This window comes from Amycolatopsis sp. 3B14, assembly GCF_050958625.1.
In the GTDB taxonomy this organism is placed as follows: domain Bacteria; phylum Actinomycetota; class Actinomycetes; order Mycobacteriales; family Pseudonocardiaceae; genus Amycolatopsis_E; species Amycolatopsis_E thermoflava.
The window spans coordinates 278,504-333,996 of the sequence record NZ_JBHZEN010000023.1 but is presented as its reverse complement, the minus strand read 5'-3'; the positions used below and the strand labels follow the sequence as shown (position 1 = coordinate 333,996).

51 protein-coding genes and 3 pseudogenes (2 of these 54 running past the window's edge) are annotated in these 55,493 nt (G+C 71.2%); 12 read left to right on the top strand and 42 right to left on the bottom strand.

All coding sequences use genetic code 11. The features are described from left to right. On the bottom strand, nt 1-92 hold the 5' portion of the coding sequence (locus ACCP09_RS14510; protein WP_378364946.1) for a response regulator transcription factor. It extends 922 nt beyond the left edge of the window; 92 of the gene's 1,014 nt are visible here — the first part of the coding sequence; the start codon lies at nt 90-92; its stop codon lies off the left edge, out of view. A gap of 256 nt (nt 93-348) precedes the next feature. Between ACCP09_RS14510 and ACCP09_RS14505 the strand changes: the two genes are divergently transcribed. From ACCP09_RS14505 to ACCP09_RS14490, 4 genes are read left to right on the top strand one after another with little or no spacing between them, the layout of a single operon-like run. Beyond that, nucleotides 349-1,509: a glutathione-independent formaldehyde dehydrogenase gene (locus ACCP09_RS14505; protein WP_433746831.1), complete on the top strand. Its 1,161-nt coding sequence runs from the start codon at nt 349-351 to the stop codon at nt 1,507-1,509. A gap of 1 nt (nt 1,510) precedes the next feature. Continuing rightward, entirely contained in the window at nt 1,511-1,909 is a 399-nt protein-coding gene (locus ACCP09_RS14500) for a DJ-1/PfpI family protein (RefSeq protein WP_433746829.1), read from the top strand. Beyond that, nucleotides 1,906-2,394 (top strand): hypothetical protein, encoded by a 489-nt coding sequence (locus ACCP09_RS14495; RefSeq protein WP_400987020.1) that lies wholly within the window; start codon nt 1,906-1,908, stop codon nt 2,392-2,394. The genes ACCP09_RS14500 and ACCP09_RS14495 overlap by 4 nt, the downstream gene beginning before the upstream one ends. Next, nucleotides 2,391-3,566, top strand: a complete 1,176-nt coding sequence (locus tag ACCP09_RS14490; RefSeq protein WP_433746825.1) for a zinc-dependent alcohol dehydrogenase — start codon at nt 2,391-2,393, stop codon at nt 3,564-3,566. The genes ACCP09_RS14495 and ACCP09_RS14490 overlap by 4 nt, the downstream gene beginning before the upstream one ends. Before the next feature lie 90 nt (nt 3,567-3,656). Here ACCP09_RS14490 and ACCP09_RS14485 read toward each other — a convergent pair whose 3' ends face one another. The 9 genes from ACCP09_RS14485 to ACCP09_RS14445 all read right to left on the bottom strand — a co-directional run bounded on the left by ACCP09_RS14485 (nt 3,657) and on the right by ACCP09_RS14445 (nt 13,638). Further along, a complete protein-coding gene (locus ACCP09_RS14485) occupies nt 3,657-4,979 on the bottom strand; it encodes an MFS transporter (RefSeq protein WP_378364953.1) in 1,323 nt (440 codons plus the stop codon). Nucleotides 4,980-5,057: 78 nt separating this feature from the next. Further along, entirely contained in the window at nt 5,058-5,987 is a 930-nt protein-coding gene (locus ACCP09_RS14480) for an AMP-binding protein (protein WP_433746821.1), read from the bottom strand. A gap of 68 nt (nt 5,988-6,055) precedes the next feature. Continuing rightward, the gene (locus ACCP09_RS14475) at nt 6,056-6,688 is read right to left on the bottom strand and encodes a response regulator transcription factor (protein WP_354949879.1); all 633 of its coding nucleotides are present in this window, start codon (nt 6,686-6,688) and stop codon (nt 6,056-6,058) included. Beyond that, nucleotides 6,681-7,838, bottom strand: a complete 1,158-nt coding sequence (locus ACCP09_RS14470) for a GAF domain-containing sensor histidine kinase (protein WP_378365007.1) — start codon at nt 7,836-7,838, stop codon at nt 6,681-6,683. The genes ACCP09_RS14475 and ACCP09_RS14470 overlap by 8 nt, the downstream gene beginning before the upstream one ends. A gap of 46 nt (nt 7,839-7,884) precedes the next feature. Beyond that, the gene (locus tag ACCP09_RS14465; protein ID WP_378364955.1) at nt 7,885-9,000 is read right to left on the bottom strand and encodes a glucuronyl hydrolase; all 1,116 of its coding nucleotides are present in this window, start codon (nt 8,998-9,000) and stop codon (nt 7,885-7,887) included. After that, nucleotides 8,997-10,112 carry a zinc-binding dehydrogenase gene (locus ACCP09_RS14460; protein WP_400987028.1) on the bottom strand — a complete coding sequence of 372 codons (1,116 nt, stop codon included), beginning with the start codon at nt 10,110-10,112 and terminating at the stop codon, nt 8,997-8,999. The genes ACCP09_RS14465 and ACCP09_RS14460 overlap by 4 nt, the downstream gene beginning before the upstream one ends. Before the next feature lie 34 nt (nt 10,113-10,146). Continuing rightward, nucleotides 10,147-11,331, bottom strand: coding sequence for a CaiB/BaiF CoA transferase family protein (locus ACCP09_RS14455; protein ID WP_378364957.1), 1,185 nt, complete (start codon nt 11,329-11,331; stop codon nt 10,147-10,149). Further along, nucleotides 11,328-12,458: an acyl-CoA dehydrogenase family protein gene (locus tag ACCP09_RS14450; RefSeq protein ID WP_433746816.1), complete on the bottom strand. Its 1,131-nt coding sequence runs from the start codon at nt 12,456-12,458 to the stop codon at nt 11,328-11,330. The genes ACCP09_RS14455 and ACCP09_RS14450 overlap by 4 nt, the downstream gene beginning before the upstream one ends. Nucleotides 12,459-12,495: 37 nt before the next feature. Further along, nucleotides 12,496-13,638 carry a CaiB/BaiF CoA transferase family protein gene (locus tag ACCP09_RS14445; RefSeq protein WP_433746813.1) on the bottom strand — a complete coding sequence of 381 codons (1,143 nt, stop codon included), beginning with the start codon at nt 13,636-13,638 and terminating at the stop codon, nt 12,496-12,498. 225 nt (nt 13,639-13,863) lie between these two features. Here ACCP09_RS14445 and ACCP09_RS14440 point away from each other — a divergent pair, with 225 nt between their 5' ends. After that, nucleotides 13,864-15,333 carry an aldehyde dehydrogenase (NADP(+)) gene (locus ACCP09_RS14440; protein ID WP_433746811.1) on the top strand — a complete coding sequence of 490 codons (1,470 nt, stop codon included), beginning with the start codon at nt 13,864-13,866 and terminating at the stop codon, nt 15,331-15,333. Nucleotides 15,334-15,366: 33 nt separating this feature from the next. Here ACCP09_RS14440 and ACCP09_RS14435 read toward each other — a convergent pair whose 3' ends face one another. Further along, complete coding sequence (locus ACCP09_RS14435) at nt 15,367-15,687, bottom strand: ROK family protein (RefSeq protein ID WP_433747062.1); 321 nt, start codon at nt 15,685-15,687, stop codon at nt 15,367-15,369. Nucleotides 15,688-15,934: 247 nt separating this feature from the next. Between ACCP09_RS14435 and ACCP09_RS14430 the strand changes: the two genes are divergently transcribed. Then, nucleotides 15,935-17,209, top strand: a complete 1,275-nt coding sequence (locus tag ACCP09_RS14430) for a DUF2254 domain-containing protein (protein ID WP_433746808.1) — start codon at nt 15,935-15,937, stop codon at nt 17,207-17,209. A 93-nt stretch (nt 17,210-17,302) separates the two neighbouring features. On the opposite strand, the gene ACCP09_RS14425 is transcribed toward ACCP09_RS14430, so the two are convergent. The 7 genes from ACCP09_RS14425 to ACCP09_RS14395 form a co-directional block, all read right to left on the bottom strand. Then, on the bottom strand, nt 17,303-17,524 hold the full coding sequence (locus ACCP09_RS14425; protein ID WP_433746805.1) for a hypothetical protein: 222 nt from the start codon (nt 17,522-17,524) through the stop codon (nt 17,303-17,305). Next, nucleotides 17,521-18,636, bottom strand: a complete 1,116-nt coding sequence (locus ACCP09_RS14420) for an MFS transporter (protein WP_433746802.1) — start codon at nt 18,634-18,636, stop codon at nt 17,521-17,523. The genes ACCP09_RS14425 and ACCP09_RS14420 overlap by 4 nt, the downstream gene beginning before the upstream one ends. Nucleotides 18,637-18,701: 65 nt before the next feature. Further along, entirely contained in the window at nt 18,702-19,928 is a 1,227-nt protein-coding gene (locus tag ACCP09_RS14415) for a xanthine dehydrogenase family Fe-S subunit (protein WP_433746799.1), read from the bottom strand. Further along, the gene (locus ACCP09_RS14410) at nt 19,925-20,830 is read right to left on the bottom strand and encodes an FAD binding domain-containing protein (protein ID WP_433746796.1); all 906 of its coding nucleotides are present in this window, start codon (nt 20,828-20,830) and stop codon (nt 19,925-19,927) included. The genes ACCP09_RS14415 and ACCP09_RS14410 overlap by 4 nt, the downstream gene beginning before the upstream one ends. 3 nt (nt 20,831-20,833) lie before the next feature. Beyond that, nucleotides 20,834-21,613, bottom strand: coding sequence for an enoyl-CoA hydratase/isomerase family protein (locus ACCP09_RS14405; RefSeq protein WP_433746793.1), 780 nt, complete (start codon nt 21,611-21,613; stop codon nt 20,834-20,836). A 2-nt stretch (nt 21,614-21,615) separates the two neighbouring features. After that, the gene (locus tag ACCP09_RS14400) at nt 21,616-24,054 is read right to left on the bottom strand and encodes a xanthine dehydrogenase family protein molybdopterin-binding subunit (RefSeq protein WP_433746790.1); all 2,439 of its coding nucleotides are present in this window, start codon (nt 24,052-24,054) and stop codon (nt 21,616-21,618) included. Nucleotides 24,055-24,059: 5 nt separating this feature from the next. Continuing rightward, nucleotides 24,060-25,613, bottom strand: a complete 1,554-nt coding sequence (locus ACCP09_RS14395; protein ID WP_433746787.1) for an AMP-binding protein — start codon at nt 25,611-25,613, stop codon at nt 24,060-24,062. Nucleotides 25,614-25,729: 116 nt separating this feature from the next. Between ACCP09_RS14395 and ACCP09_RS14390 the strand changes: the two genes are divergently transcribed. Both ACCP09_RS14390 and ACCP09_RS14385 read left to right on the top strand, forming a co-directional pair. Then, the gene (locus tag ACCP09_RS14390; protein ID WP_433746784.1) at nt 25,730-26,293 is read left to right on the top strand and encodes a PadR family transcriptional regulator; all 564 of its coding nucleotides are present in this window, start codon (nt 25,730-25,732) and stop codon (nt 26,291-26,293) included. A 108-nt stretch (nt 26,294-26,401) separates the two neighbouring features. Beyond that, entirely contained in the window at nt 26,402-27,511 is a 1,110-nt protein-coding gene (locus ACCP09_RS14385; protein WP_378364970.1) for a hypothetical protein, read from the top strand. Between the two features lie 115 nt (nt 27,512-27,626). Here ACCP09_RS14385 and ACCP09_RS14380 read toward each other — a convergent pair whose 3' ends face one another. Genes ACCP09_RS14380 through ACCP09_RS14365 form a run of 4 tightly spaced genes read right to left on the bottom strand, consistent with a single transcriptional unit; the run spans nt 27,627 to nt 31,607 of the window. Beyond that, entirely contained in the window at nt 27,627-28,376 is a 750-nt protein-coding gene (locus ACCP09_RS14380; protein ID WP_378364971.1) for an enoyl-CoA hydratase/isomerase family protein, read from the bottom strand. Further along, nucleotides 28,376-29,557, bottom strand: coding sequence for a thiolase family protein (locus ACCP09_RS14375; RefSeq protein WP_433746780.1), 1,182 nt, complete (start codon nt 29,555-29,557; stop codon nt 28,376-28,378). Before ACCP09_RS14375 ends, ACCP09_RS14380 begins: the two co-directional genes overlap by 1 nt. Before the next feature lie 38 nt (nt 29,558-29,595). Further along, a complete protein-coding gene (locus ACCP09_RS14370) occupies nt 29,596-30,750 on the bottom strand; it encodes an acyl-CoA dehydrogenase family protein (protein WP_433746777.1) in 1,155 nt (384 codons plus the stop codon). A gap of 11 nt (nt 30,751-30,761) precedes the next feature. Then, nucleotides 30,762-31,607 carry a 3-hydroxybutyryl-CoA dehydrogenase gene (locus ACCP09_RS14365; RefSeq protein WP_433746774.1) on the bottom strand — a complete coding sequence of 282 codons (846 nt, stop codon included), beginning with the start codon at nt 31,605-31,607 and terminating at the stop codon, nt 30,762-30,764. Between the two features lie 129 nt (nt 31,608-31,736). Here ACCP09_RS14365 and ACCP09_RS14360 point away from each other — a divergent pair, with 129 nt between their 5' ends. After that, nucleotides 31,737-32,411 carry a TetR/AcrR family transcriptional regulator gene (locus ACCP09_RS14360; protein ID WP_378364975.1) on the top strand — a complete coding sequence of 225 codons (675 nt, stop codon included), beginning with the start codon at nt 31,737-31,739 and terminating at the stop codon, nt 32,409-32,411. 245 nt (nt 32,412-32,656) lie between these two features. On the opposite strand, the gene ACCP09_RS14355 is transcribed toward ACCP09_RS14360, so the two are convergent. From ACCP09_RS14355 to ACCP09_RS14300, 12 genes are all read right to left on the bottom strand, one after another. Next, nucleotides 32,657-32,941 (bottom strand): DUF202 domain-containing protein, encoded by a 285-nt coding sequence (locus tag ACCP09_RS14355; protein WP_433746771.1) that lies wholly within the window; start codon nt 32,939-32,941, stop codon nt 32,657-32,659. Beyond that, on the bottom strand, nt 32,938-33,294 hold the full coding sequence (locus tag ACCP09_RS14350) for a YidH family protein (protein ID WP_433746768.1): 357 nt from the start codon (nt 33,292-33,294) through the stop codon (nt 32,938-32,940). Before ACCP09_RS14350 ends, ACCP09_RS14355 begins: the two co-directional genes overlap by 4 nt. Continuing rightward, nucleotides 33,291-34,616: a sulfatase family protein gene (locus ACCP09_RS14345; RefSeq protein WP_433746765.1), complete on the bottom strand. Its 1,326-nt coding sequence runs from the start codon at nt 34,614-34,616 to the stop codon at nt 33,291-33,293. The genes ACCP09_RS14350 and ACCP09_RS14345 overlap by 4 nt, the downstream gene beginning before the upstream one ends. Beyond that, nucleotides 34,616-36,988 (bottom strand): glycoside hydrolase family 3 C-terminal domain-containing protein, encoded by a 2,373-nt coding sequence (locus ACCP09_RS14340; RefSeq protein ID WP_433746762.1) that lies wholly within the window; start codon nt 36,986-36,988, stop codon nt 34,616-34,618. Before ACCP09_RS14340 ends, ACCP09_RS14345 begins: the two co-directional genes overlap by 1 nt. 14 nt (nt 36,989-37,002) lie before the next feature. After that, nucleotides 37,003-38,565, bottom strand: coding sequence for a sulfatase family protein (locus ACCP09_RS14335; protein WP_433746759.1), 1,563 nt, complete (start codon nt 38,563-38,565; stop codon nt 37,003-37,005). A 23-nt stretch (nt 38,566-38,588) separates the two neighbouring features. After that, entirely contained in the window at nt 38,589-39,515 is a 927-nt protein-coding gene (locus ACCP09_RS14330) for a formylglycine-generating enzyme family protein (RefSeq protein WP_378364982.1), read from the bottom strand. Further along, nucleotides 39,512-41,554, bottom strand: coding sequence for an ABC transporter ATP-binding protein (locus ACCP09_RS14325; RefSeq protein ID WP_433746755.1), 2,043 nt, complete (start codon nt 41,552-41,554; stop codon nt 39,512-39,514). Before ACCP09_RS14325 ends, ACCP09_RS14330 begins: the two co-directional genes overlap by 4 nt. Next, complete coding sequence (locus ACCP09_RS14320; protein WP_433746752.1) at nt 41,551-42,456, bottom strand: ABC transporter permease; 906 nt, start codon at nt 42,454-42,456, stop codon at nt 41,551-41,553. The genes ACCP09_RS14325 and ACCP09_RS14320 overlap by 4 nt, the downstream gene beginning before the upstream one ends. A 2-nt stretch (nt 42,457-42,458) precedes the next feature. Further along, on the bottom strand, nt 42,459-43,406 hold the full coding sequence (locus ACCP09_RS14315) for an ABC transporter permease (protein WP_433746749.1): 948 nt from the start codon (nt 43,404-43,406) through the stop codon (nt 42,459-42,461). After that, nucleotides 43,403-44,956 carry an ABC transporter substrate-binding protein gene (locus ACCP09_RS14310; RefSeq protein WP_433746746.1) on the bottom strand — a complete coding sequence of 518 codons (1,554 nt, stop codon included), beginning with the start codon at nt 44,954-44,956 and terminating at the stop codon, nt 43,403-43,405. Before ACCP09_RS14310 ends, ACCP09_RS14315 begins: the two co-directional genes overlap by 4 nt. A gap of 132 nt (nt 44,957-45,088) precedes the next feature. After that, nucleotides 45,089-45,685, bottom strand: a complete 597-nt coding sequence (locus ACCP09_RS14305; RefSeq protein WP_378364987.1) for a TetR/AcrR family transcriptional regulator — start codon at nt 45,683-45,685, stop codon at nt 45,089-45,091. Between the two features lie 46 nt (nt 45,686-45,731). Continuing rightward, nucleotides 45,732-47,528 carry a sulfatase gene (locus ACCP09_RS14300; protein WP_433746742.1) on the bottom strand — a complete coding sequence of 599 codons (1,797 nt, stop codon included), beginning with the start codon at nt 47,526-47,528 and terminating at the stop codon, nt 45,732-45,734. Nucleotides 47,529-47,616: 88 nt separating this feature from the next. Here ACCP09_RS14300 and ACCP09_RS14295 point away from each other — a divergent pair, with 88 nt between their 5' ends. Further along, the gene (locus ACCP09_RS14295; protein ID WP_433746739.1) at nt 47,617-49,068 is read left to right on the top strand and encodes a sulfatase-like hydrolase/transferase; all 1,452 of its coding nucleotides are present in this window, start codon (nt 47,617-47,619) and stop codon (nt 49,066-49,068) included. On the opposite strand, the gene ACCP09_RS14290 is transcribed toward ACCP09_RS14295, so the two are convergent. From ACCP09_RS14290 to ACCP09_RS14280, 3 genes are all read right to left on the bottom strand, one after another. Further along, nucleotides 49,065-50,426: a sulfatase family protein gene (locus ACCP09_RS14290; protein ID WP_433746736.1), complete on the bottom strand. Its 1,362-nt coding sequence runs from the start codon at nt 50,424-50,426 to the stop codon at nt 49,065-49,067. The two genes, ACCP09_RS14295 and ACCP09_RS14290, sit on opposite strands and share 4 nt — an antisense overlap. 18 nt (nt 50,427-50,444) lie before the next feature. After that, nucleotides 50,445-51,230, bottom strand: a complete 786-nt coding sequence (locus ACCP09_RS14285) for an SUMF1/EgtB/PvdO family nonheme iron enzyme (RefSeq protein ID WP_433746733.1) — start codon at nt 51,228-51,230, stop codon at nt 50,445-50,447. A gap of 185 nt (nt 51,231-51,415) precedes the next feature. After that, on the bottom strand, nt 51,416-51,733 hold the full coding sequence (locus tag ACCP09_RS14280) for a DUF202 domain-containing protein (protein WP_433746730.1): 318 nt from the start codon (nt 51,731-51,733) through the stop codon (nt 51,416-51,418). 24 nt (nt 51,734-51,757) lie between these two features. Here ACCP09_RS14280 and ACCP09_RS14275 point away from each other — a divergent pair. Continuing rightward, nucleotides 51,758-52,254, top strand: a pseudogene (locus tag ACCP09_RS14275) (bifunctional 4-hydroxy-2-oxoglutarate aldolase/2-dehydro-3-deoxy-phosphogluconate aldolase). Further along, nucleotides 52,251-52,478: pseudogene (locus tag ACCP09_RS14270) on the top strand (PfkB family carbohydrate kinase); the annotation flags it as partial. The pseudogenes ACCP09_RS14275 and ACCP09_RS14270, both read left to right, overlap by 4 nt. Here the strand turns inward: ACCP09_RS14270 and ACCP09_RS14265 are convergent. The 5 genes and pseudogenes from ACCP09_RS14265 to ACCP09_RS14245 all read right to left on the bottom strand — a co-directional run. Next, nucleotides 52,445-52,955: pseudogene (locus ACCP09_RS14265) on the bottom strand (IS701 family transposase); the annotation flags it as partial. The pseudogenes ACCP09_RS14270 and ACCP09_RS14265 overlap by 34 nt on opposite strands. Nucleotides 52,956-53,380: 425 nt before the next feature. Further along, the gene (locus ACCP09_RS14260) at nt 53,381-54,112 is read right to left on the bottom strand and encodes an SDR family oxidoreductase (protein WP_027929229.1); all 732 of its coding nucleotides are present in this window, start codon (nt 54,110-54,112) and stop codon (nt 53,381-53,383) included. 80 nt (nt 54,113-54,192) lie between these two features. Further along, nucleotides 54,193-54,804, bottom strand: coding sequence for an RraA family protein (locus ACCP09_RS14255; RefSeq protein ID WP_037322242.1), 612 nt, complete (start codon nt 54,802-54,804; stop codon nt 54,193-54,195). Then, the gene (locus tag ACCP09_RS14250; RefSeq protein ID WP_037322239.1) at nt 54,801-55,469 is read right to left on the bottom strand and encodes an RraA family protein; all 669 of its coding nucleotides are present in this window, start codon (nt 55,467-55,469) and stop codon (nt 54,801-54,803) included. The genes ACCP09_RS14255 and ACCP09_RS14250 overlap by 4 nt, the downstream gene beginning before the upstream one ends. After that, nucleotides 55,469-55,493: the end of an RraA family protein gene (locus ACCP09_RS14245; protein ID WP_209440741.1), read on the bottom strand. The gene runs 593 nt beyond the window's last position; the window shows 25 of its 618 coding nt (coding positions 594-618); the start codon falls outside the window, past its right edge; the stop codon is at nt 55,469-55,471. Before ACCP09_RS14245 ends, ACCP09_RS14250 begins: the two co-directional genes overlap by 1 nt.

Here is a 55,493-nt window from a genome sequence, read left to right as displayed (position 1 = left end):
AGGGTGTCCAACAGGGTTTGAGCTCGCTCGAACAAGGGGACGTCGGTGGCGGCGATCTCGATCATGTCGGCAACGATCGGATCGTCCGGCATGACAGCTCCCTTCAACGGCGCGCGAGCATGGGCGTACGGAGCACCGGCGATCGGACGCTCTTGATCCGCTGGGGCCGTCGCGACTGGATTTGCCTTGCGGTACCCACTACGACGACGCCCAACCCGCCCGGAGTGGGTAGAAGCCAGGCCGGTATGGGCATGTCTGCCGATACCGCCCCGCGCGTCCGCTCCGTGTAATGGAAACTGCCGCCCGACCGCGGGCGGCTGGAACCATCCGGCACGAGGGAGCAGGCAGATGAAGGCAGTGGTGTACGAAGGGCCGCGGCAGGTGAGCGTCAAGGACGTGCCGGACGCGAGGATCGAACGGCCCACCGACGTCCTGGTTCGCATCACCTCGACGAACATCTGCGGCTCCGACCTTCACATGTACGAGGGCAGGACCGACTTCGAGCCCGGTCGCTGGTTCGGGCACGAGAACCTGGGGCAGGTGGTCGAAGTCGGCGACGGGGTCGACAAGGTGCAGGTGGGTGAGTACGTCGTACTGCCGTTCAACATCTCCTGTGGACACTGCAAGAACTGCGAGCGTCAGCTCACGAACTACTGCCTGACCGCGCAGCCGGAGCCGAAGATGGCCGGCGCCGCGTACGGCTTCGCGGACATGGGGCCGTGGGCCGGCGGACAGGCCGAGCTGCTGCGCGTGCCGTGGGGGGACTTCAACTGCCTGCGGCTCGGCGAGGACGCGGAGGAGCGCCAGAGCGACTACGTGATGCTCGCCGACATATTCCCGACCGGCTACCACGCCACGGAAATGGCCGGCGTGCAACCCGGCGACCAGACAGTCATCTACGGCGCCGGCCCGGTCGGGTTGATGGCCGCCCTGTCGGCGACCCTGCGCGGAGCGAGCAAGGTGATGATCGTCGACCGGCACCCGGACCGGCTCCGGTTGGCCGAATCCATCGGCGCGATCGCCATCGACGACTCGAAGGTCGACCCGGTGCAGGCCGTCCTCGACGAGACCATGGGGCTGGGGGCGGACAACGGCTGCGAATGCGTCGGCTACCAGGCGCACGAACCGGACGGTCAGGAGCAGGCGAACCTGACCATGAACCGGCTGGTCGGCTCGGTCCGCTTCACCGGGAGGATCGGCAACGTCGGTGTCTTCGTGCCGCAGGATCCCGGCGCCAGCGACGACCTGGCCAAGCAGGGCAAGCTCGCCTTCGACTACGGCCTGTTCTGGTTCAAGGGCCAGCACATCGGCAGCGGCCAGGCTCCGGTCAAGAAGTACAACCGGCAACTGCGCGACCTGATCGCGGGGGGCAAGGCCGAGCCATCGTTCATCGTGAGTCACGAGCTTCCCCTGGACCGGGCGCCGGACGCCTACGAGCACTTCGACAACCGCGACGACGGCTGGACCAAGGTCGTCCTGCACCCGGCGATGGCCGCGGCGGGCGCCTGAGATGGCCGGAACGCTGGACGGGCGCCGGGTGGCCATCCTCGCCGCCGACGGGGTGGAGCGGGTCGAACTGGAGCAGCCGCGGCGGGCGCTGGAGGACGCCGGCGCGCGAACCGACGTGGTTTCCCTCACCAACGGGGAGATCCAGGCACGCGACCACGACCTCGACGATGCCGGCACCTTCCCCGTCGACCGCGTGGTGCAGCAGGTCTCCCCCGACGACTACGACACCGTCCGCACCGACCTGCGCAACGCCGGGGCGGAGGTGGTCGACGAGCAGGTCGTCACCGACGGCAACATCACCACCAGCCGGTCACCGGACGACCTCCCGGCGTTCTGCGAGCGCATCCTGCGGGAGTTCGCCAAGACCCCGGAGCCCGCCGGCGGCGGAGGCGGCGCATGACCTCGTCGGCCGTGAAGCTGGTGTTCCATGCTGTTCACGCCGGCGGAACACTCGTCCGTGGTGTCCGGGCGGCCATCGACCCGTCGGCACGCAACCCGGCCGCCGCGGGCCGGCCGGCGTCGGGCTGGCTGGCGGTGACCGTGTTCCGCGAGTGCTCCGAACTCGAGTCGGCGGCGCTGCCCGCACCGCTGGCCGAGTTCGGTGACCGGATCGAGGTACGCGTCCGCCCAGCTCCCGGCGGCAAGGGCACCGAACTCGCCGCGCGGATGCGTGACGGGCAGCCGCCGGGCAAGCCGCTCAACCGGCTGAGCGGGAGCGACCCGCAGGCCGGCCTGCGGTCGGCTCTCCGGCGAGCGAAACAGGTCTTCGAGGTGGGCGAGGTGCTGGCTGTGGATCCGGCACCGCACGGAAAGCGGTCCGCGACGCCCGGCGGAGCGCTGCTCGAGGCATGGACCAGGGTGGCGCCCAAGGGAGGTGTGCGGTGAAGGCGGTGACCTGGCGCGGCGTGAACGAGATCGGCGTCGAGGACGTCGCGGAACCCACGATCCTCAACGGCCACGACATCATCGTCGAGGTGGGGCTGAGTGCGACCTGCGGCTCGGACCTGCACCTGGTCGGCGGCTACATCCCCGCCATGCGTGCGGGTGACGTGCTCGGCCACGAATTCATGGGCACGGTCGCCGAGGTCGGCTCCGGCGTGACCAAGCACCAGGTGGGTGACCGCGTGGTGGTGGTTTCGTTCACCAGCTGCGGGCAGTGCTGGTACTGCCGGCAGGGGCTCTGGTCGCTGTGTGACAACGGCAATCCGAACCCGGGGATCACCGAGGCGCTGTGGGGCCAGTCGATCGGCGGCTGCTACGGCTACTCCCACGCGATGGGTGGCTGGGCCGGCAGCCACGCCCGCTACATCCGGGTGCCCTACGCCGATCAAGGGGTCTTCGCCGTCCCCGAGGGCGTCTCCGACGAGCGAGCGCTGTTCGCCTCCGACGCGGCGCCCACCGGCTGGACCGGGGCGCACCAAGCCGGTGTGCGACCGGGTGACGTGGTCGCGGTGTGGGGCGCCGGAGGAGTGGGGCAGATGGCGGCCCGCGCCGCCATGCTCATGGGAGCCGAGCGGGTCGTGGTGATCGATCGCTTCGAGAACCGGCTGGCGCAGGCCCGTAATTTCATCGGGGCGGACACGCTCGACTACGAACAGGTCGAGGTGCCCGCGGAGCTGCGCGAGATCACCGGCGGCCGCGGACCGGACGTCTGCATCGAGGCGGTCGGCATGGAGGCGCACTCGTCGGGCCCGCAACACCTCTACGACCAGGTCAAGCAGCAGATGCGGCTGCAGACCGACCGGCCGGCCGCCGTGCGCGAGGCGATCTACGCCTGCCGGAAGGGCGGGACGGTGTTCACGCTCGGCGTGTTCGCCGGCCTGGTCGACAAGTTCCCCCTCGGCGCGGTGATGAACAAGGCGCTGACCTTGCGTGGCGCCCAGCAGCACGGGCATCGCTACATCGCGGAGATCCTCGATCACATGTCCCGCGACGAGGTGCGGACCGAACACCTCGCGACCCACGTGATGTCGCTCGACGACGGACCGAGGGGATACCGGATGTTCAAGGACAAGGAGGACGGGTGCGTCCGCGCCGTGTTCCGCCCTGGCACGTGAGGCGGTGACCGCCGCGAGCCGGCCCGTTCGGCCAGGTCCGCGCCGTCCAGCACGGGGTGTTCAGCGGAGCTGGACGGCGCGGCCGCGCCCTCACTCGGTGGGGAGCAGCGGTGACTCGCTCCGGGTCGCCGCTCCCGGCCGGTCGGCCAGGTTCGATCCCCTGGTCTCACGCAGGGCGAACGTGCACACCAGCGAGAGCACCGCGGTGCCGACCATGTACCAGGCGATGGCCGTGGTGCCGCCGGTGCGGTCCAGCAGCCAGGTGGCGATGACCGGCGCCAGCGCGCTGCTGGCCAGCGTGCCCAGGGTGTAGCCGAACGAGATGCCGGAGTAGCGGATCCTGGTTTCGAAGGCCTCGGCGAAGAACGCGGCGAGCGGGCCGAACGCGGCGGAGAAACCGGTGCAGATCAACAGGTAACCGAGCACGGCCAGCAGGAACGAGCCGGAGCCGAGCAGCCAGAACCAGGGGAACGCCAGCGCCCCCATCGCCACCGTCCCCGCGGCGAAGACCGGCTTGCGACCGAAACGGTCGGAGAGCGCGCCGAAGAGCGGCAGGGTGACGAAGGTGAGCGCCATAGCCGCCAGCACGATCCACAGCATCGAGTTCCGGCTGAAGCCGATCTGCTGGGCGCCGTAGCTCAGGCCGAACACCGTGGTCAGGTAGAACGTGACGCCGATCGAGAGGTAGGCGCCACCGGTCAGCAGGACCTGTTTCGGGTAGTGCCGCAGGACCACGGCGATCGGCAGCTTGACCACGTTCTCCTTGTCCTTGAGGCGGTCGAAGCTGGGGCTTTCACCGATCTTCAGCCGCACGACGAGCCCGACGAGCACGAACACGCCGCCGATCAGGAACGGCACGCGCCAGCCCCAGGACAGGAAGGTTTCGGGCGACATCGCGCCGAAGGCGAGGAAGACCGCGTTGCCGAGCATGAGGCCGGCCGGCACGCCCATCTGCACCCAGCTCCCGTAGTAGCCGCGGCGGTGGGCAGGCGCGTGCTCGACCGTCATCAGCACCGCGCCACCGTACTCACCGCCGAGCGAGAGGCCCTGGATGAACCGCAGCGTGACGAGGATGACCGGGGCGGCCACCCCGATGGTTCCGTAGCTGGGCAGCACGCCGACGGCGAAGGTCGTGGTTCCCATGATGCTCAGGGTCAGCACGAGCATGGACTTGCGGCCGATCCGGTCGCCGAAGTGCCCGAACAGGACACCGCCGATCGGCCGCGCGACGAAAGCGGCGGAAAACGTCGCGAACGACAGCAACGTGCCGATCACGGCGTCGAACTGAGGAAAGAACTGGGTGTTGAAGACGAGTCCGGCCGCAGTGCCGTAGATGAAGAAATCGTACCATTCCACGGTCGTGCCGACGGCGCTGGCGAATCCTGCTTTTCCGCTGCGCGAGATCAGGGACATCGGTGTTCCTTTTCGTCGGAGAGGTTTTCCGAAAGCTTCTTCGCGGCGGGCACCCCGTGGTACCTCCACCTGGAGGGGTCAGAAAGCGCCGGGAAAAGTCGCGCAGGTCGTCAGCATCTCGGCGGGCGCTGGACCGGGGTGTATCCACAGGCCCGTCTGCCGGAACCAGGCACGGGCGGCGCCGGCGTCCGGTTGCGCACCGGTGGCGAGCACGCGGCGCACCGACGAGTTCCGCAGACCACGCAGATCCGTTCGAGCGAGGTCCACATAGGATGATCCCGGCGCGGAGACGGTGGTCACCGGGAATCGTTCCAGCAGGCCGCGGAGCCGGGCGGGGTCACAACCGGTTTCCCCGACCAGGATCGCCGCGCCCGCCGACCACGGCTCGATCAGGCCGAGCAGGACGCCGGTGGCGGTGTGCCGCGGGGTGAGGCTCAGGTGCAGGTCGTCGCGGTGCCGGTCCAGCCACGCCAGGCCGAGTTCGTCCGCCAGTCGCCGCAGGTCGGCGTGGCTGTACCGCTCGCCTTCGGCCAGCAGGACCGGGCTGTCCGGTGGCGCCGGTGCGGGTTCGTTCTCGGCCAGGAACATCATGGCCTGGTAGTTCATCGCCTCGGCGTGTGGCAGGCCGCCGACACTGACCACGTGCCGCACCACGCCCGTTCGCCGCAGGGCCAGCGCGGGTTCGAGGTGTGCCTCGTCGACCACGACGACGGCCGCTCCGGCGGCTCGCAACCGGTCTGCGTCCGGCACGCCGCCCGGCATCGGCGCGAACGGGACCCCGGCCCGCATCGTTCCGGCGGCGACCTCCCACCATTCGGGCACCGGCCGCAGCAGCACCGCGACCGACTCCCCCGTCGCCAGCCCGAGGCCGTTCAGGAGGCCGGCGAACCGCGCGGCACGGTCGGCGAAATGCGAATACGGGAGCAGGCGATCCCGGCCGCACCGGTCCACCCAGATCATCGCCGGCCTGCCGGCGTGTTTTCCCCAGTAGTCCAGGAACGCACTCATGACGAAACACCTCACCGATTTCAGGGCAGCGCGAGAATCGCGGGAATCGCCCGGGAAAGGAGAATTGACTAGAGCAGCCGGAGTTCGTGGGCCTTGGCGATGGCCTCGACCCGGTTCCGCGCGTTCAGTTTCTGCATCGCGGTCTGCAGGTACGTCTTCACGGTGTTGCGGGCGAGCGCGAGCCGGTCGGCGATCTCCGGATTGCTGTGTCCCATCGCGGCGAGCCGCAGCACCTCGTACTCGCGCCTGGTGAGACCGACGCGGAACAACAGTTCCGGGGTCGCGGAAGCATGACGGCCGGTCAGCCGGGGATCGACGACCCGGACCCCGCGGGCCACCCGGCGCACCGCGGTGGCGAAGTCACCGCCGGTGACGTCCTTGACCAGGCAGCCGTCCGCACCCGCCTCGATCAGCACGTCGATCGCCCCGTGATCGGCGAACGCGGTGAACAGCAGGATCTTCACGCGCGGTGCGACGCGCCGCAGCTGGGCGACGAGTTCGGGTGCCGGCATGTCCGGGAGGCGCAGGTCCAGCAGGATGACGTCGGTGGCCACCTCCTGCGCGACCTTGATCGCCTCGTGCCCCGTGCTTGCGCCGCCCACCACGGTGATCGCGGGGTCTTCGGCGGCGAGCAGCTCGACACCGCCGCGGATCACCGGGTGGTCGTCCACCACGAGCACCCGGACGCCGGCGTCAGACATCGTCGGCGCCTTCGGCCACGCAGGGCACCCAGGCCCGCACGGTCGTGCCGCCGTCCTCGTTGCCGATGATCGACATGCCGCCGCCCACCCGTTCCATCCGGCGCACGGACAGCGGCAGGCCGAGGTGGCCCACCTTGTCCAGGTCGCCGCCGGCCCAGCCGTTCCCGTCGTCGGCGACCGCGACGGTGAGCCGCCCGCCCGCCACCACGAGGCTCACGACCACGGTGGACGCCTGGGCGTGCTTCTCGACGTTGACCAGCGCTTCGCGCACGACGCTGCTCAGCGCCTCCGTCCGGCCCGGCCCCAGCTCGGGGACGTCCGCGAGCGCCACGAACGAGGCCGGCAGACCGGTCCGCTCCTCGAAGGCCTCGCAGTCCTCCTGGATGGCCACCGCGAGCCGGCGCTCCGGGGGTTGTTCGTTGAGGTCGGCCAGGGAGTTGCGCAGCAGTGCGCTCACCGAGGCCACCTGCCGCTGCACCTCGTCGAGCCGGTCCCGGATCCGGTCGAGGTCGTCCATCGCCCGCAGGCTGCGGAGCTCGGCGCCGATGCGGAAGAGCACCGGGCTGACCGAGTCGTGCAGGTCGGCCGCCATCCGCCGCCGCTCGGCGTCCAGTGCCATCCCGGTCTGCAGCTTCGCCCGCTCCGAGCTGACCAACGTCACCGAGGCGACGGCCGCCGCCTCCTCCAGTCGCGCGATGACCTGGTCGCCGAAGGAGGCCTGGGCGCGGATGCCGACGTACACGGCGCCGAGCACTTCCCCGTCGTAGATCATGGGGACGGCCAGCATCGCACCGAGCCCCTCCCGCGCGACCAGCTCGTCGAAGTCGTGCGTGATCGCGTCCGACGTGCAGTAGTCGCGGACCCACACCGGCCGCCGCTGGGCGATGCTCTTGCCGCCCAGCCCGACGCCCTCGGGCACGACGAGCCGGTGCAACGCCGTGCTCGTCGTGCCCTGCCAGCTCCGGTGCACCAGCCTGCGCCCCGGCTCGAGCCGGCCGACCAGGGACATGTCGAACTCGCCCAGCTCCCGGATCCGCCGGGCCACCGTCTTCATCGCGAGCGAACTGTCCGACAGGACGAGCAGCTCCGAATGCCGCGAGGCGAGCTGCTCCAGCAGCCCTTCCGCGGGGGTTTCCGGCGCAGGCGTCATCACGTTCTCTCCTCGTCGAGGTGCGGCCATGGTAACCCGGGGTGATCTACAGGTCCGCCGGATCGAGCACGCCCCGCAGCCCCAGCAGGCTCTCCAGCAGGAAGTAGTCACCCCACACCAGCTCCGCGTCGGTGGCCACCCCGCGCCGCGGGTCGAAACAGCCTCCGGTGAGCATGCCCGGCCTGCGGTGGTCTCCCGCTCCGGCCGGCGTGACGAACGTGGTCAGGGTGTCCACCATCGCGGCGGCGTGCTCCCGGTACCGCGGACGGCCCGGGACCAGCGCGGCCAGCTTGAGCAGTGCGGCCGCGGCGATGGCGGTCGCCGAGGTGTCCCGCGGCTCGTCCGGTCCGGCGCTGAAGTCCCACGGCGCGACGCGGTCGGCGGGCAGCTGCTCGATCCACCAGTCGGCGACCGTCGTCGCCGGCCCGGCGAACTCGGGTCCCACCCAGTGGGTGGCCTGGGCGAAGCCGAGCATCGCCCAGGCCTGGGCGCGGGCCCACGTGCTGTCGTCGGAGCGTCCCTTGTGGGTGTAGCGCCGCAGCAGGGTCCCGTCCCACTCGTCGAAGGCGGCGGACTGGCACACCGAACCGTCCTCGCGCAGGCAGTATTCGACGTGGCGCTGAGCGTGCGCACGGGCCATGCCGGCCAGTTCCGGCCGGTCCGTCTCCCGCGCGGCCCAGGCGAGCAGCGCCACGGTGCCGGGCACCGCGTCGATGTTGGCGGCACCGGCGCCGACCGCGTCGGACTCCTCGGCCTGGCTGCCCAGCGGGATCAGCCCCGCGTCGTGGTTGAAGCTCGCCGCGAGCCCCCGTGCACCGGCGAGTGCCGCGTCCCGTGCGGTGGCACTCTTCCCGGTCAGGTGTGCGACTCCGGCGCCGTAGAAGAACAGGAAACCGCGGAACGCCGTGTCCGAGCTCGCCCGGACCGTGAGCCGCTCCGCCACGTCGTCGGCGAGCCGCGCGTAGCGCGGGGAGCCGGAGTCGGCGGCTGTCAGCGCGAGGAGGCCGCCCCAGAAACCGCCGGTCCAGAACCCGTCCGCGCTGCGGGTCCAGACGCCGGTGTCCGTGTCGGCGTAGTTGGGGAAACCCGTCGCCATCTCGGCGGCGGTCTCGTCGATCCGCAGCCGCATCCGCCGTGACGCTTCGTCCCACCGCCCGCTCACGACCGGTCTCCGTTCACCAGCACCGGCTTGAGGGTCCTGCCGGCGCGCATGTCCGCCAGCGCCTCGTTGGCCCGCTCCAGCGGATAGGCGGTGACCAGCCGGTCCAGGTCGAAGCGCGCGGCGAGGCTGGGTAGGGACAGCACGTAGTCCAGGTGGTTCCGCGGCGAGAAAGCCCAGCTGCCGAGCACCCTCAGCTGTTTGCGGGTGATGTGGTGCGGGTTGATCGGGGTCGGCCCGTGGTCGGTGTACTGGCCGACCACCAGGTACTTGCCGCCGCGGCGGGTCATGTCCATGCCCTCGGCGACCGCGGCCGGCACCCCGGTCGCCTCGATCACGAGGTCCGCGCCGCGCCCGTCCGGGGTTTCGGCCAGGACCTTCGCCAGCCGGGCCTCCTGGTCGGTCTCGGTGAAGATGTCGACGTGCACGTCGCCGACCCCGATCTCCCGTGCGACGTCGAGCCGGTTGGCCGGGCCGCCGACGATGATCACCTTGCTCGCACCGGCGACGGCGGCGAACATGGCCGCCGCCATGCCGACCGGCCCACTGCCCTGGACCACCACCACGTCGCCTGCCCGGGGCTTGGCGATGTCCAGCACCGCGTGCACGACGGTCGGGCCGGCGCAGCCGAGCGCGATCACCTGCTGCGGGCCGATGCCCTCGGGCAGTTTGACGATGGTGGAGCCCGGCTGGAGGTAGATCTGCTCGGACCAGCCGCCGGACAGGTGCGGGGGCTGGGCGCAACTCTGGTTGATGCCGTAGACCTTGCGGGTCTCGCACAGCGACGGCTCACCCTCGGTCGCGCAGTGGAAGCAGGTCCCGCACGGGATGTTCGACGCCCACGACACCAGGTCGCCCTCCCGCAGCGGGGCACCGGTCGCATCGGTAGACACGCCTTCACCGAGTTCCCGGACGCGGCCGACCGCCTCGTGTCCGAGCACGACCGGCAGGGGGATCGCCATCCGGCCCTGCTGGAGGTGCATGTCGGTGCCACAGACACCGGCGTGGGTGACATCGGCGACCACCGCACCGGGTCCGGGGCGGCCCCCCGGGAACCGGGTGATCTCCAGGTCGGCGCCGAACTCCTTCAGCACCACGGCATTGCGTTCGTTCATCGGGATCCTCCTCGCAGCGTGGGGTCGACCGTCCTCATCGGATGCCCCCGCTCGCGCGCAGTCGGGCGAGGTCGTCGTCGGTGAAGCCGGACTCCCGCAACACGGGTTCGGTGTGCTCGCCCACCTCGGCGACGCCCCGCCTGGTCGTGGCCGGGGTCCGGGACAGCTTGACCGGGTTGCCGAGGATGCGGGTCGTCCGCCCCCCGCCGACCTCGACCTGGGTGATCGTGCCGTTCTCCAGCACCTGCGGGTGCGCCAGTGCCTCCTCGAGGGTCAGCAGCGGCGCGGAGAGCAGATCGACGGCGTCGAACCGCGCGATCGCCTCGTCCGTGGAGAGGGCGCGGACGGTGTCCCGCAGGACCTCGTTCGCCTTGTCCTTGTTGCGGGCCTGCAGCTCCGCCGTGGCGAACTCCGGGCGGCGGCTGAGGTCCTCCACCCCGAGCGCCTTGCACACCAGGTGCAGTGCGTTGTCCCGGAACAAGCCGAGCACGGTGACCATGCCGTCGGTGGTTTCGAAGATCCCGCTGTACCAGTCGGTGACCCAGTTCGTCTCACGCTGGTACATCAGCAGTGACGCGCTTTCCAGCGTCTGCAGCGCCAGCGCCGTGTCGAGCAGGTTGACGCTCACCCGCTGCCCCCGCCCGGAGCGTTCCCGCTCCAGCAGGGCCGCGAGAATTCCCTGTGCCAGCGCCATTCCCGACGCGTAGTCGACCACGGGAACCGGCAGGATGTGCGCCCTCAGGTTCGGGTCGCCCACGGTGCGGGCCATGCCGCTCAGCGACTGGGCGAGCATGTCCTGTCCCGCCTTGTGCGCGTACGGTCCGGTCTCCCCGAAGCCGGAGGCCGAAGCGTAGACCAGCTTCGGGTAGCGCCCGGCCAGGTCCTCGTAGGTCAGGCCGAGCCGCCGCACCGCCGCCGGCCGGTAGCTGTGCACCAGCACGTCGGCCTCCGCCAGCAACCGGTGCAGTGCCGCCATGCCTTCGCGGGTCTTGAGGTTGAGCGAGACGCTGCGCTTGTTCCGGTTGACGGCGACGTAGTAGGAGCACGGTTCGCCCGTCTCCCCCGCCACGCGGTCCAGCGACCGCATCATGTCGCCACGGATCCCGCGCTCGACCTTGATCACGTCGGCGCCGAAGTCACCGAGCACCTGCGCGGCGAGGGGGCCCTGCATGATCTCGCCGAGGTCGAGAACGCGAATCCCCTCGAGTGCGCGGGTCATGACCGCACCTGCCGGGCGTAGACGTCCTTCGCGATGACCAGCCGCTGGATCTGGTTCGTGCCCTCGTAGATCTGGGTGATCTTCACGTCACGCATCATGCGTTCCACCGGGTAGTCGCGGGTGAATCCGTATCCGCCGTGCAGTTGCAGGGCGTCCGTGGCCACCGACATCGCGTTGTCGCTGCACAGCAGCTTCGCCATGGAGACCCGGGATCGCGCCCGCGGGTCGCCCGCGGAGATCAGCGCGACCGCGTCGTAGAGCAGCGCGCGGGCGGACTCGATCTTCACCGCCATGTCGGCGACCATTCCCCGGAGCAGCTGGAACCGGGACAGCGACTGCCCGAACTGCCGGCGGTCGCAGGTGTAGGCGACGGCGGCGTCGAAGGCGCCCTGCGCGATCCCGAGCGCCTGCGCGGCGATCAGGGCGCGGCTGGTGTTGAGCTCGCCGTTGATGTAGCGGTAGCCCTGCGCGGGGTCGGCGACGACACGGCCGCCGGGGATCCGGCAGTTCTCCAGGAGGACGTCGGTGGTCGGGCTGCCTCGCATGCCCATCTTCTTCTCGTGCGGGCCGAAGGAGATCCCGGCGTCGTCGTTGCGGACCATGAAGACGCCGAAGTCCTTCTCGCCGGTCCGGGCGAGCACGGCGTACCACTCGGCCCACGGCGCGTTGCTGATGAACCGCTTCTGTCCGTTGAGGACCCAGTCGGAACCGTCCCGGGTCGCCGTGGTCGTGATGCCGGACAGATCGGAGCCCACAGTCGGTTCGGTCATGCACCAGGCGGCACCCGCGTCACCCGTGGCGACCCGCGGCACGACTTCGGCGCGCAGCTCGTCCGAACCATGACTGACCACAGTGGACGTGCCGGCCCAGTTGACCAGCAGCACCAGCGCGGAGCTGGCACAGGCCGCCGCCACCTCTTCGACGGCGATCACCTGGGACAGCAGGTCGGCGCCGGAACCGCCGAGCTCCTCGTCGTAGGGCAGGCCCGGCAGGTCCGCCGCCCGCAGTGCGGCCCAGGCCTCCTCGGGGAAACGCTCCTTGTCGTCCACGTCCGCGGCGTGGGGCGCGATCTTGTCCGCCGCCAGCCGGCGCACGCTGGACCGGAAGTCCTCGTACTCGGTGTTCACGTTCTCTTGCTCCTCAATGCTTTTCTCGGGTACCCGTTCACATCGGCGGCCAGCGCAGGCCCATGACGGCGCTGCCGTCGCGGGGTCCCGCCGCCTTGCCCGCTTCCTCCGCGGAGAGTCCGAACCGGGCGAGCACCCGCTCGGTCGCGTCGGCGGTGTCGGTCCGGCCGGGCGCCGCGGCGGTCCGGGAGTACACCGGCACCGCCGGCACCGATTCGGTGTCGAATCCCTGGTAACGCCCGGCGATCTGCTCGAACTCACCCAGCTCGTGTGGTTCGAGGACCGGGGTGACGCACGCGTCGATCCCGGCGAAGAACTTCGTCCACTCCGCCATCGTCCGCTGCCGGAAGGCGTCGCCGAGCCGCGCCTCGATCGCGGCGAAGTTGGCCGGGTCGAAGTGGTCGGGCACGGCACCCAGGTCCAGTGCCTGCCAGAGGTTCGCGAAGAACGCCTTTTCCAGCGCGCCGACCGCCACGTAGCGACCGTCGGCGCACTCGTAGCAGCGGTAGGCCGGCATCGTCCCGGTGAGCACACCCTCACCGCGCCGCGGCAGTGCTCCCCCGCCCCAGTCGGTGAAGTTCATGCCCATCATGGACAGCACCCCGTCGACCATGGCCGCGTCGAGGTACTGCCCGCGGCCGGAACGCTCCCGTTCGTAGAGCGCGCCCACGATGCCGAACGCCGCGAGCAGCCCGCCCCCGGCGAAGTCGGCGACCAGGTTCAGCGGGGGCACCGGCGGACCGCCGGGCGGGCCGAAGGTGCCCAGCGCGCCGGCGATCGCGAGGTAGTTGATGTCGTGGCCGGCGCGCTGCGCGAGCGGGCCGGTCTGGCCGTAACCGGTGACGCTGCAGTAGACCAGGCGGGGGTTGAGCGCGCCGAGCTCCGCGTACCCGGCGCCGAGCCGCTCGGCCACCCCGGGCCGGAAGCCCTCCATGAACACATCGGACTCGGCGACCAGCCGGTGCAGGGCGGCGCGGCCCTCGCCGGTCTTCAGGTCGAGTGTGATGAATTCCTTGCCCCGGGACAGCGCCGGCACCGGCAGACCGGAGCGGCCGCCGCCGATCGCGATCACTTCGGCGCCGAGATCGGCCAGCAGCATGCTGCCGTACGGGCCCGGAGCGAGCCTGGTCATGTCGAGCACCCGGATTCCGGCGAGCGGCCCTGCCGCCCGGCCGGTCACCGGATGCCTCCGGCAGACCGGGAAAGTACTGCGGTTCGAAGCAAAACGGTCCTCCTCAGCGAGGTCGCGGGTCACCGCGATCGATCGATGCTCGCTCGGGCCGCCACAGCGCCGGTACCTCCACCTGGAGGTACCGGTTTCCGCGGGCCGGCGGTGATCGTGAGGAGCCACGGATTCCCGTGCGGCCGGAACTTCCGGCCATTCCACCGAACAGAAGGAGCGACGATGCCTGCCCCCGCGATCGCGGACACCACCTGCCAGGAGTACGAGGAGGTGCTGACGGCGGCCCGGTCGGCCGCGCCGGTGCTCGCGGCGATGCCCTTGACCGAGCGCTCCGGCCTGTTGCGCGCCGTTGCCGGCGCTCTGCGCGCGCAGGCGGACGAGCTGGTGCCGCTGGCCGACGCGGACAGCTCGCTCGGCGTGTCGCGGCTCACCGGTGAGGTGGAACGGACCGCGGGGCAGCTCGAGATGTTCGCCGATGCGGTGGAGGAAGGCTCGTGGATGGAGGCGATCATCGACCGCGCGGGCCCGGATCTGCGGCGGATGCTGATCCCGCTCGGTCCGGTCGCGGTGTTCGGCGCGAGCAACTTCCCGTTCGCCTTCGGGCTGGCCGGGGGCGACACGGCGTCGGCGCTCGCGGCGGGGTGCCCGGTGATCGCGAAGGCCCATCCGGCTCAGCCCCGGCTGTCGGGTGCCTACACGCGGGTAGTCGTCGACGCGTTGCGCGCGGCCGGTGCGCCCGACGGTACGTTCGCCGTGGTCCACGGGATGGAGACCGGGCGCAAACTGGTGACCGACGCCCGGATCACCGCCGTCGCCTTCACCGGTTCCACGGCGGGCGGACGGGCTCTGGCGGACCTGGCCGCGGCCCGGCCCTCCCCCATTCCCTTTTACGGGGAGCTGGGCAGCCTCAACCCGGTGTTCGTGACCCGCGAAGCGGCTCGGGCGCGCGGCAGGGACATCGTCGACGGCTTCCTGGCGTCGATGTCGCTGGGCGCCGGGCAGTTCTGCACCAAACCGGGCGTGGTGTTCGTGCCGGCGGGGTGCGGGCTGGAGGACCTGATCGCCGCCGGCGCGCCCACGGCTCCGATGCGGTTGCTGCACGAGGGCATCGGCGCCGCGTTCCGGGCCGGGGCCGCGCGACTGGCCGCCCATCCGGCGGTCCGGCCGCTGAGCGTCCCCGAGCAGGACACCGCGGACGAATCGGTCGTCCGGCCCGTTCTCGTCAGTACCACGGCCGCGGAATTCGCCCGATGTGCCGCGTCGTTGCTCGCCGAGTGCTTCGGACCGTTCGCGCTGGTCGTGACCTACACCGACGACGCCGAGCTGTCCGCCGCGGCGGACCTGGTGGACGGGAACCTCACGGCCACCGTGCACGGTGAACAAAGTGGCGACCGGGTCGCACCAGCCCTGCTGCACGCTCTGACCGGCACAGCGGGGCGGGTCATCTGGAACGGCTGGCCGACCGGCGTGGCGGTCGGCTGGGCGCAGCACCACGGCGGCCCGTACCCGGCGACGACTTCGGTGCACACCTCGGTGGGAGTCACCGCGATGCGCCGGTTCCTGCGCCCGGTCGCCTACCAGTCGGCGCCGGACGCGCTGCTGCCGGCCGCATTGCGGGACGCGAATGAACTTCGCATCCCGCGGCGAGTGGACGGTGCGCTCACGGCCGCACCGGTGACCGCGACGCGGTAGCGCTCCCGTCCGGGCCGACGGCGACCGGGCAGGTCACAGTCCGAGCTGCTGCATGGGCGAATCCAGCGGCCGGGTGTGGTCGGCGATCCCGCGGGGAGAGAGGAGGACCACGGTAACGGTGTTCGCCTCGCCGCGGATCACCGAAGCCAGCAGGTCACCCTCGCTCAGCCCGAGCCGGGACGCGATGGCGCCGGTCGAGGCGACGGCTTCGAGGCAGCCGTGACTTCCGCAGCGGCACAACGCCTCCGGCAGCTCGGGCACGCGGATGTGCCCGATGTCCGCGGCGGCGCCGTCCACGTTGTGCGGGAGCCTGCCGTTCTCGCCGACGGACCCGCCGCCAACGCCGGGGCCGATGTGGACGTGTCCAGTGTGGTCGGCGCGAGCCGGTGACCTCCCCTGGCGGGGCGACCGCCTAGGGTTCCTTCACAAGCGGCGAAAGGCGCTTGTTGCGGGCCGTCCGCCGGCTCCGCCAGCCGGGAGGGCCTGTGGTTCGCCCCGGTGTCGATGTGGGCAGGACGGTTCCCCGTCCCCCATCTGGGTACCCGGCGGGCGGCGCCGGCACCCGCCGGTTCCGGCCGCGACCGAAGGAGGAGGACGTTCGATGGTGTCCCTGCGGTTCCGCCATCGGCTGCGGGCCAGCCTGTGGATCACGCCGTTGCTGTGCGTCCTCGCCTCGATCGCGCTGTCGCTCGTGACGGTGGCGATCGACCGGCGGTTCGGCGACCGGCTGGTTCCCGTGTCGATCACGGGCTCACCGGACGCCGTGTCCAACATCCTCAGCACCATCGCCTCCGCGATGGTCACCCTGACCACGCTCGTGCTCACGGTGACGACAGTGGCCGTCCAGCTCGCGATGGGCCAGTTCTCGCCGCGCATCGTGCGGGCGCTGCTGCAGGACCGCAGCAGCCAGCTGGCCTACGGGCTGTTCGCCTCGACGTTCACCTTCGCGATCCTGGCTCTGCGCGAGGTCAACGCCGTGGACGGGAGCGCGGTGCCCGGCGTGACCGTGCTGGTGGCCTACCTGCTGATGCTCGCCAGCATCGCCGCGTTGTTCCTCTACATCCACCACTCGGGCAACGCGCTGCGCGCCGCGGGCCTGATCGACCTGGTCGGGGACAACCTGCGTGAGCAGCTGAACCGCAAGTACCCCGCCACGGCGCCACCGCCGGCGCGGCCCGGCGTCGTGGCCTCGCCGGAACCCGGGCTCGTGGTCGACCTGGACCGCCCCGCGCTGGTCGCGGCGGCGTCCGAGGCCGGCTGCGCGCTGGAAATGGTCCCGCTGATGGGGGATTTCGTCCCGGGTGGCGCCCCGCTGTTCCGTGTGAACGGCGGCCCGGACCGTCTCGACCACACCCGCGTCGCGGGGCTCGTCGTCCTGGCCGCGGAGCGGACCCACGGCGACGACCCGGCGTACGGCTTCCGCAAGCTGGTCGACATCGCCGAGCGGGGTCTGGCCCAGCCGTTCACCGATCCGACCACCGCCGTCATGGTGATCGACCGCCTGCACGACTGCCTGCGGCACCTCGCCACGCGCGACTTCCCCTCCGGCCAGCACCGCGACGGCAGCGGCGAGGTCCGGCTCATCGAACGCACCCTCGGCTGGGACGGCTACGTCCGGCTCGCGTTCGACGAGCTCTGCCTCGCCGGAGCCGCCTCCCCCCAGGCTTCGCGCCGGATACGCGCCGCGCTGGAGGACCTCCTGACGGTCGCGCCACCCGAGCGGCAGCCGGCACTCCACCGGCAGCTGGACGTGCTCGTCGCCGCCGTGGACCACAGTTACGAGGACCAACGGGACCGGCGCGCGGCGCTGGTCGCCGACCAGCAGGGCATCGGTTCGGGCGGCGACCTCGGGGCGGGCGCCGGCTGCCGGGGCTGAGTTTTCACCGCACCGAACTCGAGGCTTTCCGCTCCGCGACGTGTCCGTGAGCTGTGGTCGGCCCCGCCCACACAGGGCGGGGCCGACCGGCCCTCAGGCGGGCGTGACGTCGTCGGCGACGGCTGCCCGCGCTTCGCGCTCACGGTCGAGGGCGCCCCGCGTTTCCGGGCTCGCGAGCACCGCGAGGACGAACACCACGGTCGCGCCCACCAGGAACATCGCGAGCCGCGAGGGGACGTCCGCCAGCTCCGGGCTGAGGAGGCTGACCAGGGTCGGCATCAGCCCGCCGAGCATGAAGCCCAGGTTCCAGCTCACCGCCGTGCCCTGGCCCGCAGCCCGGTCGGATACCGCTCGTTGAGGAAAATCATCAGCGGCGAGTAAGCGCCGTTGGACAGCATCACCATGACCACGCACAGCAGCGCCACGACCGTCCCGCGACCGCCTCCCGCGGCGGCGATGCCCCAGGTGAGCACCGGCAGCGCGACGAGGTTGCACAGACCGAACCCGAGCATGGTCCGACGGCGGCCGAGGCGTTCGCTCAGCTCGCCCGCGCCGATCGCGGCCACGACCACCACGACACTGCTGACCAGCAGGACGGTGCCGCGCTGGGCGGCAGGCACCCCGACCACCTCGCTGAGCAGGGTGGGCAGGTACCCGGAGGTCAGGTAGTACTGCGCGCCACCGCCGGCGGCCACCGCGATGTTCAGCGCGAGGATCTTCTTGCCGCGCCCCCGGAGCAGCTCCCGGAACGGCACCGGTGCCTGCCGCTTGCCCTGGAACTCCGGGGATTCGTCGACCTTGCGCAGCACGAACAGGCTCAGCAGCGCGCTGAGCAGCCCGCAGAAGAACAGCACCCGCCAGCCCCACTGGTCGAACGCCGGGCCGGGGAAGAGCGCCGCGACCACGATGTAGGCCAGGCTGGCCAGCGCGGAACCGAGGCCCGCTCCCCCGGCCCCGATCAGCCCGCTCATCAGCCCACGCCACCGGGGACCGATGCTCTCGGTGCCGAGTGTGTGGGTGGTGGCGGTGACGCCGCCGACGAACAGTCCCTGCGCGATCCGCAGCGCCAGGAACAGGATCGGGGCGAGCACCCCGATCGTGGCGTGCGGCGGCACCAGGCCCATCGCGGCCGTGGTGAGGCCGACGCCGCTCATCACGAGGACCATGGTCGCCTTGCGGCCCTTGCGGTCGGCCAGCTCTCCGAAGATCGCCGCGCCCGCCGGGCGCATCACGACGGTGACCGCGAACGAACCGAACACCGCGGCGATCCCCAGGGTGGGGCTGGTGCTCGGGAAGATGTTCTTGCTGATCGGTCCGGCCACGTAGAGCAGCAGGAACAGGTCGAACAGGTCGAAGGACCAGCCGGCGACGGAAGCGAATACCGCGGCACGAGGCGACTTTGACCGTGGTGCGATATCGGGTTTCACGGTTTCCCCTTACGGATGAGGGAATAGGGACCTGGGCGGGAACCCGCGCTGGGCGCGGACACGGATCAGCTTGACCTCCGGCGCGAGCGGCGCAGGGCTGTCCGGATCCGGTCGAACAGCGGGGCGAACAGGAGCTTCAGCGCGCTCGGCGCTTCGACCGGGCCGCTGGGAGCCTGCCCGGAGGTCGCGGCTTCGCGCAGGGCGTCCGCGAACTGCTCGAACATGCGCCGGCTCACGTCACCGGCCAGGGCACGGCCGAACTGCGCGATGCGCCCGGTGAGGTACACGTCGGCCTTGGCCCGCATCACGGTGCCGGTGGCCGTGGCCTCGGTGCGCAGCACGATGTCGGCCTGGGTCTGCGCGCCTCCGGTGTCCTGCCCCTGCGCGAGCACGCGCAGGCGCTGACCGGCGCGGTCGTGCTCGACGACGTGCGCGACGCCCTTGAACGCGAGCTTGATCGGGCCCACCGACACGCGCGCGCGGCCGGCATAGTGGTCCTCGCCGAGGTCCCCGGTGAGCTCCGCGCCGGGCAGGCAGCGGGCGAGCAGGGACACGTCGTCGAACACGCGCCACACCGCGTCCACGGGAACGCCGATCTCGGTCCCGATGTCGACCGCGATCGTCGGATCGCCGTCCGGGAGCACGATGTCCATCCGGCGGGTGTCCTCGGTTTCGTCGGTGGCTTCGCGGCCGTCGGTGGTGCCGCCGCCGTGGCCGGCCCGGCCGACGAGCGCGCGGTGCGCGCAGTTGCCCGGCGCGGGGATGCCGTCGGGGTGTGCCTGCCTGGTTTCCCTGACCGCGGTGAGGATGTTGCGGTACCCGGTGCAGCGGCAGATGACCCCGGACAACTCCGCCGGCAGTTCCTCCTCGGTCACCTCGGGCTGGTTGCTGAGCAGGTCGTAGGAACTCATCAGGAAACCCGGTGTGCAGAAACCGCACTGCAACGCGTGGTTGCGGCCGAAGGCCTCCTGCAGCGGGTGCAGGTCGTCCGGTCTGCCGAGGCCCTCCACGGTGACGACGTCGGCCCCGTCGAGCTGGACCGCGAACAGCAGGCAGGCCCGGGCCGCATCCCCGTCCACGAGCACCGTGCACATCCCGCACACCCCGTGTTCGCAGCCCACGTGGGTGCCGGTGAGCCCGAGGTGGTCGCGCAGCGCGTCGGCGAGCGTGACGCGTGCGGGTAGGCTGAGCACGGCGGCGGTGCCGTTCACGGTCATCCTGACTTCGACGAGATCATCGGCCGCGGCCTTGACGGCCCGGGGTTTTCCGTTCTGCGTCACCGCTTCGGTCACGAGTCCACCTCACCGGCGCTCCTGCGAGCGCGCTCGTATGCTTTGCTCAGTTCCCGGCTCGCCAACGTGCGGAACAGACGGCGGCGGTAGTCGCGTGACGCGTGGGCGTCGCCGTCGGTGTCGACCAGCTCCTCCGCCATCGCCGTGAGCGGATCGGACAGTGCGCCCGGCAGACGGTTCACGTCGCCGCCGCTTTCGCGCAGTGCCGCGGCCAGTTCACCGGTGGCCGGGCGGGTGACCGGCCGGTCGGACACGCCGAATCCGGTCAGTTCCGCCTCGGTCTCCGTGCCGCGCACGCGAACCCGGGCGACGACCCCGGCGAGTGCGAAGTCCCCGTGCCTGCGCGCGATCTCGGCGAACCCAAAACCCTCACCCTTCCCGGCGACCGGGAAGCGCACCGCGGTCAGGATGTCCTCGGGCCCGAGCGCGGTCGTCATCGCGCCGGAGAAGAACTCCCTGGCAGGCACCCGCCGGGCGCCGCCGGTGCCGGTCACGGTCAGCTCGGCGTTCAGACAGCACGCCACGGCAGGCAGCTCGGCGGCCGGGTCGGCGTGCGCGAGGCTGCCGCACACGGTGCCGCGGCTGCGCAGTTCCCGGTGCCCGACCCACGGCAGCGCCATGCCCAGCAAGGGAACCGCGGCGCTCACCGGGTCGCGCTCGACCCGGCGCTGGCGCACCGTGGCGCCGATCTCCAGGTACCCGTCCGCGGTGCCGAACCGGTCGAGCCCGGTGACGGAATTGATGTCCACCAAGGTGGCGGGGCGGGCGAGCCGCATCGCCAGAACAGGCACCAGCGACTGCCCACCCGCGATGACCTTGCCGCCGCCGCCCGTGCTCGCGAGTTCGGCGATCGCGTCGGACAGACTCGACGGCCGGACGTAGGCGAATGGTGCGGCTTTCATGGCTCAGCGGCCCTGGAACTTCGGCGCGCGCTTGTCGGTGAACGCGGCGACACCCTCGGCGAAGTCGTTGCTGGAGCGCAGCATCGAGTACGCCTTGCGCTCCAGCTCGATGCCGGAGTACAGCGGCGCGTCCACGCCCTTGTCGAGCACCTCCTTGGCGGTGCGGGCGGCCAGCGGGGAGAACCCGAGAAGCACGCCCACGATCCGTTCCACCTCGGCATCCAGCGCGGCGCGGTCCTCGACCACGTTCGCCACCAGGCCCCAGTCCCCGGCCTGCCGCGCGTTGATCCGCGACGCGGTCATCACGTGGTACTTCGCCCGGGAGAGGCCGATCAGCCGGGCGAGGCGCTGCGTACCGCCGGAGCCGGGGATCATGCCCAGGCGCATTTCCGGCAGCGCGAACTCGGCGCGCTTGGTCGCCACCCGGATGTCGGTGGACAGCGCGAGTTCGAGCCCGACGCCGAAGCAGTAGCCGTCGACCGCGGTGATCACCGGTTTCGGGCTGCGCGCCGGGGCGGTGACGTTGTGCCCCAGGTCGGTGAAGTCGATCGGGTCGACCTCCATGAACCCGGCGATGTCGCCACCGGAGGAGAAGTGCTCCCCCGCGGCCTGGATCACCACGACCTTGATGTCGTCGTCGGCGTCGATCTCGGCGAACCGGTCGGCCATCACCTGACGGGTCTCCCAGGTGATGATGTTGTACTTGCCGTGATCGAGGGTCAGGTAGGCGACCCGGCCGTCGTGACCGCGGTCGAACCTGATCTCGCCTCCGGTGAGTGCCATGGTCAGTGGTTCCTTCCGTTTTCCGATGTGCTGCCGCTCAGCAGCTCGTGGAGCACGTTTCCGTGCAGGGGCAGGCTTGTGATGTCGACGCCGGCCGGGGCGAGCGCGTCCGCGACCGCGTTGGCGATCGCGACCGGCAGGCTCATGCAGCTGCCTTCGCCGCAGCCCTTCGCGCCGAGCCTGGTCAGCGGAGACGGCGTTTCCAGGTGGTCGCTGTCGAGCTCGAAGGTGGTCTCGGCGCTGGTCGGGCACAGGTAGTCCATGAAGGTCGCGGTGGGCTGCCCGGCCTCGGTGTAGCGCATCTCCTCGAACAGCGCGCCGCCCAGCGCGTGTGCGAGCGCGCCGTGCACCTGGCCTTCGAGCAGGGTCGGGTTGAGGATGGTGCCGGCGTCGTGCACGGTGACCACCCGCTCGAGCTTGATCTCCCGGGTTTCCGGGTCGATCCGGACGACGGCCAGTTCGGCGACGAAGCCGTAGCACAGGCTGGAGTTGATCTGGTCGGTGCGGCTCGCCGCCGTCGACTGCGGAGGGGTGAACGCGGCCTCCTCGTACAGCCGCGCGGAGGTGCCCGCCGGCAGCGCGCCGGGGTCCCAGTGCACCAGCCCGGCCGCGTGCTTGAACGGGACCGCCCTGCCTGGTTCCGCCCGCAACCGGACCTGGCCCTCGGCGAGTTCCACCTCCTCCGCCGTGACACCGAGCAGGGTGGCGCCGGCGATCTTGACGGTGCCCGCGAGCTTCTCCGCGGCCTCCACGAGCGCGCTGGTCAGCAGCGGGGCGAAGCGTGAGGAGTAGCTGCCCGAGCTGATCGTCCACGGCGTGGTGGCGGTGTCCATCTCGACGATCGGGCGCACCTGTTCCAAGGGCAGCCCGAGCTGGTCGGCGACCACCTGCTGCGCGACGGTGGCGTGACCCTGCCCCTGCGGCACGGTCCCCAGCAGCACCGAGACCATGCCGCTGGGATCGACGCTGATCCGGACGTGCTCGGTGGAACCGGACTTGCCGCGCCCGGACGCCCGCTGCTCGGCCGGGGTGGCCAGGCCGACGTAGCCGATGTTGGTCGCGGACGGGTCGACGATGGTGGCCACACCGACGCCGAGGTACTCGCCCCGCGCCCGCGCTTCCCGCTGCTTCTCACGCAGCGCCTGGTAGTCCGCGTTCTTCACCACCATGTCCAGCGCGCGGTGGTAGTCGCCGGAATCGTAGATGCCGCCGCTCGGCGTGGCGTACGGGAAGTCCTCGTGCCGCACGAAGTTGCGCCTGCGCAGCTCGACCGGATCCAGACCACAGGTCTGGGCGACCTTGTCCATCAGCCGCTCCAGGCCGAAGTACAGCTGCTGCCCGCCGAAGCCGCGGTTGAGCCCGGTGGGCGTCTTGTTCGTGACGACGGCACGCGAACGGATCTGGACGGCGTCGATCTTGTAGGCGCCGGTGATGTTGCCGAAGCAGCGGTACAGCGTGCTGGGTTCCGGCGGGCGCAGGTAGGCGCCCACGTTGTCCACCAGGTCGGCCCGCAGCGCCTGCACCGTGCCGTCGGCCGAGACGGCGGCCTCGAACCACATGGCCCGGTCGGATCCGGCGGAGCTGGCCAGCATGTGCTCGATGCGGTCCTCGGTCCAGCGCACCGGCCTGCCCGCGTACTTGCTCGCCAGCGCCATCAGCGCGACGTAGGGGTAGATGCCCGCCTTGATGCCGAAGCTGCCGCCGTTGTCGGCCGGGATCATCAGCCGGATCCGTGACGCGGGCAGGCCGAAGGCGCCGGCCAGCACCGCCACCATCGAGAACGGGCCGTGGAAGTTCGCCCAGGCCTGGATGGCCGGTCCGTCCACTTCGTCCTGCCACTCGGCGACGACCGCGTAGCACTCCATCGGGGTGGAGGAGTAACGCGGGAAGTCGTACTTGCCCTTCACCACGTGATCCGCCTCGGCGAACGCCCGGTCCACGTCGCCGAAGGTGAAGGTCCGGTCGGTCGCGACGTTGCCGTCCGCGTCCTCGTGCAGCCGTGGCGCGTCCGGCAGGAGCGCCTTTTCCACGTCGACCACCGGCGGAAGCGGCTCGTAGTCGATCTCGACGAGTTCCGCGGCGTCCTCGGCGAGATACCGGTCGCCGGCGACCACCACCGCGACCGGTTCGCCCACGAAACGCACCTTGTCCGTCGCCGTCGGGTAATACGGCATGGGCGCTTTGAGCGCCAACGGGAACGGGCGCAGGGTCGCCTTGACCTCCTCGGGGCCGATCACCGCGGCGACCCCGGGATGCCGTCGCGCGCGCTCGAGGTCGACCCGCCGGATTCGGGCGTGCGGGTGCGGGCTGCGCACGACCGCCGCGGTCAGCGTGCCCGGCAGCGGGTCCATGTCGTCGAGGAACCTGCCGCGGCCGGTGAGCAGCGCGGGGTCCTCGACCCGCGCCGTCCTCCTGCCCGGCGTGCCGGCGACTGCGGTCATTCGGCTCACCTGCCTGCTTCTGCGGCGCTGTCGGACAACGCGCGGTAGTTTCCGGAGCTCAGTTCGCGGCGGAGGACTTTGCCCACCGCTGATTTGGGGATGGCCGCCACGGGGACGAACCGCTTGGGGCGCTTCAGCGACGGCAGTCCGGACTGCTCGCGGGCGAAGGCTTCCAGCACCTCCGTCGCGTGCTCGGGGGTCATGCCCTCATCCGGGACGAAGAACGCGGTGGCGGCCTGGCCCCACCTGTCGTCGGCCATGCCGACCACGACCAGTTCGCGCACCGCCGCGCAGCGGATCAGCGCGTCCTCGATCTCGTCCGGGTAGATGTTCTCGCCGCCGGAGTTGATCATGTCGTCGACCCGGCCCGCCACCCAGAGGTCCCCGTCCTCGTCGGCGATCGCCAGGTCGCCAGGGAAGTACCAGCCGTCCCGGATGGACCTGGCGTCGGCGTCGGGGCGGCGCCAGTAGCCGGCGAACGCCTCGGGGCTGGACATCGAGATGGCGACCTGGCCCTGCTCCCCCGGCCCGACCTCCGCATCCGGGGGCGCGGCGGGATCCGGGTCCACCAGCCGGACGCGGGAGAACACGCCCGCGCGGCCGGCCGACCCCGGCTTCGCGATCACGTCCGGACCGATGGTGAAGGTGTAGATCTCGGTGCTGCCGAAGTGGTTGACGAAGGACTCCGGTTCCAGCGCGCCGGTCAGCTGCTCGGCCAGTGCCGGGGTCATCGACGAGCCCGCGTAGGCCAGTCTGCGCACGCTCCGAGCCTCGGGCAGCCGGCCGGTGCGCACCAGCGACCAGTAGATCGTCGGCACCAGGTACAGGGAACCGATCTCCTCGGCGGTGATGAGCTCGAGCGCCTCGTCCGCGTCGAACCTCACCTGCGGTACCCAGGTTCCCGCGCCGACCAGGGTGGCCAGCAGGGTGCGCAACCCCATCGTGTGGAACAGCGGCATCACGCCCAGCGTCGCGTCGAAGCGGGACTGTCCACTCTGGATCAGGTGCGCGAGGGCCGCGTAGTGCTCCGCCGAGTGCGTGCGCGGCACGCCCTTCGGCTTGCCGGTGGTGCCCGAGGTGTAGAGCATGACGCTGATGTCCTGGCCGGACACCCGGACGTCCGGGGAGCCGCTCGGCTGGCGCAGGGCGAGGCGTTCGACGGTGTCCTCGTCCGGCGAGCCGGAGGCGACCCGGGGCACCGGGGGCAGCCCCGCCAGCGCCTCGTCCGCGAGAGCGGCGGTCGAGGCGTCGGTGATCACCAAGGCGGGTTCGGCGTCCGCGACGCAGTAGGCGAATTCGGGCGGAGCGAACCGGAAGGACAGCGGCACCGAGACGGCACCGAGTTTCTGCGCGGCCAGGTGCAGGCTGGCCAGCGGTTCGCCGCCGGCGAGCGAGAGCACCACGCGCTCGCCGGGCCGGACGCCGAGCGCGACCAGCGCCCGTGCCAGGCGGTCGGTGTGCGCGTCCCATTCGGCGTAGGTCATGGGGGTCTTGCCGCCCACCGCGCGGCGGCCGGGATAACGCTCCGCCGTCCAGCGCAGAACCGTGCCCAGATCCATGACCGTCCCTCCATCGCGACAGTGATCGTGCCGAGCAGAGCTAACCGTCCGTAACAAACGATATGAGACCGACCATCTGTTTCGGACGGTTGAGAACCTACGGTATGGTTCGGAGCATGTCAACGGTTCGGCTGTCGACGACGTCGTACGTGGTGCTCGGCATGATCGCGCTGCGCGGTCCGTCCACGTCCTACGACCTCAAGCGCGCGATCGGCCGGTCGGTCGGGTACTTCTGGAACTTCCCGCACGCGCAGCTGTACTCCGAGCCCAAGCGCCTCGAGGAGGCCGGCCTGCTGGAACTCCACGAGGAGGACTCGGGTCGCCGTCGCAAGACGTTCTCGATCACCGACGCCGGCCGGAAGGCGCTGCGCGACTGGATGGCCGAGCCGGTCAACGAGCATTTCGAGCTGCGCGACGTCGCGGAGATCAAACTCTTCTTCAGCGAGCTGGCCGGACCGGACGACGTCGCGCGGCTCGCGAAGGAGCAGGTCGAGCAGCACGAGCGCAGGATCGCCGAGTACGAGGAGATGCAGCGCCGGTTCGGCCACATCGAAGAGGTCGCCGGCCGGATGATCACCCTGGAACTCGGGCTGGGCATGGAATACGCCGCCCTCGAGTTCTGGCGCCGCGTGCGCGAGCGCGCCGCCCGCGGCGAGTTCGAGCGCTCACCACGGGAGTAGCGGCGCCGGGATCTCTCACCGACGCCAGGCGTCCGGTCGGCCGTTTGCCTGGGGACGCACCGGGAACCCTGGCGACGTCACCCCCGGAGATCGAGGGAAGGCCCGACCATGACTGCCCAGCGCGCGCCGGACGCCGTCTCGGTGGGCCTCCTGACCGATGACGGACTGCCCCGGCAGCTCGCCGGACGCATCGCGGAGGGACTGCCCGCCCGTCTGGCCCACGACTTCGGTGACGAGACGTCCTGGCACGTCGAGCACGAGACGCGGTCGTTGCCACTCGACGAGGAGGGCAACATCCCGATGCTCACCCTCGCGGAGGAGCACCGGGCCGAGCACGAGTGGGACCTCCTCGTGCTGATCACCGATCTCCCGCGTCGGGCAGGCACGGTTCCGATCGCCTCGGACTACAACGTCGCTCACGGCGTGGCGATGGTGTCGCTGCCCGCGCTCGGCGCCCTGCGGCTTCGTGGCCGGGTGTGCCGGCTGATCATCCACCTGATTTACCACCTGCTGACGCCTCGCCCGGCGAAGGCGGAAAGTCCGCCGCGGCGGGCCCTTGACCGGCTCCGGGAACTCGTCGCGCCGATGCGGCACATCCGCGACCGCGGTGCCGACCAGCACCTGGCCCTGGTCGGCGTGCGCGGCCGCCTGCGGTTGCTCGCCGGGATGATCCGGGACAACCGGCCGTGGCGCCTGGTGCCCAACCTCGCCGGGGCCACCGCGGCCGCTGCGGCCACCGCCGCCTACGGCATCATCACCACCTCGTTCTGGCGGCTCGCCGAAGCGCTGCCCACGCTGCGCCTGGCGGGGATCACCGTCCTGGCGATCGTGGTCATGTCGGGCTGGCTGATGGTGCACAACCACCTCTGGGACTCGCCGTCGGGGCACCTCGAACGGCGGAAGGCCCTGTTGTACAACGCCTCGACCGCGCTGACCCTGATGATCGGTGTCGCGTGCATGTACGCCATCCTCTTCGGCCTGGCCCTGCTGGCGGCGGTCGTGCTGGTCGAGGGCACCTACATGGCGCAGGTCCTCGGCCATCCGGCCGGCCCCGCCTCGTACCTCAAGCTCGTGTGGCTGTCCACCTCCGTGGGGATCGTCGCCGGGGCGGTGGGTTCGAGCCTCGAGGACGAAGAGAGCGTCCGCCGGGCGACCTACAGCCGGCGCGAGCGGGAGCGGCAGCGCCGCAACCGCGAACGCGCCGAAAGCGGTTCGTGATCCGACCCCGACAGCACAAAGCTCCGACGAGGCAGTCCGCACGGCGGGGCGGGCGCCTTCCAGCGGAAGATCATAGCCGGGCAGGACCTCGCCACCGCTGCCTGACCGGGCGCGATCAGCGCGCAGTGAACCGCTCGATCAGCCGCTGGGCCTCCTCGGTGGCGACGGCCGCGGCGATGGTGCCGGCCTCGTCTGCCGTGCTGTGTTCCCGGGAGGCGCCGAACGACGCGCGGATCAGGCGTTTGGCCTGCCCGAGCGCGGCGACCGGACCGTCGGCGAGAGTCCGGGCCAGTTCGTCCGCACGGCGGCTCAGCGCGTCGTCGTCGACAACCTCCGTCACCAGCCCCCACGTCCGCGCCTCGTCGGCGGTCAGGGTTCGCCCCGTCAACGCCAGTTCCAGCGCACGCTGCGTTCCGATCGCCCGGGGAAGCAGGTAGGACACGCCGCAGTCGGGGGTGAGGCCGATGCCGGAGTAGGCCATCCGGAACTTCGTCGACCGAGCGGCCACGACCACGTCCGCGTTGAGCACGAACGCCAGTCCCGCCCCGGCGACCGCGCCCTGGACACCGGCGACAACCGGCTTGGGCAGCGCGGACAGGCGCCGCAGCGCTGCCTCCAGCTCGGTGGCCAGTTCGTGCAGGTACTTCGGCGGTTCGTCCGCGGCCAGGAACGACCGCACATCCCCGCCCGCGCAGAACCGGGCCCCGCTCCCGGTCAGTAGCACCACCCGCACCTCGTCCGCCTCGGCGGCGGTGACGGCTTCGGCCAGCGCCCGGGCCGTGGGGAGATCGATCGCGTTCGAGACGCCGGGCCGGTCGAGCCTGATCCACCCGACACCCCCGCCGGCCTGGAAGTCCACGCTCATCAGCCGATCCTCCGCAGCAGTGCGGCGAGCGCCTGCCCGCCACCGATGCACATCGTCACCACGGCGAGTTCGCGATCGCGCCGCACGAGGTGCTTGGCCGCTCGCAGGGTGAGGATGGCCCCGGTCGCCCCGACCGGGTGCCCGAGCGCGATCGCGCCGCCGTAGGGGTTCGTCTTCTCGTGGTCGAGCCCGGCGTCGCGGATGACCGCCACGGCCTGGGACGCGAAAGCCTCGTTCAGCTCGACGACGTCGATGTCGTCGGGGGTGGTTCCGGTCTGCTCGAACAGTTTCGCGAGCGCCGGAACGGGCGCGTAGCCCATCAGCTCCGGCTCCACCGCCGCGGTCGCCACCGCCTCCAGGCTCACCAGCCCGGTCAGTCCGCGCTCCGCCGCGGCCGATTCGCGCGCGAGCACCACCGCTGCCGCACCGTCGTTGATGCCCGACGCGTTCCCGGCGGTGACGGTGCCGTCCCTCTGGAACGCCGGGCGCAGCTTCGCCAGCGCCTCCAGCGTCGTACCGGGCTTGGGGTGCTCGTCCTCGGTCACCGTCACCGGACGCCGTCCACCGGTCTCCACCGGGACGATCTCCTCCGCGAAGGCCTCCTTCGCCGCCACCGAGGCCGCCCGCCGCTGCGACTCCAGCGCGAACTCGTCCTGCTCCTGCCGCGAAATCCCGTACTCGCGGGCGACGTTCTCGGCGGTCACTCCCATGTGGACACCGTGGAACGGGTCGGTCAGCATCATCACTGTGCCGTCGGCGAGGGTCCGGTCGCCCAGCCGGTAGCCGGAGCGGGCGCCGAAGTCGTAGAACGGCATCCGGCTCATCGACTCGTCACCACCGGCCAGCGCGAAATCCACCCCGCCCCAGCGCATCTGCATCGCCGCCGACCAGATCGCCTGCAGACCGGAGCCGCACAACCGGTTCACCGTGTACGCGGGGGTGGTGACGGGCAGTCCCGCGGCCAGCGCGACCCGGCGGGCGTTGTAGGCGTCCGGCCCGACCTGGCCGATGCAACCCATCACCACCTCACCGATGGCGCCGGGTTCGACCCCGGCCCGCCCGAGCGCCGCCTTCGCCGCCGTCGCCCCCAGCTCGAATCCCGGGACGTCCTTGAACGCGCCGCCGAAACCGCCCACCGGAGTGCGCGCACCCTCCAGCAGCACGATCCTGTCCTGGCTCATCAGTACCTCACGCTTCGCGAACGATCTGCCACCCGCGCTCAGCCCCGGAGCAGGTGCCGGGCCACGACGACGCGCTGGATCTGGTTGGTGCCCTCGTAGATCTGGGTGATCTTGGCGTCGCGCATCATGCGTTCCAGTGGGAAGTCGCGCGTGTAGCCGTAACCGCCCAGCAGCTGGACGGCGTCGGTGGTCACGCGCATCGCCACATCGGAGGCCTGGCACTTCGCGGCGGCGCCGAAGAAGGACAGGTCCGCGTCGTGACGCTCGGACTTGGCGGCGGCCACGTACACCATCTGGCGGGCCGATTCCACAGCCATGGCCATGTCGGCGAGCATGAACTGGATTCCCTGGAAGTCGGCGATGTGCTTGCCGAACTGCCGGCGCTCCTTGACGTAGGCCAGGGCGTGATCGAGTGCGCCCTGGGCGATCCCGACGGCCTGGGCGGCGATGGTGACGCGGGTGTGGTCCAGGGTGCGCAGGGCGATCTTGAGCCCCTCCCCCGGTTTGCCGACCATCCGGTCGCCGGGGAGGCGCACGTTGTCGAACAGCAGTTCCCGGGTCGGCGAGCCCTTGACGCCGAGCTTGCGCTCCTTGGCCCCGAAGGAGAACCCGGGGTCGGACTTCTCCACGACGAACGCGCTGACGTTGTTGCCGCGCTGCCCGTCCGGGTCGGTCACGGCGAGCACGGTGTAGTACTCGGAGAAGCCGGCATTGGTGATCCACGACTTCTGCCCGGTCAGCACCCAGTCGTCGCCGTCGGGGGTGGCACGGCACCGCATCGAGGCGGTGTCGGACCCGGCGTCGCGTTCGGACAGTGCGTAGGAGAAGCCCGCCTGGCCGCTCGCCAGCGGCGGCAGGTACTTCTGCTTGACCTCCTCGTTCGCGGCGAGGATGAGGGGCAGGCTGCCGAGTTTGTTGACCGCGGGGATGAGCGAGGAGGACGCGCAGACCCGGGCGACCTCTTCGATGACGATGCAGGTGGCCAGCGCGTCGGCTCCGGCCCCGCCGTAGGCCTCCGGCACGTGCGGGGCGTGGAAGTCCGACGCGACCAGCGCGTCGTAGGAGGCCTTGGGGAACTCCTCGCGTTCGTCGGCCTCGGCCGCGTACGGGGCGATCCGCTCCTCGGCCAGCGTGCGGACCGCTTCGCGGATCGCCTCGTGGTCCTCGGTAATGGTGAACAGGTCGAACGACATGGGCGGTCCCCTCAGGAGTAGGTGTAGAAGCCGCGGCCGCTCTTGCGGCCGAGCAGGCCGGCGTCGACCATCCGGGCCAGCAGCGGCGGCGGCGCGTACAGCGGCTCCTTGAACTCCTCGTACAGCGACTCCGCGACCGCCTTGGTGGTGTCCAGCCCGATCAGGTCGGCCAGCGCCAGCGGCCCCTGCGGGTGCGCCGCGCCGCGGACCAGGCCTTCGTCGATGTCCTCGCGGGTGGCGAAGCCGGATTCGAACATGCGGATCGCGGCGAGGATGAACGGGACCAACAGCGCGTTGACCACGAACCCGGACCGGTCCTGGCAGCGGATCGCGTGCTTGCCCAGCACGTCCTGGGTGAAGCCGCGGGCCCGCTGCACGATCTCCTCAGCCGTGAGCAGGCTCGGCACGAGTTCCACCAGCGGCAGCACCGGCACCGGGTTGAAGAAGTGGATCCCCAGCACCTGCGCCGGCCGGCTGGTCGCGGTGCCCAGCTTCATGATCGGAATGGACGAGGTGTTGGACGCCAGGATCGCGTCCGGCGCGGAGACGATCTTGTCCAGGTTGCCGAACAACTCGGCCTTCACCTGTTCGTTCTCGACGATCGCCTCGATCACCAGGGTGCGGTCGGCCAGGTCGTCGAGGTTCTCGGTGACCCGGATGCGCTCCAGGACCGCGGCCGCGGAGCCGATCTTGCCCTTCTGTTCGGCCCGCGCGAGGGACTTCTCCAGCCGCCGCCGGCCGGCCCCGGCGGCGGTCGCGCTCGATTCGACGGCGACCACGTCGACCCCGGCACGGGCGCACACCTCGGCGATGCCCGCGCCCATCTGCCCGCACCCGACGACTCCGACTCGCTCCACGTCGACACCCTTCGCTGGAACTCGATACCGTGGAAACGGTACTGAGTACCGGCCAGTAGCTGAAGGCGTGGAGCGGCGGTATGAGGGGCGCCACACCCCTAGGCTGTCCTGAGGCGGAGAAGGAGACCGATGGCACCGAAACCGGCGAAGGACCGGCTGATCGAGGCCGCGTTCGCGTTGTTCGAAGAACGGGGCTACGACGCGACGACGGTCGACGACATCACCGAGCGCGCCGGTGTCGGCCGCACCACGTTCTTCCGCGCGTTCCGCTCCAAGGACGAGGTGATCTTCCCCGACCACGACGTCCTGCTCGCCGCCATCGACGCCCGGCTGCGCGGGTCGACCCAGCAGACGGCGCTGGTGGCCGTGACCGAAGCCGCCCGGCTCGTGTTGCGCCACTACCTGGCCGAAGGCGATCAGGCCCTGGCCCGCTACCGGCTCACCCGCACCGTCCCCGCGCTGCGCGACCGCGAGATCGCCGGCACCCAGCAGTACCAGCGACTCTTCCGCGTGTTCATCCACGAGTGGCTCGGTGGCGGTGAGGACACCGCCCTGCGCGCCGAGCTCATGGCCGCGGCGGTGGTCACCGCGCACAACCACGTCCTGCGCCGGTGGCTCCGCGGGCTCACCGACCGTCCCGAAGCGGAGTTCGACACCGCGATGAACGGAGTTCTCGACCTGTTCGCCACCACCCCCGCGGCGCCCGGTGACCACTCCGTCGTCGTTTTCCAGACCAGCAAGGACCTCGGGGCCGTCCTGCCCGGGCTGCGCCGCCTGCTCGGCGAACCCCGCCAGGACGACTGACGCGTGGTGCAGCGGCCGGCACCCGGCGGCCCACCGGCGGCTGGCGCCCCGCAGGCCGGTGCGGCGCCACGGCGCGAGGATCTCGACGTCGAGCGCCACCAGCGAAGTGCCGGACTGCCTCGTCGCCTCGTTGAGCGCCGCCTGCGCCATCGGCACGCCCAGCTTCTCCGCCACGGTTTCCGGCGGTCCCAGCACGTTCCAGCTGCGTGTCCGTCCACTGCAGACCGGCGCCGCCCTTCGACCTGTCAGCTCCACAGGAGATGGCCGCCGGCGAGCATGCCGGTCACGCTGGTGATCGCTGCGGCGATGAGCAGGGTCCGGGGCCCCACCGCACGGCGCGGGAACAGCCCGGCCCACCCCGCGAGCACCGCCAAGACCAGCGAGCCGAACCCGGCGAGCAGACCGGGCGCGGACCTTTCGATCAGCCCGGCTCGTAACAGCACGACAGCGGCCACCGCGGCGGACAGCGCTGTGCGCCGCCACGCCAGTGCCGTCCGCTCCGGCTGCAGCCCCGGGTCCCGTTCGCTCACGGCCGGTGGGTCAGCACGACGACCACCACGACCAAACCGGTGAGTGCCGCGATCGTGCCCGTCGCGGCCGGCAGCCAATCCATCGGCAGGGGCCGCTCCTGCCGCATCGCCCGCTGCACACGCGCCCACCGCCGATAGGCGAAAGCCGCCAGCACCGTGCCCGCCACCGCCAGCAAAACCGCCAGCCCAGTACGCACCCCGGCCACCGAGAACGACGGCACCAACTGCGCGAACGCGACCGCACCGGCGATCAACGCCAACGCCGTGCGCAGCCACGCCAAGAACGTCCGCTCATTGGCGAGGGTGAACCGATAGTCCGGCTCCTCCCCCTCCTCGTACCAGCGCGGCGTCACGACTCGGCCAGGAACGCCCGGTAGGTACCGAGCAGCGGATCGCCGGTGGTGTCCAGCCAGGCGAGCAGCTCCCGCCGCGCCGCGGCCAGGTCCTCCCCGTACGCGGGGTCCGCGGCGAGGTTGGCCAGCGAATGCGGGTCGGCCCGCAGGTCGTAGAGCTCCTCCGGGGCGCGGTGCAGGTAGAAGCCGACCCGGTCACCACCCGCTTCGACCATCGCCGGCCAGGTCAGGCCCAGCATGTTCTCGGCGCGGTACTCGCGAACGCCGTCGGACCAGGCGTTCCAGATGTAGCCGAACCGGGCGTCCTGGCGGCAGCGCATCTCGAACCGGCCTTTCGCGGCCGTCTCGTGGAACACCGTGTGCACCGCGTCGCGCCCGTCCTGCGGTTCCCCGCGCAGCAGCGGAAGCAGGCTCTGTCCATCCACTCCGGACGGTACGGGCACGCCGGCGGCCGCGCAGAAGGTCGGGAAGAGGTCCAGCGCCGACACGAACACCGTGTCCTCGCTCGTGCCGGGCCGGGTGGCGCCGGGCCAGCGCACGATCAACGGCGTCCGGCTGCTCTGCAGGTAGCAGTTGGCCTTGGCGAACGGGACCGCGATCCCGTTGTCGGAAAGGAAGACGACGAGCGTGTCCGCGGCGTCCACGGCTCCGAGCACCGCTGCGACGACGTCGTCGCAGCGCCGGGACGAGCTGAGGTACTCGCCGTACTCCTGCCGCACGGCGGGCAGGTCCGGCAGGAAACCGGGCACCCCGACGTCGTCCTCGGGCCCGAACACCCGCGACGGCGCCGGGTAGGTCGCGCGGGCTTCGGCCGGAAACCGCTCCTGCTCGGCCTGGCTGCCGGAGTAGGGCCGGTGTGGATCGTGCGCGTTCGCCATCAGGAACCACGGCCTGCCCTGCCCGGCCGCCTCGGCGACGAAGGCCGCCGAAGCCTCGCCGTAGGCCGCGGGGCTGCGGCCCATGCCCAGCTCGCGCATGCCCCGCGTGAAGTCCCAGCCGAACCGCTCGACCGGTTGCAGGTGGTCGACCTTGCCGAGGATCCCGCAGAAGTAGCCGGCTTCGCGCAGCACCTCGGTCAGCACCGGGACGCCGTCGGCGATCGGTTCGAAGCCCTGCGCGCCGTTGCGGTGCGGCCACCGGCCGGTCATGATCGCCGACCGGCTGGGCTGGCACACCGCGACAGCGACGTGCGCCCGCCCGAACGTCATGCCTTCGGAGGCGAGCCGATCGAGGGTGGGCGTGACGCCCGCCGGGCCGCCGAAGCAGCCCGGGGTGTCGCCGCCCATGTCGTCGGCGGTGATCAGCAGGATGTTCGGCGGCATCACGCACTCCCGATCCGCAGGGTGGCGCGGACGTCCCCGAGGCCGCGGGCAAGCAGCAACTCCCCGTCCGGTGGCAGCTCCACCCAGTTCCCGCTCTCCCAGCGGCGCCGCAGCCGCGGATCCCCGGTCACTTCGACCCGCGCGCTCTGCCCGGGTTCGAGGGTCGCAGCGCCCCACCCGACGAGCCGCACGGGTTGCCGTTCGTCCGCCGGGCGGAAGTACACCTGGACGACCTCGCGGCTGGTGCGGCCGCCCGTGTTGGTGACGGTGACCGCGACCTGGTGGCCGTTGTCGTCCAGCACGGCGGCGTCCGAGTAGTCCCAGGTCGAGTAGCCGAGGCCGTGGCCGAACCAGAACGCCGGTGCGGGCGCTCGGCCTGCCTCGTGGCCGCGGTAGCCGATGAACGGGCCTTCGGCGTACTCGAGCCGGCCGTCCACCGGCGTCACCGACCACGCGGGAGACGCGCCGTCCGCCGCGGGGAAAGTCGTCACCAGGCGCCCGGCGGGTTCGAGGTCGCCGAGCAACGCGGCCGCGACGGCGTGACCACCCTCCTGTCCCGGCAGACCGGCCCAGAGCACGGCGTCCACCTCCTCCAGCCACGGCATCAGCACCGGGGTGGCGGCGTTGACGACGACCACGGTCCGGCGGGCGGCGGCCGCGACCGCACGCACGAGGTCGTCCTGCGCGCCGGGCAGCCGCAACGTCGTCTTGTCCACCGCCTCGGTTTCCTGCTCCTCGGTCAGCCCGACGACGACCACGGCCACGTCGGCGGCGCGCGCGGCGGCCACCGCCCGGCCGACCGCCTCGGTCACGTCCTCCGGAGCCGGGCGCGCGACCAGCCCATATCGGCCCCGGCCGCCGGGCTCGAGGGTGACGTCGGCTTCGAGCAGCGCGCCCGGCTCGACATCGACGAGCAGGGTGTCACCCGGTGGCCGCAAGACCGCTTCGCCGACGTCGCCACTGGTGAGCCCCAGCTCGAACCGGCCGGTCCGGCCGCCGGCGCGCACTTCCCACGTACCGACGCCGATGCCGCCGACCAGCATTCGCCCACCTCGCGGCAGTCGCGCGGACAACCGGACGGCGCGCGGCGCCTCGGGCAGGTCGTCGTCGATCCCGATCATCGTGCTCGTCGCCGCGAGATCGCGTTCTCCGAGCAGCGAGCCGTCGGCCGCGTGCAGCGTCACACGCATGCCGGGCTCGCCGGTCGACGGGTGGACGGCGAACTCCGGCCCGGCCGGGACCGGACGCTCCCGGACCTCCACGCCGTCGACGACGGTGACCGCGTCGCCGAGCAGCTCGGTCAGCCCCTCGGCGACGCTCACCTGGTACGGCGGGTTCACCTGCGCCGAGCCGCCGCCCATGTCGACGGTGTCGACGGCGTGCCGGCCGACCAGCGCGACCGTCGTTTCGCGTCGCAGCGGCAGGACGCCGTCGTTCGTCAGCACAGTCATGCCTTCGGCCGCCAGCCGGGTCAGCTGCGCCCGCCGGGTCGGGCTGTCCGGCGCGGGAACTTCCCGGGCAGGCCGCGCAGTGCTGACGCGTTCGGCGAGCAGCAGCAGGCGGCCGAGGTGATCGTCAATCACGGCCTCGTCGACTTCACCGGCCTTCACGGCGTCGACGAGCCGGTCTCCCCACGGCCCGACCGGACCGGGCATCACCAGGTCCAGTCCTGCGTTGGCCGACGGGGCCGTGCTCGTGGTGGCCCACCAGTCGGACACGACCAGCCCGCGGTAGCCCCACTCCCCCTTCACGATCTCGGTGAGCACGTGCCGCTGTTCCGTGGCGGGAGTGCCGTTGACCCGGTTGTAGGCCGCCATGATCGACCACGCGTCCGCGTCGGCGACCGCGATCTCGAACGGCAGCAGGTACACCTCGCGCAAGGTCGCTTCGTCGACGACGCTGTCGACGGTGTGCCGCTCGGTCTCGGACTCGTTGGCCACCAGGTGCTTCAGGCACGCACCGACCCCGTGGTCCTGCAGGCCCCGGACGTACGCGGCGGCGAGCGCCCCGGACAGCAGCGGGTCCTCCGAGTACGCCTCGAACAGGCGGCCGCCGAGCGGGCTGCGGTGCAGGTTGATCGTCGGCCCGAGCACGACGTGGATGCCCTGTGCCGAGGCCTCTTCGGCCAGCAGACGCCCGACTTCGTAAGCAGTGTCGGTGTTCCACGCCGACGCCAGGAGCGTCGCGTTGGGGAACAACGTGACCGCCGGGCCGCCGGAGAACGTCAGGCCGCGGACCCCGGTGGGCCCGTCCGACAGGCGCAGCTCGGGCAGGCCGATCGCGGGCTCCGGGCGCAGGGTGAACATGCTCGCGCCGGTCAGCAGCGCGACCTTGGCCGGCAGGTCCAGCGCACTGTCCACAGTGGAAGTCATCGGAAACCTCTCGGTCAGGCGGGGTCGGCGGCCGCGATCATCTTGTCCCAGGCCGCGTGCCGCTCGGGCGTCCACGCAACGTCCGAAGCGTGCCAGGACACCGGAGTCGCTCCGGTCGCGGTCGAGAGCCGTTCGGCGAGGTCGTCGGCAAGGTGGCCACGCCCGGTGTCGCGCAGATGTTGCTGATACCGCACAGGGTCGTTGTAGTAGACCGGCCCGACCTGCAGCGTCGTCTGCATCGGGTCGGGCAGCGCGCCCGGACGCCCCGCGTAGGTGTGCAGCCACTCCGCCAGGTACGTCCGCATCCGCGCGGCCAGCTCCGGCTCCTTGTCGAGCAGGTCGGTGGTGAGGTGCGGATCGGCGGTGACGTCGAACAGCTGCTCCCACTCCGCGCGGAACGCCCCGGGGTGGTAGGTGCGGATGTAGAGGTGGTCGCGGGTGCGGACCGACCGCTGGTAGGTGTGGGCGCCGTGGCCCAGCACGAGATACGGCCGCGACGGGATCTCGGCGCCGCGGACGGCGTCGGCGAACGAGGTTCCCTGCCAGCCACGGGGAATCGGAACGCCGAGCAGGTCGCAGATCGTGGGTGCGAAGTCGATGTTGTAGAGCAACGCGTCGCAGTGGCGCGCGTCGTCGGGCAGCTGATCGGTGACGCCGGGCCAGTAGACGACCAGGGGCAATCGGTGGACCGGCTCGTTGGCCAGCCCGTGCTCGGCGTAGGAACCGTTCTCACCGAAGGATTCGCCGTGGTCGGCGCTGACGATGATCGCCGTCTCCTCGGCGATGCCGAGTTCGTCCAAAGTGGCCAGCAGCTCGCCGAACAGGCTGTCCCAGTACATGATCGTGCCGTCGAACCCGTTGATCAGGTGCTCGAAGTCGGCGCGGGTGCGGATCGCCTCGGGCATGGTGTCCGGATACGGCGACTTCCGCGGGCCCACCGAATAGTGCAGGTCCAGCGCGCTGCGGGGCCCGTAGACCTCGGCGTGCCCGTCGATCGCCTCCTGATCCGGCCACGCCGGAGCCGGACCGGACGCGGCGGCCCGCTCGGTCCACTCCTTTCCGGTGAGGTACGGGGTGTGCGGCTCCCAGTAGGTCAGGTGCAGGTACCAGTCGTCCTCGTGCGCGTGCCGGCGGATCCAGTCCAACCCCACGCGGTTGATCTCCCGGCCGTCCTCGTCGTTGATCTCGTCGGTGGCCCGGATCGACTCGCGGAAGTTGCCGAGGAAGTGGTAGGCGCGGTGCCGTTCGGCGAACATCGAGACGGCGGCGGTGTAGTGGCCGTGCTGTCCGAGGCGCTGGCCGAGCAGCGGCCGGTCCGGGTGCGGGGCGTGGCCGGAGTCGAGCCGGAACCGGGCGGCTTCGCCGAAGTGGCCGATGACGCCGTTGGTGATGCCGAACTGCCCGCTGGTCATGGCGGTGCGGGAGGGCAGGCATGGCGAGTCGGAGCAGTAGTAGCGGTCGAACACCACTCCCTTGTCGGCCAGTGCCTGCAGGTTCGGGGTGGTGGGCCGGTGGTAGCCGTACGGCTGCGTGTGGTCGGCGCGGAGCGTGTCGACGTCGACGTAGATGACGCGCATGGGAACCCTTCTCGTGGCGGCGGTCAGCCGGGATCGCGGGCGCAGCGGAACCCGGTGTTGCCACCGGAGCTGTCGGGGGTGTTGTGCGAGCGGGCGGCGACGCGGTAGCGGTTGCAGTAGGAGACGTGGCAGAGGTAGGAACCACCGCGCGTCACGCGGTCGGTCCCCGTCGACGGCCCGATCGGGTCTCGCGCCCGGGGCGGGTGGTCGGTGCCCCAGCGGTCGGCGCACCACTCCCAGACGTTTCCGGCCATGTTGTGCAGGCCGAAGTCGTTGGGCGGGAACGCGTCCACCGGCGCGGTGCCGGCGTAGCCGTCTTCGGCCGTGTCGGTGACCGGGAAGCGGCCCTGCCAGATGTTGGCCAGGTGGCGGCCGCCCGGGGTCAGTTCGTCGCCCCAGGGGTAGCGGCGCTGGTCGTGCCCGCCGCGCGCGGCGTACTCCCACTCCGCCTCGGTCGGCAACCGCTTGCCCGCCCACGCGGCGTACGCGCCGGCGTCGTGCCACGACACGTGGACCACCGGGTGGTCGCCGCGACCGCTCAGGTCGCTGCCGGGGCCTTCGGGACGCCGCCAGTCGGCGCCGGTCACCGCGGCCCACCACGGCGTGACGTCCGGGCGGGGTGAGATCCGGCGCAGCTCCCGGTCCAGGAACCGGACGAACACGTAGGACCAGCCAAGGCGCTCGGCCTCCGTGACGTATCCCGTGTCCGCGACGAAGGCGGCGAAGTCGTCGTTCGACACCGCGCACCGGTCGATCAGGAACGGGGACAGCTCGACGGTCCGGACCGGGCCCTCGCCGTCGGCAGGGAAGCCTTCGGCGTCGTCAGTGCCCATGCGGAACTCCCCGCCCGGCAAGGCCACCATCCCGTCGGTCGACCCCGGCCGCGTCGGCAGCGGCGCCACCGGGGTCTCGTGCGAGCCAGGCGGCCGGCCCGGGGTGCAGCAGCTCATGCGACCGCTCCGGTGCGGGCGAGTTCCCCGGCGAAGTGGCAGGCGGCCAGCTGCCCGCCTTCGGTCGGGGTGAGCTCGGGGTCCTTCTCGGCGCAGACCGTCCGGTCCGGACGGTGCAGCGGGCCGATCGGGCAGCGGGTGCGGAACCGGCAGCCGCTCGGCGGGTCCTTCGGGCTGGGCAGGTCACCGCCGAGGACGATCCGCTCGCGGGTCCGACCGCCCGTGTCCGGCACTGGCGACGACGCCAGCAATGCGGCGGTGTACGGGTGCTGCGGCGACGAGTAGACGGCTTCGGCCTCCCCGATTTCGACGAACCGGCCGAGGTACATGACCGCGACCCGGTCCGACAGGTGCCGCACCACCGACAGGTCGTGGGCGATGAACAGGTAGCCGAGGTCGAACTCGTCGCGCAGCGATTCCAGCAGGTTGATGATCTGGGCCTGGATCGAGACGTCCAGCGCGGACACCGGTTCGTCGAGGACCAGCAGCTTCGGCCGGGCCGCCAGGGCGCGGGCAATCCCGACGCGCTGGCGCTGCCCGCCGGAGAACGCGTGCGGGTACCGGTCGAGGTGCCGTTCGTCGAGCCCGACCCGCTCGACCAGCCGCACCACTTCCGCCGCCCGCTCGGCCGCCGGCATGCCGCGGACGGCGAGGGCCTCGTCGAGCGACTGGCGGATCGTGCGACGGGGGTTCAGCGACGCGTAGGGGTCCTGGAACACGTACTGGACGGTGTCGCGCAGGTGCGGCGAACCCGCGGGTTCCTTCGGGCCGAGGGTGTGTTCTCCGACCCGGATGGTGCCGGCCGCGGCGGTGTTGATGCCGACGATCGTCCGCGCCAGCGTCGACTTCCCGCACCCGGACTCGCCGACCAGCCCGACCGTCTCGCCGCTGGACACGGTCAGCTCGACGCCGTCGACCGCGTACACCGGGCGGTGCCGGCGGAACAGGCTGGTGCGCTCGGCGTTGACGTCCACCTTCAGGTCGGTGATGTCCAGCAGCGGCACCGGAATCCGCTCGCGGCGGGCGGCGGCCGCGGCGGTCGGGCGCATCGGCGGGATCGCCGCACCTGTCTGCGTGACGTGGCAGGCGGCCAGGTGCCCGTCCCCCCGCGACACGAGCGCGGGCACCTCGCGGGTGCAGACGTCTTCCTTCAGGCGGCAGCGCGGGTGGAAGGCGCAGCCGCTCGGCAGGCGCGCGGGGTCGGGCGGGGCGCCCGGGATCGACGGCAGCCGCCGCCCGGTGGACACCTCGTCGATCCGGGGCATCGCCGCGAGCAGGTCCGCGGTGTAGGGCAGCTCGGGCCGCTCGAAGATGGCCGCGACCGGGCCGCGTTCCATCACCCGGCCGCCGTACATGACGACGACCTCGTCGCACATCTCGGCGACCACGCCCATGTCGTGGGTGATCATCAGGACGGCGATGCCCAGTTCGTCGCGCAGCTTGCCCAGCAGCCGCAGGATCTGCGCCTGGACGGTGACGTCGAGCGCCGTGGTCGGCTCGTCCGCGATCAGCAGGGACGGCGAGCTCGCCAGTGCCACCGCGATCACGACGCGCTGGCGCATGCCGCCGGAGAACTGGTGCGGGTAGTCGTCGATCCGCCGGTCGGCGTCCGGGATGCCGACCTGGTTCAGCAGCTCGCGGGCGCGTTCCCGCGCGGGCCGCTTGGCGGTGCCGTGCACGATCAGTGCTTCGGCGATCTGGTCGCCGACGGTCATCGCCGGGTTCAGCGCCGACTGCGGGTCCTGGAACACCATCGCGATCTCGCGGCCGCGCAGCTCGCGCATCCGCTTCTCCGGCAGGGCGAGCAGATCCGTGCCCCGGTACCGGACTTCGCCGCCGGCGATCCGCCCGGGCGGGCGGACCATCCGCAGGATCGAGCGAGCCGTGACGGACTTGCCGGAGCCGGACTCGCCGACGATGCCGACGACCTGGCCGGGCCGGACCGAGAACGTCACGTCGTTGACGGCGTGCACGACCCCGGCCGGGGTGTCGAAGTGGGTGCGCAGGCCGCGCACGTCCAGCAGGGTCTCAGTGGTCATCGCCGGGTCGCCGCCTCGTTGAGCGCGTCGGACAGGAGGGTGAAGGCGAGCGCGAGCAGCAGGAGCACGAGCCCCGGCCCGAGCACGTAGGTCGGCAGCGTGCTGACGTACCGCGCGCCGACGTTGAGCATCGCGCCGAGCGACGGGTTCGGCGGGTTGATCCCGAGCCCGACGATGCTCAGCCCGGCCTCGATGAAGATGGCCACCACCATGAACACCGTGGCCTGCACGAGGATCGGGTCGGTCACGTTGGGCAGGATGTGGCGTACCAGCACCTTCGGCCGGGACACGCCGAGCACCCGGGCGGCGAGCACGTATTCCCGCTGCTGCTGGGCGAGCAGGCCCGCCCGGGCGAGCCTGCCGAAGCCGGGCAGCCCGGCGATCACGATGGCGACGAACAGCGACGTCCAGCCTGCCCCGATCATCAGCACGATCATGATGCCGAGGATCAGACCGGGGAAACCGAGGATGATGTCGAGCAGCCGCTGCGTTGCCGAGCCGAGCGGTTTCGACAGGTAGCCGGAGAGGCCGAGCAGGGTGCCGAGCACCATGCTCACCGGCACCGCGGTGAGGATCAGGCTCAGGTCCGTGCGCAGCCCGTAGATCGTCCGGACCAGGATGTCCCGGCCGAACTCGTCGGTGCCGAGCAGGTGGGCCGCGGACGGGCCGGTGAGGGCGTCGCGGGCCTGCTGGTCGTAGCCGCCGGGCGCGAGGACCGGGGCGAGCACCGCGACGGCGACGAGCAGCGCGAGCAGCACCGCGGCCGCGATCCCCTTCGGAGTGCGGAACGCCTTCGCGTACCGGACGAACGTGCCGCCCCGCTCGGGTTTGCGCGCGGTCTTCGGCGCGGCGACGGCGGCCGCCGCGACGGGCCCGGTGAGTGTCCTTTTCGGAATGTCCATGGTCACTGCCCCAATCGGATGCGGGGATCGAGCGCCGCGAGGGCGATTTCGGTGAGCAGCTGGGCCAGGACCGCGATGAACACCGTGCCGACGATGAGCACCTGGACGACCGCGTAGTCGGCGTTCTGCGCGCCGGACACGGCCAGCTGGCCCAGCCCGTTGCGGGCGAAGATCGCCTCGATGACCACGGCGCCGGCGAGCAGGTCGCCGAACCGGATGCCGATCGCCACCACGGCCGGGCCGAGGCTGTTGCGCAGGACGTGCCGGACGCTGATCCGCCGCGACGGCACGCCCTTCGCGACCGCCAGGTCGACAAAGTCCTCCTGCCGCACGCCGACCATCGACGTCTGGACCAGCCGCGCCACGCCGGCCGACATGGGCAGCGCGAGCGCCAGCGCGGGCAGCAGCAGGTACTGCAACCCGATGGAGGGATTGTCCAGCACCGACGTCTCGCCGCTGATCGGCAACAGCCGCACGGCCACTCCGAAGACGAGGATCAGCAGCAGGCCGACCAGGAACGGCGGGGCGGCCAGCAGACCGGTGTTTGCGCCGCCGATGAGGGTGCGCGCCCACCGGCTGCGGGCCGAGCCGGCGAGCACGCCGAGGCCGATGCCGAACACGACGAGGAACACTCCGGCCAGCACGGCCAGCTCGACCGTGCTTTCGAGCCGGTCGCCGATCAGCTCGGCGACCGGCCTGCCGTACTGGAAGGACTGCCCGAGGTCGCCGGTGAACAGGCCGCCGAGCCAGTGTAGGTACTGCGTCACCCACGGCTGGTCGAGGCCGAGCTGAGCGCGGATCGCGGTGATCGTCTGCGCGGACGCGTCCGGGCCGGCGATCACCGCGGCGGGGTCGCCCGGTGCCAGGCGCGGCAGCAGGAAGGCGATCACGCTCGTGGCCAGCAGCACCAGCATGATCGACGGGAGGCGGCGGAGGAGGAAGCGGCTCATCGGACCAGGCACGTTTCCCGGGACAGCAGCCCGCCGGAGGTGAAGGTGGTACCGCCGACCGCCGTGGAGCGGACCATGATGCCCGGCGTCGTGACGACCACGTGCTGGACAGCCTGGTCGAGCATGTAGGCGGTCAGGTCGTGCACGGCCTTGGCCGCGTCCGGGCCGCTGCCGGCCTCGACGAGACCCTGCACCAGTGCGGTGTACTCGGGGCTGCCGAACTGCCGGTGGGCGCCCTGCAGCCGCACGTCCGGGTTGGTCTGCGCGATCAGCGACGGGGTGTCGGCGACCCCGCGGAAGGACAGGTAGTTCCCGCCCTTCTGCGCCGCCAGCCGCGCCTGGTAGTCCGGCGCCGCCAGCGCGACGAGGTTCGGTTTGAGGCCGACGTCGGTCAGGTTGTTCGCGATGATCTGGTATTCGGCCTGCAGCTGCGGGTTGTTGATGATGGTGATCGGCACCGCGGCGCCGGTCGCCCCGGCCTGCTGGATCAGCTGGCGGGCCTTGGCCGGGTCGTACCGGTAGGTGTTCTCGAGGTCCTTCGGGTAGGTGTCGCCCGGCGGCCAGATGAGGCCCGCGGTGGTGCCCAGCCCGCCGAAGACCTGCTGCTTGATCCGGTCCCGGTCGATCGCGTAGCCCACGGCCTGCCGGACGGTCTTGTCCGCGAAGACGCCGCTGGTCGTGTCGAGGACGAGCGAGTACGCCGCCTGCAGGGTGTCCTGAAGCTGGAACTGGTCGCCTTGGCGGGTCACGGTCTGCGCGTCCTGCGTGGTCAGGCCCCCGGCGAGCTGGGCCCGCGAGGAGCGCAGTGCGGCCAGCTGCGCGGTCGAGTCCGGGATGACGACGTTCTCGATCCGGTCCAGGTGCGGCAGGCCCTGCTGCCAGTACTTGTCGTTGCGCACCAGCACGATCTGGGAGCCCGGCTGGTACTCCTCGACCTTGAACGGGCCGGTCCCGATGATCTTGCTGCCGTCGGCGAGGCCCGCGTAGGTCTCCGAATCGACGATCGGGGTGTCGTCGAGGACGCTCGCGAGCACGGGCGACAAGGCCGTCTCCGAGCGGATCGTCACCTCGTGGTCACCGGTCGCCTCGATCTGCCAGCCACCGATGATCTGCTTGTCGACCGAGGGGCTGGCCGGGGTGAGGGCCTGCTCGAACGTGTACAGCACGTCCGCCGCGGTGAAGGGACGTCCACTGTGGAAGGTGACGCCCTGGCGCAGCGTCAGCACGGCGCTGCGGTCGTCGGCTCCCAGCTTCCACGAGGAGGCCAGCAGCGGTTCCGGGTTCTTGACGTCGCCGTTCTTCACCGCGAGCAGCGTTTCGAAGACACCGCGGACCCAGAACAGGTTCGCCGCGCCCTGGGCGAGGATGCGGCCGGGGATCGGGGGTTGGGCGTTCGCCACGACGAGGGTGCCGCCGGGGCGGCAGGCGGCCGTCGACGAACCGGACGCCGCCTGCTGCTGCAGGTCCACAGCGGACTGGCAGCCGGCCACCAGGACGGCCGACAAGGTCAGCAGGAGGGCACCACGGATTCTGGATACGCCTGAGCGCATGGAAGGACTCCTCGTTGAGTCAGGATTCGCCGGCGCGTGTTTCGCACACGCGGCGACCGGACCGTCAGCGGCCGGTGCGGGGTCGGGAAAGCCGGGCTGCCGCCGGGGCGGCAGCGCTTCGCGGGAGCGTGATCAGTGCTTTTCGAGGCGGCGCATGCTCGTCTCGAAGATGCCGCACATGTCGACCGACGGGTCGCGAAGCCATTGCAACTGCAGGCCGTTCATCAGCGAGACCAGTTCGGCGGCCGTGTCCGCCGGGTCGAGCGAGGCGGGCAGCCTGCCCGTCTCCTGGTCGCGTTCGATCAGCCGGACGATGTGGGCGCGGACGCGGCGGTTGCGTTCGCGGAAGAACTCGTGGGCCGGGTGTGCTGGGTCGAGGCTTTCGGCCGATTGAACGGTGAACAGCCGCACGAGACCGGGTTGCGTCTCGTTGCGGCGGCAGTGGGCCACCAGCCACTCGCGCGTGGAGGCGTCGACACCGGCGAACTCGGCCGCCAGCGCCTGCTCGTCCTGGAGGTCACGCTGCTGCAGCAAGGCGAGGATGAGCGCGTCCTTGCTCGGGAAGTGGTGCAGCAGCCCGGGTTGCGAAACCCCGACCTTCGCCGCCACCTCGGCGATGCTGGTGCCGTGGAAGCCGGCGACGGCGAACGCGTCCGCGGCGACGGCGAGGATCTGCTCCCGCCGCTCGGCGGCCGGGAAGCGGACCCGGCCGGACTCTGCTCGTGTCATGCGGCTCCTTCCATCGATACGGCTAACTTACCGAGTACTCGGTAAGTTAGGAAGATGTACTGCCGAGTAACTTCTGGTCGTCGCTGATCAGGTCGTCGCTGATGGCCTGGAGCTTCGCCCGGGGCAGCAGACCGACGGCCATCGCGGCGATTTCGACCAGGCTCAGTCCCCCGGCCACGGCGGCGAGTGGACCGGTGAGCAGTCCTGGCACCCGCTCCTGGAGCACCGCACGGGCCCCCGGATGGGCGAGCAGTTCGCGCAGCGGGGTGTGCGCGCTCAGCGGTCCCCGCGGGTAGTCCTCGCGGCGGATCGGTTCCCGGGCCGCTTCGACCTGAGCCCAGTGGCGCCGCACCTGCAGGTGCTCGCGGCCGGGATCGCCGTGCTCCGGCAGGCCGAGCCGCGCGTACTGTTCGGGTGGCGCGTCGGTGTCGCGCATGAGCCGGGTCAGCAGCCCGATCATCCGCAGCTCCACTTCGTCGTCGACCAGCGGCCGTTCCTGGCCCGGATCCTCGTGGAGGTCGTACAGGAGCGTGCCGAACGCGTACGGGTTGGACATCGCCTGGCCCCGCGTCCGCAGGACCGGGACGCCCTTGGTGAACGCGAACGGGGGCACGAGTTCGGCGTCGCGCAGCTCCTCGGGCGTGAAGCGGGCCATCATGTGCGTCGGCATGAGCGTGTACTCCGCCAGCGGCGCGTTCGCTTCGGTCGCGGGGGCTCGCATGTAGACGTACCGGCCGTCGGTCACGCTCACGTGCCCGCCGAACCCGCCGAACAACGCCGCTTCCCGGACCGGTTCGTCGGCGGCGACGACGTCCCGCAGCGGCCGGCCCTGCATGTCCGGCGGCCGGGGCACGCCGAACCACTCGAGCAGCGTCGGCCCGAAGTCGATCGTCTGCACCAGCGAAGACCGGCGCTCGCCCGCGGCCGCGGCCCGGGGATCCCAGACGAACAGGGGCGTGTGGATCGTTTCGTCGTACCACGGCGGCACGTTCTTGCCCCACCAGCCGTGCTCCCCCAGCAGGTACCCGTGGTCGGTCACGACCATCAGCAGGGTGTCCCGCCAGAGGTCGAACTCGTCCATGCGGTCGAGCACCCGGCCCAGCGAGTGGTCGCACATCGACAGCAGCGCGGCGTACCGGTTGCGCACGTGGGCGACCTGCTCCGGGGTTTCGAGCACCTGGGCGTAGTCGGGCCAGTCGAGTTCCGGGCCGTCGTAGTCCTCGGGGTAGAGGTCATGGTAGCGCGGGTAGCTGAAGAACGGCTCGTGCGGGTCGAACGTCTCGATCTGCAGGAACCAGCCGTCCTCGGCGTGGTTGACGTCCAGGAAGCGCAGGCCCGCGTCGAAGGTCCGTGTCTGCGGGTGGTCGGCCTCGTCGGCGAGGTGCTGCCGGTTCACCCGGTCCTGGCGGTAGGCGGGCCGCCGGAGGCGTTTGAGGTCCGCGGCCGGCTCGGGGTCGGCGACCTGCCCGTGCCAGAAGTCGCCTTCCTGACCGCGGAAGAACTCGTAGGTGCGGAACCGGTTGTGGTAGGTGGCGCCGCCGTCCTCCCAGTAGTGCGCGTGGTCGGTGGCCAGGTGGGTGTGCACGCCGGCGTCGGTGAGCAGCTGCGGCGCCGAGTCGTCGAACGGCTCCAGCGGCCCCCAGCCGCGGTGGAGGAAGTTGTAGCGGCCGGTGTGCATTTCCCGGCGCGCCGGCATGCACGGCATGCTGCCCGCATAGCAGTTGTCGAACACTGTGGTCCGCTCGGCGAGCCGCGCGAAGTTGGGGGCGCGCACGTCCCGGCCGCCGTAGGCGGGCAGGTGGCGGCGGTTGAGGCTGTCGAACATCACGACGATCGCCTTCACGGGACCTCCTTTACTTACCGAGTACTCGGTAGGTAGCGTGACCACATCCAACCCCGGACCCCGGCATCGTGGCAACCCCGGAGGCATCGTGGCCCTACCCGACTTCGTCGTGATCGTCGCCGACCAGCTGCGCGCCGACGCGCTCGGCGCGTTCGGCGCCGAGCACGCCCGCACCCCGAACCTGGACGCGCTCGCCGCCGCGGGGATGACGTTCACCAACGCCTTCGTCCAGCACCCGGTGTGTTCGCCGAGCCGGGCGTCGTTCCTCACCGGCTGGTACCCGCACACCGCCGGGCACCGCACCCTGGACGGACTGCTGCGGCCGGACGAGCCGAACTTCCTGCGGACCTTCCGCGACCACGGCTACCACGTCGTGTGGGCGGGCGACCGCGGCGACACGTTCGCCCCCGGAGCGACCGAGCTCAGCGTGCACGAGCACGGGTTCACCGAGGTCCCGGCCGGGGCGCGCTGGGGCGGTGCGCCCGCCGAGCGGCGGCGCCGCCGTCCCGCTCTTCCCGGCATCGAAGATTCCTTGTGGGACCGGCTTTTCTACGGCGGCGAAGTCCTGGACGACGCCCTCGACTTCGACGAGGCCGCCGTCCGCACCGCTGAATCGTGGCTCGCCGATCCGCCGGAGCAGCCGTGGGTGCTCTTCGTGCCCTTGATCGCACCGCACTGCCCGTTCGAGGCCGCCGAGCCGTGGTTTTCCCTGCACGACCGCAACGCCCAGCCCGCGCCCGTTCCCCCGGGGACCGGTCCCGCCTACCTCGCCGCCATCCGCGAGAAGTACGGTCTCGATCGCGTCACGCTTCCCGTGTGGCAAGAAGTCGCCGCCGTCTACCACGGCATGGTGTCCCGGTTGGACGCCCACGTCGGCCGGATCGTCGCCGCACTCGGCCCGGACACCGTCGTCGCCTTCTTCGCCGACCACGGCGAATACCTCGGCGACTTCGGCGTGATCGAGAAGTGGCCGTCGGCGATGCACGCGTGCATCACCCGCGACCCGCTCATCCTCAGCGGCGGCCCGGTGCCCGCCGGGACGACCGACGCGCTCGTCGAACTCGTCGACGTCTTCCCCACGTTGCTCGACCTCGCGGGCATCGAGTCCGACCACGTCCACTATGGACGAAGTCTGCGGCACCTGTTCGACGACCCGGACGGTGACCACCGGACGTACGCGTTCAGCGAGGGCGGCTTCCTGGCCGAAGAGGAGCCCCGGCTCGAGCGCGGTGCGTTCCCCTACGACCTCAAGGGTGAACTCCAGCACGAAGACCCCCGGCTCGTCGGTAAGGCGTTCGCGGCCCGCGATCGCGACTGGACCTACGTCTGGCGGCTCTACGAACCACCCGAGCTGTACGACCGCCGGACCGACCCGGCCGAGACGCGCAACCTCGCCGGACGAGCGGAATTCGCGGCCGTCGAGGAGCGGATGCGCGAGGCCGTCCTCACGTGGCTGGCCACCACGGCCGACGTCCTCCCCGCCGGCCGCGACCCCCGGCGGCCCGCGGTCGACCTGCCCGCACCGAGGTGCACTCCCTAGGTGCGGGCGCGCAGTTCGCGCAGCAGGGCGTCCCGGATTTCCTCGTGCGCCGTGCTTCCCGCGAGGTTCCGGAGCTCGCGGGGGTCGGCGAGCGAGTCGGCCAGGAACACGTCTTCCTCGCCGGGTGCGGCGGTTCGTCCGTCGATGCGGACGGTGGCGTCCAGCCGGTGGCGCCGGGTCCGGATGCAGCTGCGCCGTGGCCAGCCCCTCCCGTCGTCCCAGGTGCCCTCGTCGCGGTTGGGGAACGCGCGGCTCGCCGGGTCACCGTAGCCGATGGTCGCCAGGACGTGGTCCGGCTCCGGCTCGCCGAACAGATCACGCCCCGCCATCGGGGCGGCGGCCGGGATGCCCGCCGCCCCGAGGAGCGTCCGGGCCAGGTCGAGCGACTGCGCCAGATCGTCGCGGCGCTGCGCGCGCGGCCGGCCCGGCCGCCGGACGATCAGCGGAACCCGGTGGCTCTGCGGGGCGAAGGTGTGCTTGCCGAAGGCGCCGCCTTCGCCGAGGTGCACGCCGTGGTCGGAGGTGAGCACGACGATCGTGTTCCCGGCCAGGCCGAGGTTCTCCAGTTCCCGGAGGATGAGCCCGATCTGCTCGTCCACCCAGGCGACCAGCGCCAGGTAGTCGGCCTGGGCTTGCCGCAGCTCGGCTTCGGGCATCTCGCGCCCGCCGTTGAGCTCGGCGAAACGACGGTCGAAGCGGCTGCCGTCCGGATCGCCGTCGAGGGCGTGTCCGGGCTGGGCGTCCGGCGGGAACAGCCGGGCCCAGCGTTCGGGCGCCACCACCGGCGTGTGCGGCTGCAGGAACGACGCGCGCAGCAGGAACGGGCCGTCCACCGCGCGCAGCCAGGCGATCGCCCGCCGCGCCACCTCCTCGGGGACGAACTCCTCCCCGGAATGCCGTCCGCCGACGACGAACCGCATGCCCGGCGTCCGCACCAGTGAGCCTTCGTCGGCCCCGGAGAGCGGATCGCGCATCCCGGCCCCGGTGTGGTCGTCCACCTGCCACGGCTTCAGTTCGGGCGGGAGGTGCTCCTTGCCGAAGCTGGCGGTCGCGTACCCGGCGTCGGCGAACAACTCGGGGAAGGTGACCAACCCGGCGGGGAGCGGGCAGCCACCGGCGGCGGCCTCGTTGTGGAAGACACCGGTCCGCTCCGGCGGCAGCCCGGTCAGCGTCGAGGTGCGGCTCGGCACGCACACCGGTGAGTTGGTGTAGCAGCGGTCGAACACCACGGCGTCCGCGGCCAGCGCATCGATGTGGGGGGTGCGTGGCGAGAGTCCCCCGGCTTCGGCATAGCAGCCGAGCGCGTCCGCGCGCAGCTCGTCGCAGTACAGCCACAGGATGTTGGGACGATCGCGCATGCGGACACCTCCGGACTCTTACCTACCGAGTACTCGGTAGGTAACGTGGTCACACGGTAACCCTGGCCGACCCGTGAAGGCAACCAGGGCCGGGTGCTCAGATGTCGGCGGCGGTCCGGAAGCCCAGTTCCCGCTCGAGCTGTCCGGCGTGTTCGCGGTGCGGGCGGCGACGCGGTAGCGGTTGCAATAGGAGTCGTGGCACAGGTACGACCCGCCGCGCATCGCGCGGTTCGCGTGGGCGTCGTCGAACCAGTCGGCGCACCACTCCCACACGTTGCCCGGCACGTTGTACAGCCCGAAACCGTCGGGCGGGAACGCGTCCACCGGCGCTGTTCCGACGTGACCGTCCTCTTCGGTGTTGTGCACCGGGAAGCGGCCCTGCCAGATGTTGCAGCGGTGTTCCCCGCCCGGGGTCAGCTCGTCGCCCCACGGGTAGCGGGCCTCGTCGAGCCCGCCCCGCGCCGCGTACTCCCATTCCACCTCGGTCGGCAGGCGCCGGCCCGCCCACTCGCAGTAGGCCACCGCGTCGTGCCAGGACACGTGCACCAACGGGTGGTCCCAGCGGCCTTCGACGTCACTGCCCGGCCACTCCGGAGCCCGCCAGTACGCTCCGCTGACGGCGACCCACCACGGCGTTTGCTGCGGCCGCGGCGCGCCCTTGCGCAGCGCCGCGGGCACGAACTTGGCGAACACGTAGGTCCAGCCGAACTTCTCCGCTTCGGTCCGGTAGCCGGTCGCGTCGGCGAACTCGGCGAACCGGGCGTTCGAGACCGCGCAGGCGTCGATCGCGAACGGAGCGACCACGACGTCGCGGACCCCCGGTCCTCCGGAAAGCCGTCGACATCGTCGGTGCCCATGCGGAACTTCCCGCCTGGCAGGGTGATCAGCCCCGCGGAACCGATTCCGGCGCCCGGCCGGACCTGCTCGGCCGGCACGGACTCCACAGCGGACCGCGACGGCGGGCAACAAGACGACATGCGACGAACCTCCTACGTCCACCCTAACTGTGCGGCGGCGAGCGCCCCGGTTCCGGCGGTGGCGACCGCGACGGCGAGCAGCACCTGCGGCCCCACCGCACGGCGCGGCCACAGACCGGCCCACCCCGCGATCGCCACCACCACCAGCGCACCCAGCCCGGCCAGCAGACCCGGCACGGACCTCTCGATCAACCCGGCCCGCAGCAACACGGCGGCGGCCACCGCGGCGGACAGGGCTGTGCGCCGCCAAGCCAGCGCGGTCCGCTCCGGCTGCAGCCCGGGGATTCGCCGGAGTACCTGGTGCCCGCGTGCCGCACGCGCGCGGGGCAAGGTCTCGTGTGCCTGGAACTGACCATGACCACGCCGGGAGCGCTGGACGCGCTGCGGTTGCTGCGGGCGGAATTCGGGGAGGCGGCGGACATCGGACTGGGCAGTGTCGGCGACGCCGAGGCTGCACGCCGGGCGCTCGACGCGGGTGCTGCCTTCGTCCTCAGCCCGGGTTTCGACGCGGGCGTCGTGGCCGAGTGCGTTGCGGCCGGGGTGCCCGCCTACCCCGCGGGCTCACCCCGACCGAGCTCATCGCCGCGTGGCGGGCGGGCGCCTCGGCGGTCAAGCTGCTCCCCGCTTCGACGGTCGGTCCCGCGCATCTCGAGTCCGTTCGGGAGCCGTTGCCCGAGCTGGAGATCATGCCCACCGGAGGTATCGGAGTCGACGACGTCGGCACCTGGATCAAGGCGGGTGCAGTCGCGGTCGGGCTCGGTGGAGCGCTGTCCGGCGACGCGCTGCGCGGTGGTGACCTCGGCGCGCTCGCCGACCGGGCGGCACGCGCGATCGAGGGAGCGCGCGCATGACGGTCGTGACGCTCGGGGAGACGATGGGGCTGCTCGCCGCCGATTCCGTCGGGTATCTCCAGCACGTCTCCACGATGCGGCTTGGCATCGGGGGCGCGGAGAGCAACGTCGCGATCGGACTTGCCAGGCTCGGTGTCCCGGTCACCTGGATCGGCCGGGTCGGCGCCGATTCGCTGGGCGACCGGGTGATCCGGGAGCTGCGTGCCGAAGGCGTCGACGTGCGCTTCATCCGCGATGGGGCCGGCATGTGCGCGGCATCGTGGACTTCCAACCACAACCGCAGGTACCTGACCTGCCATAGGCATCATCAGCGGTGCCCACGCGAACGGCACCTGCGCGGCGAACGCCCGCGCCGGCATCACCATGGCCTGCCGTGGCTTGGTCTCGAACTCGGTGCCCTCCGGGATCCCCGCCCGCCGGCACCGATCCGGGCCGGCGATCCACCGCTCGGGCAGATACAGCTCCCGGTCGATCAGCGCATGCCCGCCAGTACCGGCATCAGCGAGGAAGGTTCCGGCCTGGCAGTTCTCGATCCGGCCAGCGGTGCCGGAGTACTGCCGCCGCACCCCGGCCGAGCGGGTGTCTTCCTTCAGGAAGCCGGCGTCGTCCACGATCAGCACGCCGCCTGGTTGGCCGAGGTGCTCGACGACAGCGTCGCGAACGTCGGTGCGAACGCCGTCGATGTCCCGGTCCGCCCAGCGCCCGATCCAGGCGATCCATCGCCACATCGACCACCACGGACGACGATCCACCACACCACAACCAACTGCCGTTGCAGTACCAGCCGTGACTGACCTGTGAGTTGGGGACGCGGATGGCCGGTGACTGGCCTGCGGGTGCGGTGAGTCCGCGGTGCTGGTTACAGGTGTGCAACCAGTGTGGCAAGGCGCGGCGTCGTTCGGTGTCGGTGTGGCAGGGCTGGGCGTAGGCCGGCTCTTCGAGCAAGGTGCGGTTGAAGCGTTCGTTTGGCTGCGGACGGTGGGGCCGGGTGTGTTTGGGTGTGATCGCGACCGCGGTCGCCCGCTGTCGCGATTCCCGCAGACTTCTGATCTCTGGGACGCCAAACGCGTACTGCTGGTCACGGCCATCGGTTACACGATGCCCATGACCGGCTCAGCAGGAAGACCTACGCGAAGCGCCCGCCGCCATCAACGTGCAACGTCTCGCCCGTAATGAACGGGTTGGTCAACAGCGCCACCGCCGCAGCGGCAATGTCCTCCGTGGCGCCGACCCGCCGGGCGGGGTTGCTGGCCCGAACCTGGTCGAAGAACCTCGCCTTCCCTTCGCCAAGCGCTCCATCCCACGCTCCGGAATCAACGATTCCTGGCGATATCGCGTTGACACGCACGGGCGCGAGCTCGACGGCGAGCGCCGAAACCAGAAAACTGACCGCGCCATTCGTGGTGGCCATGACAGTCAAGCCACTGGACGGGCGCCACGCCGCGACGCCGGAGAAGAACAGCAAGGAGCCCTGTTCGTTGATGAGGGGCGACAGGTGTTTGGCCAACAGTAGCGGACCGACAACCTTCGCGTCGAAAGCAGCGATGATCTCTTCACGGTCAAGGTCGGCCACCGGCACATTCGGCGGCGCTGAAGCGAGGCTGATGACGTGGTCGAATTCGCCGCGCCCTTGAACCTGTCCGGCCAGGGCTCGCAAGGTGTCCTCCTTGCTGAGATCAATGTGCACGGCCGGCTCGGTGATGTCGAGGCGCTTCATCGTGTCGGCGAACTTGTCGGGATTTCGCCCGGCGAGCACGACAGCTGCACCCTCAGATCGCAGAGCAGCGGCAACGGCCGAGCCAATGCCCGACCCGCTACCGATCAACAGGACGCGCTTGTCTTTCAGCGTGTAGGTCATACGAATACACGTGTTCCTATCGGGATGATGGCGCAGTATGCGGGTTCCGAACCCGGTCACTCTTCGATGGACCCGACCAGCTAGTGGATGCCGAACACCGCGAGCGTCGTTTCACCTTCGCGGAGCCGGGGCAGCGCTGCACGTTCTCGATCCCGCCGCTTGTGGGCTTCGAGCAGGACAGAATCCAGCGACTCTGCCGGCAGAACGACGAGACCGTCGGCATCACCGAGGACCAGGTCACCGGGATTGACCGGAACTCCCCCGAGGACGAGCGGGACGTTCAGTCGGCCTCGGTGGTGCTTACCCGTGCGCTTGATGCTCAGCCCGCGGCTGAAGACAGGGAAGCCGAGCCGTTCGAGTTCGGTGATGTCGCGGACTCCGCCGTCGATGACCAGCCCCTGGAATCCACGGGCGAGCGCCGATTCGGCCAGCATCTCGCCCCAGTAGCCGGCGAGGTGCCCGCCGACGTCGGCGACGATGACCGCGCCGGGAGGCGCTTGCGCAGCCACGGCGTCGTGCAGCGCAAGGTTGTCACCCGGATGGCCGGCCACGGTGAGCGCAGGCCCGCAGACCCGTGCCCCGCGCCAGGCTGCCGCGATCCGGCTGTCGACTGCGCAGTCGAGTCCCGACGCCTCGTAGACCGTGGCGGTGTCGAAATCGACGAACCTTGAATACAGGCCGGGTTCAGTCATTCCGCCGGCCGCTGCAGGGTGTGGTAGTGGTACTTTTCCCGGGCGGCGCGCAGCGACATGTTGTCAAGCGCGAACCGAAGGATCATCGCTTCCCGTTCGACGATTTCCTGACCGATTCTCAGTACGTCGTCGATGAGGTCGGCGGCGACGATCACGAGGCCGTCGGCGTCACCGACCACCCAGTCGCCAGGCCGGACCCGCACGCCGCCTATATTGACAACGCCTCCGGTCTCGGCCAGTTCGACGCGGTCCTTCGCGGTACGCATGAACCGGCCACGCGTGAAGAGGGGGTAGCCGATCTCGACGGATTTCGCGCTGTCGCGGCACACTCCGTCGATCACGGTTCCGGGGAGTTGCTTGGCGGCGGCGACACTGGTCATGATGTCGCCCCAGACGGTGCAGTCCGTGCGGCCGCCGTTGTCGATCACCGGAACTTCGCCGGCCGGGACATCGTCGAGCCAGTCGCCGGAGTTCGCGGTGCGAGGACCTACCGGGACGTAGCGCACGGTGAAGGCGCGCCCGACGAGCCGGAAGTCGTGATCGAGCGGCGTGATGCCCAGGGCTGCCCCGGCGGCGCCGAGCTTGTCGAGCGCATCTGACACGTTCGCCGTACCGAGCGCGGCGAGCCGACTGGTTCGACCGGCGGCGATCCCATTCGTCGTCATCAGGCCAGCCGCCCCACGATGCTC

What these genes read in the sequence shown, in the direction of transcription:
- ACCP09_RS14480 (WP_433746821.1), bottom strand. Translation starts at nt 5,987, where the DNA reads ATGAGTGCGTTCCTGGACTACTGGGGAAAACACGCCGGCAGGCCGGCG.
- ACCP09_RS14320 (WP_433746752.1), bottom strand. Translation starts at nt 42,456, where the DNA reads ATGGACATTCCGAAAAGGACACTCACCGGGCCCGTCGCGGCGGCCGCC.
- ACCP09_RS14495 (WP_400987020.1), top strand. Translation starts at nt 1,906, where the DNA reads ATGACCTCGTCGGCCGTGAAGCTGGTGTTCCATGCTGTTCACGCCGGC.
- ACCP09_RS14410 (WP_433746796.1), bottom strand. Translation starts at nt 20,830, where the DNA reads ATGAAAGCCGCACCATTCGCCTACGTCCGGCCGTCGAGTCTGTCCGAC.
- ACCP09_RS14405 (WP_433746793.1), bottom strand. Translation starts at nt 21,613, where the DNA reads ATGGCACTCACCGGAGGCGAGATCAGGTTCGACCGCGGTCACGACGGC.
- ACCP09_RS14400 (WP_433746790.1), bottom strand. Translation starts at nt 24,054, where the DNA reads ATGACCGCAGTCGCCGGCACGCCGGGCAGGAGGACGGCGCGGGTCGAG.
- ACCP09_RS14470 (WP_378365007.1), bottom strand. Translation starts at nt 7,838, where the DNA reads ATGACGCCTGCGCCGGAAACCCCCGCGGAAGGGCTGCTGGAGCAGCTC.
- ACCP09_RS14315 (WP_433746749.1), bottom strand. Translation starts at nt 43,406, where the DNA reads ATGAGCCGCTTCCTCCTCCGCCGCCTCCCGTCGATCATGCTGGTGCTG.
- ACCP09_RS14250 (WP_037322239.1), bottom strand. Translation starts at nt 55,469, where the DNA reads ATGACGACGAATGGGATCGCCGCCGGTCGAACCAGTCGGCTCGCCGCG.
- ACCP09_RS14370 (WP_433746777.1), bottom strand. Translation starts at nt 30,750, where the DNA reads ATGTCGTTCGACCTGTTCACCATTACCGAGGACCACGAGGCGATCCGC.
- ACCP09_RS14310 (WP_433746746.1), bottom strand. Translation starts at nt 44,956, where the DNA reads ATGCGCTCAGGCGTATCCAGAATCCGTGGTGCCCTCCTGCTGACCTTG.
- ACCP09_RS14485 (WP_378364953.1), bottom strand. Translation starts at nt 4,979, where the DNA reads ATGTCCCTGATCTCGCGCAGCGGAAAAGCAGGATTCGCCAGCGCCGTC.
- ACCP09_RS14375 (WP_433746780.1), bottom strand. Translation starts at nt 29,557, where the DNA reads ATGAGCCAGGACAGGATCGTGCTGCTGGAGGGTGCGCGCACTCCGGTG.
- ACCP09_RS14460 (WP_400987028.1), bottom strand. Translation starts at nt 10,112, where the DNA reads ATGAACGAACGCAATGCCGTGGTGCTGAAGGAGTTCGGCGCCGACCTG.
- ACCP09_RS14325 (WP_433746755.1), bottom strand. Translation starts at nt 41,554, where the DNA reads ATGACCACTGAGACCCTGCTGGACGTGCGCGGCCTGCGCACCCACTTC.
- ACCP09_RS14305 (WP_378364987.1), bottom strand. Translation starts at nt 45,685, where the DNA reads ATGACACGAGCAGAGTCCGGCCGGGTCCGCTTCCCGGCCGCCGAGCGG.
- ACCP09_RS14475 (WP_354949879.1), bottom strand. Translation starts at nt 6,688, where the DNA reads ATGTCTGACGCCGGCGTCCGGGTGCTCGTGGTGGACGACCACCCGGTG.
- ACCP09_RS14395 (WP_433746787.1), bottom strand. Translation starts at nt 25,613, where the DNA reads ATGGATCTGGGCACGGTTCTGCGCTGGACGGCGGAGCGTTATCCCGGC.
- ACCP09_RS14290 (WP_433746736.1), bottom strand. Translation starts at nt 50,426, where the DNA reads ATGCGCGATCGTCCCAACATCCTGTGGCTGTACTGCGACGAGCTGCGC.
- ACCP09_RS14380 (WP_378364971.1), bottom strand. Translation starts at nt 28,376, where the DNA reads ATGAGCGTGGACTTCCAGGCCGGCGGGGGTGTCGGGTGGATCAGGCTC.
- ACCP09_RS14430 (WP_433746808.1), top strand. Translation starts at nt 15,935, where the DNA reads ATGGTGTCCCTGCGGTTCCGCCATCGGCTGCGGGCCAGCCTGTGGATC.
- ACCP09_RS14330 (WP_378364982.1), bottom strand. Translation starts at nt 39,515, where the DNA reads ATGAGCTGCTGCACCCCGGGCCGGCCGCCTGGCTCGCACGAGACCCCG.
- ACCP09_RS14255 (WP_037322242.1), bottom strand. Translation starts at nt 54,804, where the DNA reads ATGACTGAACCCGGCCTGTATTCAAGGTTCGTCGATTTCGACACCGCC.
- ACCP09_RS14260 (WP_027929229.1), bottom strand. Translation starts at nt 54,112, where the DNA reads ATGACCTACACGCTGAAAGACAAGCGCGTCCTGTTGATCGGTAGCGGG.
- ACCP09_RS14390 (WP_433746784.1), top strand. Translation starts at nt 25,730, where the DNA reads ATGTCAACGGTTCGGCTGTCGACGACGTCGTACGTGGTGCTCGGCATG.
- ACCP09_RS14335 (WP_433746759.1), bottom strand. Translation starts at nt 38,565, where the DNA reads ATGCGCGTCATCTACGTCGACGTCGACACGCTCCGCGCCGACCACACG.
- ACCP09_RS14360 (WP_378364975.1), top strand. Translation starts at nt 31,737, where the DNA reads ATGGCACCGAAACCGGCGAAGGACCGGCTGATCGAGGCCGCGTTCGCG.
- ACCP09_RS14455 (WP_378364957.1), bottom strand. Translation starts at nt 11,331, where the DNA reads ATGACCCGCGCACTCGAGGGGATTCGCGTTCTCGACCTCGGCGAGATC.
- ACCP09_RS14505 (WP_433746831.1), top strand. Translation starts at nt 349, where the DNA reads ATGAAGGCAGTGGTGTACGAAGGGCCGCGGCAGGTGAGCGTCAAGGAC.
- ACCP09_RS14385 (WP_378364970.1), top strand. Translation starts at nt 26,402, where the DNA reads ATGACTGCCCAGCGCGCGCCGGACGCCGTCTCGGTGGGCCTCCTGACC.
- ACCP09_RS14500 (WP_433746829.1), top strand. Translation starts at nt 1,511, where the DNA reads ATGGCCGGAACGCTGGACGGGCGCCGGGTGGCCATCCTCGCCGCCGAC.
- ACCP09_RS14340 (WP_433746762.1), bottom strand. Translation starts at nt 36,988, where the DNA reads ATGACTTCCACTGTGGACAGTGCGCTGGACCTGCCGGCCAAGGTCGCG.
- ACCP09_RS14440 (WP_433746811.1), top strand. Translation starts at nt 13,864, where the DNA reads ATGCCTGCCCCCGCGATCGCGGACACCACCTGCCAGGAGTACGAGGAG.
- ACCP09_RS14345 (WP_433746765.1), bottom strand. Translation starts at nt 34,616, where the DNA reads ATGCCGCCGAACATCCTGCTGATCACCGCCGACGACATGGGCGGCGAC.